The organism is Streptomyces sp. NPDC008238, from assembly GCF_042956445.1.
Classification (GTDB): Bacteria; Actinomycetota; Actinomycetes; order Streptomycetales; family Streptomycetaceae; genus Actinacidiphila.
Window position 1 is genome coordinate 670987 of sequence record NZ_JBIBGK010000003.1, and the last position, 53575, is coordinate 724561.

Sequence of the window (53575 nt, forward strand, 5' to 3'; positions counted from 1 at the left end):
CGTGGCCTACCAGGGTGTCGTCTCCGACGACCCGGAGCTGACGCTGCCGCATCCTCGGGCGCACCAGCGGGCCTTCGTGCTGGCGCCGTGGCTCGACATCGACCCCGCGGCCGAGCTGCCGGGCCAGGGACCGGTGTCGGGTCTGCTGGCGGGCGTCGGCCGCGAGAGCGTGTGGGCCAGGGGCGACGTGGAACTCAGGCTGCCGGAGTAATCGTTACGATCCCGTCAGTACGTTCGTCGATGTGATGTGGGGAGCGAGCACTCGGTGAAGGCGCTGCGCATCAGGACCCTGGTCGGACTGTTCGTGGTCGCCGGAGTGCTCTCGTGGGCGGGCGCGAAGCTCTGGGACTCGCTCGGCACCCTGCCGGGCGTGCCCGTGGCCGCGCCGATCGTGCTGGCGCTGATCGCCGCCGTCCTGGCGGCGACGGCGCTGTCGCTGCGTTCCCGGCTGCGCGCGCAGCGCGAGCGGCGTCCGGGGGCCAAGGGCGTCGATCCGCTGCTCGCGGCCCGCGCGGTGGTCTTCGGCCAGGCCAGCGCCCTGGTCGCCGCCCTGGTCGCGGGGATGTACGGCGGCGTGTGCGTCTTCCTCGTCATGTACCAGCTGGACAACGACCCCCGCCGTGACCAGGCGATCTACGCGGGCGTCGCGGTGATCGCCGGCATCGCGGTCTGCGCCGCCGCGATCTTCCTGGAGCGCGTCTGCCGCCTCCCCGAGGACGAGGACGACAACCGCACCGGCGCGGTGGGGGGCCGCGCGTAGCGCGGGGGGCTGGGGCGCGGGGCGCCGGCCGTTACGCGGACCGCCACCCTCCCGTCCGCAGCCGGCGCTGTGCGCCCGAAGGGCGCGAGACGAACCCGCACCCACCCACCGGCCCCACCCACCGGCCCCACCGGCCGCCCCGCTGCGCGCAGGCTCAGTACCCCCGCCGGACGTTCTCGGCGGCGGCGTCGGCCTGGCGCCGGGAGCGGCGACGGCGCTCAGCGGCCAGTTCGGCGAGCGCGTCGTCGAGGGCGGCCAGCACGCGGGCCGCGGCGGGGTCGGTCACCTCGGGTGCCGCTTCGGCGGCCGGGCCTTCGCGCAGGCCGAGCGTCCTGGCGAGGGCGGCCAGCACGGGCTCGTCCGCCGCCAGGCGGTCCGCGGCGCGGCGCCGGGCGCGGGAGTCGGTGAGCACGGTCCGGGTGTCGCGGACCAGCCAGTTGCGGTGCCGTTCCCGTACGACCTCGCCCTCGGCCGCCAGGTCGGTCAGGTAGACGTCGGCGAGGCCGCGGCCCCTGCGCCACAGCCAGTCGCCGGGGGACTCGTACGGTGCCTCGCGCACCAGCGCGGCGGCGGCCCCGGCCAGCAGGGGGTCGCTGATCGCCGGCTCCGGGCCCGGCACCAGACGGTCACCGTCCAGCGCGACCGCCCGGGCGGCGAGCAGGTCGACGGCTTCGGCCGCGGCGAGCGCGAGCGAGAGGTCGCCCGGTTCCACGGCGTGTCCGGGGGCCCGTTCCAGGGCGGTGACGATCAGATCCCGCGGGGTGGTCATGGAACGCTCCGCATCACGAGGCATCGGCGTCCGGTTCCGCCCGGCGATTGTCACCCGCTCCGGCCGGGGCCGCCACCGGCTCCGCCTCCTCGCCGTCGCCGTCCTCGTTGACCGAACGGCGCAGCGCGGCGTGGAGCGTGGCGGGGGTCAGCACCCCGGCGAAGCGGTCGCCGTCCACAACGGCTATCCAGCCGGCGTCGTGCTGGAGCATCGTGCTGAACGCCCGCTTGAGGGGGGCGCCCACCGGGACCCAGGCCTCCAGGCGGCGCGTGTGGTCGGCCACGGTGCCCGAGGTGAGGGTGCCCGCGGCCACGTAGCCGCGCAGCCCGCCGTCGTCGTCGAGGACGACCGCGTAGGGGGCGCCCTGCTTCGCGAGGACGGCCGCGGCCTCCGCGGCCGGCGATCCGGCGCGCACGACGGGCGGGTGCTCCAGGTCCGTCGTCTCGATCGGCGTGACCGACAGCCGCTTCAGACCGCGGTCGGAGCCGACGAAGTCCGCGACGTACGGGGTGGCGGGGGAGCCGAGCACGGTCGCGGGGGTGTCGTACTGCTCGATCCGGCCGGGGCCGAAGACCGCCATGCGGTCGCCGAGCCGGACCGCCTCCTCGATGTCGTGTGTGACGAACAGCACGGTCTTGCGGACCTGTTCCTGCAGCCGCAGGAACTCCGACTGCAACCGCTCCCGTACCACCGGGTCGACGGCGCCGAAGGGCTCGTCCATCAGCAGCAGCGGCGGGTCGGCCGCCAGCGCCCGGGCCACGCCGACCCGCTGCCGCTGGCCGCCGGAGAGCTGCTCGGGGTAGCGGGCGCCGTGCACGGACGGGTCCAGGCCGACCAGTTCCAGCAGTTCGGCGGCGCGGGCCCGGCGCTTGGCGCGCGTCCAGCCGAGCAGGTGCGGAACGGTCTCGGTGTTCTCCAGCACGGTCTTGTGGGGGAACAGGCCGACGTTCTGGATGACGTAGCCGATGCGGCGGCGCAGCCGTACCGGGTCGGTGCGCGCGATGTCCTCGCCGTCCAGCAGGATGCGGCCGGCGGTGGGCTCGATGAGCCGGTTGACCATCTTCATCGTGGTGGTCTTGCCGCAGCCGGACGGCCCGACGAGGGTCACGAGTTCGCCCTCGCGCACGTCGAAGGACAGGTCGTCGACGGCGGTGGTGCCGTCGGGGTAGCGCTTGGTGACGTTCTCGAAGCGGATCATCGGGACCTCTCGTCGGCGCTCGGCGGTGCGGCTCACCCCCCAGCTTGGTACACGCTCGGCGATGGTTGTGAAGGGGGTGTTGCGAGGATGTGGCGGGACACCGGGAATGTCCGGGGTCGGGTTTACGCTCACCTGCATGATCTGAACCGGGCGGGGGAGGTGGCATCGCATGGCCGGACAGGACTGTCTCGCGGCGAACGACTGGATATGCGGCGAGTTCGTACGCACGCGCAGCCAGGAGTTGCTGGACGCGGGGGTGGAACATCTGTGGATCACCGCGGTGTCGGTGGCCGCCGGTGTGCTGCTCGCGCTGCCGCTGGCTCTGCTCGCCCGGCGCTGGCGAGCGGCCGCGGCGCCGGTGCTGGGGGTGACGACGGTGCTCTACACGATCCCGTCGCTGGCCCTCTTCTCGCTGCTGGTGCCGGTGTTCGGGATCTCCGCGTCGGTGGTCGTCACCGGCCTGACCCTGTACTCGCTCACCATCCTCGTCAGGAACTTCCTGGCCGGTCTGGACGCCGTGCCCGAGGACGCGCGGGAGGCCGCGCGCGGCATGGGCTACGGACCGATACGCCTGCTGTGGGGGGTCGAGCTGCCGCTGGCGCTGCCCGCGGTGATGGCGGGTGTGAGGATCGCCACGGTCGCCACGGTCTCCCTGACCACGGTCGGCTCGATCATCGGCTACGGCGGTCTCGGCAATCTCATCAAGGACGGCATGAAGACCTACTTCAAGGCGGAGGTGCTCACCGCGTCCGTGATCTGCGTGGTGTTCGCCCTCGTCGCCGATCTGCTGCTGCTCGGGGTGCAGCGGCTGCTCACGCCGTGGTCCAGGGCAGCGAAGGCGGCCGGCTGATGGGGACGATCCCCGGCGCGTGGGACTGGCTGACCACGGGCGCCAACTGGACCGGCACCGACGGGGTGCTGCAGCGGCTCGGCGAGCACCTGGTGCTGACCTCGGTGTCCCTGGCCATCGCCTGCCTCGTGGCCCTGCCGGTCGCGGTCCTCCTCGGCCACCTCGGCAAGGGCGGCGCGCTCGCCGTGAACCTCTCGAACGTCGGGCGGGCTGTGCCCACCTTCGCCATCCTCGTGCTGCTCGTCGTCGCGACGAACTCGGCGCGCTACTGGCCCACCATCATCGCGCTGGTGCTGTTCGCCGTCCCGCCGCTCCTCACCAACACCTACGTCGGCATGCGCCAGGTCGACCGGGACGCGGTGGAGGCCGCCCGCGGCATGGGGATGAGCGGCGGCCAGCTGCTGGCCCGGGTGGAGCTTCCGCTCGCGGCGCCCTTCGTCATGAGCGGGGTGCGCTCGGCCGCCGTCCAGGTCGTCGCCACCGCCACGCTCGCCGCGATGCCCGGCGAGGGCGGCCTCGGCCGCATCATCACCGCGGGCTTCGCCCAGTACGACACCCCGAAGGTCGTCGCGGGCGCGGTACTCGTGGCCGCGTTCGCCCTTCTCGTGGAGGGAGTCTTCCTGTTGCTGCAACGCCTGGTGTCCCCCGCACGGAAGTCCCGACCCGCCCGAAGACCTGCCCGTCCCACCCATCAGATGGAGTTCACATGAGCAAGGCCCTGCGCACCGCCACCGCCCTGGCCGCCGTGGCGGTCCTCTCCGCGGGCCTGGCGGCCTGCGGCGGCGACAGTCTGGAGAAGAGCGGGGGAGGGGGAAGCTCACAGGCCGGCGGCGGCAAGGGCTCCCTGACCGTCGGCTCCGCCGGGTTCACCGAGAGCACGGTCCTCGCGCAGCTGTACGCGCAGTTGCTGAACGACGCCGGCTACAAGACCACGATCAAGACCGTGGACAACCGCGAGCTGTACGAACCGGCCCTGGAGAAGGGGCAGATCGACGTCGTCCCCGAGTACGCGGCCACCCTCGCGGAGTTCCTCAACGCGAAGGTGAACGGCAAGGACGCCCCGCCCGTCGCCTCCTCCGACGTCGACGCCACCGTCACGGCGCTCACCGAACTCGCCGGCCCGCTCGGGCTGAAGGTGCTGCCGGCCGGGGAGGCCGTCGACCAGAACGCATTCGCGGTCACCACGGAATTCGCGGAGAAGAACGACCTCAAGACCCTTTCCGACCTCGGCAAGTCGAAGATCAAGGTCAAGCTCGCCGCGGGCGAGGAATGCTCGATCCGCCCCTTCTGCTCGCCCGGCCTGAAGAAGATCTACGGCATAGACGTCACGTCGGTGGACGCCAAGGGCGTCGGCACCGTCCAGTCCAAGCAGGCCGTCAAGGACGGCATCGACCAGCTGGTGCTCACCACGACCACGGACGCCACGCTGGACCAGTTCGGCCTGGTGCTGCTGGAGGACGACAAGGGCCTGCAGAACGCCGACAACCTGCTGCCCGTCGTCAACGCGAAGGAGGCCGGCGGGGCGGACGTCGCCGCCGCCCTCGACAAGCTCACCCAGGTGCTGACCACGGCCGACCTCGCCGGGCTGAACAAGCAGGTGGACTCGGAGCGCAAGAAGCCCGAGGACGTCGCCGCGGATTACCTGAAGTCGAAGGGTCTGCTGAAGGGCTGAGGCCCGGTGGACAAGATCGAATAAATGGTGGCGGGAGGGCGTTCGCGTGACGTTTCGCATACGCGTGGGCGCCCTCCGTATCCGTCGTTGTGTGTTCGGTGAGAAATCGGATGCCGCGGCCCCACACGACCCACGGGCACGCTAAGTTCCCTACCATGCCCCGTGGACGACACCGCCATTCACAGCCGCTGCACCGGCTGCTCCCGCCCGTGACGGTCGCCGGCTCCGCCGCGGCCCTCGCCGTCGGCGCACTGGTGATCGGTGATCCGGTGCTGCTCCGTGTGTTCGTCGTCGCGGCGGCCGGTGTCGCCGGTGGCGGTGCCTTCCTGCTGCGCAGCTGGGACCGTGCCGCGGGCAAGCAGGTCGCCGACCTCAAGACCGCGCGGGTGCGCGACGAATGGCGGGCCGACGAGCGGATCGCGGAGCTCGAGGTGGACCTCGAGGACTCCCGCGAGCTGCGCGGCAAGCTGGAGAACAAGCTGCGCGCCAAGCGCGCCGAACTGGCCCGGCTCCGTACGGAGCACGCGGACCTGCTGCGCCGCTACGCCACCGCCGAGTCCGAGCGGGCCCGTGCGCTGGAGGACGGCCGCGTCGCGAAGAAGGCGGTCTCCGCCCTCCCGGTGCCCTACACGGCGCCGGTCACCCCGGCCGCGTACCTGCGGGCGTCCGCCGCCCTGCGGGACCTGTCGCGCAACGGGGCCCGCCAGCAGGCCGCGCTCACCGTCGAGGAGGCCCGCCGCCGCGACCTCGCCGACACCGACGAGCCGCAGGGCAGGCACGCCCTGGACCCGGCCGAGCGCGACCGCCCGGCGGACCCCACCACCGGCGGCAGCGGGAGCACCCCGGCGCTGCCGGTGCGCCAGCCCAAGCTCGTCCCGGCGGTCGCCGCGGCCGTGCTGCCGTACGCCAAGCCCAACCGCCAGGCCAGCCGCGCCCAGGGCGGCTTCGACTTCTTCGGCACGAAGAACGAGAAGGCCCGCCCCCAGGAGCTGGAGGCGGACGGCGCCGCGGGGCCCGCGGAGGCGGACCTCGCCGACGTCGTCGGGGACGAGGCCGTGGCCGACCAGGCCGAGGTCATCGACCTGACCGCGCACGACGAGACCGAGCAGCTCGACCTGAGCGAGCTGCGCGCCCGCTCCTCCTGACGCCCGCCGGGGGCGGGCCGCCCGCGGGCGGCCCGCCCGTCACTTGTCGATGTCGCCGACGACGAAGAACATCGAGCCCAGGATCGCCACCATGTCGGCGACCAGCGTGCCCGGCAGCAGCACGGCCAGCGCCTGGACGTTGTTGTACGACGCCGAGCGCAGCTTCAGCCGGTACGGCGTCTTCTCGCCCTTGGACACCAGGTAGTAGCCGTTGAGCCCGAGCGGGTTCTCGGTCCAGGCGTACGTGTGGCCCTCGGGGGCCTTGAGCACCTTCGGCAGCCGCTGGTTGATGGGGCCGGGGGGCAGCTCGGCCAGCCGGTCCAGGCACGCGTCGGCGAGGTCGAGGGCGTTGTGGGTCTGCTCCAGCAGCACCTCGAAGCGGGCCAGGCAGTCGCCCGCGGTGCGGGTGGGGACCTTCAGGGTGTCCCGCAGCTCCCCGTAGGCCAGGTAGGGCTCGTCGCGGCGCAGGTCGAAGTCGACGCCCGAGGCGCGGGCGATCGGCCCGCTCACCCCGTAGGCGTGCACGTTCCCGGCGGAGAGGACGCCGACGCCGCGGGTGCGGCCGCGGAAGATCTCGTTGCCGAGGACGAGGTCGTCGAAGGTCCCCATGCGTGAGCGCACGGCGGCGACGGCGGCGCGGACCCGGCCGTGCCAGCCGTTGGGGAGGTCCTCCTTGAGGCCGCCGACGCGGTTGAACATGTAGTGCATGCGGCCGCCGGAGACCTCCTCCATGACCGCCTGCAGGTCCTCGCGCTCGCGGAACGCGTGGAAGATCGGGGTGATCCCGCCCAGTTCGAGGGGGTAGGAGCCGAGGAACATCAGGTGGTTGAGCACCCGGTTGAGCTCGGCGAGCAGCGTGCGGGTCCACACCGCGCGCTCGGGGACCTCCATGCCGAGCATGCGCTCCACGGCGAGCACGACACCGAGTTCGTTGGAGAAGGCGGAGAGCCAGTCGTGCCGGTTGGCCAGCATGATGATCTGGCGGTAGTCCCGGGCCTCGAAGAGCTTCTCGGCACCGCGGTGCATGTACCCGATGATCGGCTCGGCGGCGCCGATCCGCTCGCCGTCCAGGTTCAGCCGCAGCCGCAGCACACCGTGCGTCGAGGGGTGCTGCGGGCCGATGTTCAGCACCATGTCGGTGCCCTCGGCCGCGCCGCCGATGCCGATCGTGGTCTCCGTCATGGCCCCAGTTTCCCATCCCTTTACGTGTCGGGGGGCGTGCCCCCCGGGGCTCGTCCGGCGGCCGGTACGGGCTGTTCCAGCCAGAGGAAGCCGCCGAGCCCGGACGGGTCGGTGAGTTCGGCGCCCTGGCCCGCGCGGGCCAGGGCGCGTACGTAGCCGGCGGGGTCGGAGGAGGCGAGCGACAGGGGCGGGCGGGCCCCGGTGACCCCCAGGGCGCCCAGGGCCTCCCGTTGGGTGCGCAGGACCGCCCCGGGGCCCGCGCAGGCGTCCAGCGCCACGTGTGCCGTGATGTCGCAGGAGCCGTCGGGCACCGGCGGCGACACCTCGCGGCCGGCCCGGAACGCGGTCAGCGTCCCGTACGGCGGGCGGGCCCCGGCCACGTGCCCGTAGTCGACGGCGACGGCGAGTCCGGCCTCCAGGGAGGCCACGGCGGCGGCCCAGGCGGATTCCCGCCCGCGGCCGATCTCCGCCCGGGTCCCCGGCTCCGCGCCCTCGACGGGCCACCAGCGACGCAGCCAGGCGGCGTCCTCCCCGTCCACCGGGTCGCCGAGGCGTTCGGCGCCGTCGAGGGAGCGGACGAGGACGCGGCGGGGCACCCCGTCCGCGTCGGTCTCCACGACGTCGACCGGCACGTTGTCCAGCCATTCGTTGGCGAAGAGCAGGCCCCGCAGGCCCCGCGGCAGCGCGTCGGACCAGGTCACCCGGGCGTCCAGGCCGTCCGGCCGCGGGGCCTTCTCCACCGCGCACGGCCGCAGGCGGTCGCGCAACGTGGCGGGAACCACATCGAGCACCCCCGTGAGCAGTTCCCCGGCTCCCGCGCCGACGTCCACCAGGGCCAGTTCGCCGGGGTGCCCGAGGTCCGCGTCGACGCGTTCCAGGAGGCGGGCGACGGCCCCCGCGAACAGCGGTGAGGCATGGACCGACGTGCGGAAATGGGCGGCCGGGCGTTCCCGCCGGAAGAACCCTCCGGGGCCGTACAGGGCCCGCTCCGTGGCCTCGCGCCACCCCGTCCACGCGGCTGTGCTGTCGATCACGCCCCTACCGTATGCGCAGGACCCGGGGCTTCGGACGGTTGAGCGGACCGTCACCGGTTCCAGGTAGGGTGCCGTGGTCAGAGGTGTGTCCGTCCATGACGGCCGCGGATGAATCGATCATGAACATTCGCCATCGCCCAGGGCGCACGCCTTTTGCCGGATGCCCCGGTACTGATAGGTGCTGTGCAAGCGACAGGCAGTGGAAGGTGAAGAGCGATGACGGCCGGCAACAACGGTGCCCCCGAGCCCGGGAGTGACGACCCCTTCGCGTACCTGTACCGCCAGGACGGCGAGGAGCCGGGTCAGGCGCCTGCTGCCCAGCCCGGCGTGCCCCGCACCTCGTACAACCAGGTGCAGCGGGTCGGTGAGCGGCGCCCGCAGCAGCCGCAGCAGCAACAGCAGCAGCCCGGGTACGGCTACCCGCAGCAGCAGCCAGGGTACGGTCAGCAGCCGCCGGCCTACGGTCAGCAGCAGCCCCAGCACGCCCAGGCGACGCAGGCGTTCCCCCAGGGCCCGGGCGGTCCGGGAGGCCCGGCGGGCCCGGCGGGCGGCGGCAGCCGCCGCGCGGCGGCCCCGCGTTCCGGCGGCCCCGACAACAAGGGCCTGCTGATCGGCGCCGTCGCCGTGGTGGCGGCCGTCGCGATCGGCATCGGCGTCGCCATGGCGGGCGGCGACGACGACAACCCGCAGGCGGGCAGCACCCCGACCCCGACGGCGAGCAGCGACGGCGGCAAGGGCGACAGCTCCGGCGAGCCCTCGGCCTCCGCGAGCACCACCGATCCGGGCGTCGTCGACGCGGCCTCGCTCGCCATGGCGGGCGGCGCCCGCGTCGGTTCCCAGTACAAGGGCACCAAGGCGGCGGGCGGCAAGTACGTCGAGAACATGAGCGCGGTGGGCGCGTCGGTGACCTGGACCGTCGACGTGCCGAAGGACGGCTCGTACGACTTCTGGATCCGCTACGGCAACGCGGAGAAGGACTCGGCCAGCGCCACGATCGTGGTCAACGGGGCGCCCCAGAGCTACAAGCCGGACCTCAAGAACTTCGGCAAGGAGGGCGACTGGAACCACTGGTACCGCTCCTACGCCACCCTCGACCTGAAGCAGGGGAGCAACACGCTCGCCCTGACCTGCGGTCAGGGCGACGCCTGCCACTTCAACCTCGACCAGCTGGCTCTCATGGACAAGGACCAGAAGCCCGCGGGCTGGTGAGGCTGATCCCGCCGCGGCCCGCCCCGGGTGGGCGGGCTACGGCCGTGGGTCGCCCTCCCGGATCACGTTGACCCGCTCCAGCAGGTCCTCGTACACCCCGCGGTCGAACTCGCCCGCGACCGGTGCCGCCACGGTGGCCGCCGAGAGGGCGACGGCGCGCGCGAGGCGCCGCGGCCAGTCGAGGCCCTCGACGATCCCGGACAGCAGCGCGGCGACGGCGGAGTCGCCGGCGCCCGCGGGGTTGCCGGGGACGGGGGCCGGGGGACGGGCGGTCCACACGGTGGCGTCCTCGGCGAGGGCGAGCATCCCGTCGGGGCCGAGCGAGGCCGCGACGGCCCGGGCGCCGCGCCGGCGGGCGTCGCGGGCGGCCCGCATGGGCTCCGTCGCGCCGGTGAGCCCGGCCAGTTCGGTGGCGTTGGGCTTGACGAGGTCGGGCCGTGCGGCCAGTCCGCGCCGCAGGGGCTCGCCGCTGGTGTCCAGGAGGACCGGGACGCCCACGGCGCGCGCGTCCCGTACGAGGTCGGCGTAGCAGCCGACGGGCAGCCCCGGCGGCAGGCTGCCGCACAGCGCCACGGCGCGCGTCGTGCCGCCCTCCAGGAACTTGCGGTACGTGCCGAGGAAGGCCGACCACTCCTCCGAAGTGATCGTCGGCCCGGGCTCGTTGAACATCGTGGTGTCGCCGCCCGACTCGTCCACGACGCCCACCGTCCGCCGGGTGCTCCCGGAGGTGGGCACGAGGGCGTCGGTGACGCCGTCGGTCCCCGACAGCCAGTCGCGCAGCCGGTCCCCGGAAGCGCCGCCCGCGAAGCCGGTCGCGACGGCCTCGTGGCCGAGCGCGGCGAGGACGCGGGCGACGTTCAGCCCCTTGCCGCCGGGACGTTCCGCGGCCTCCGACACCCGGTGGGTGGTGTGCGGCCGCAGCCGGGGGACGCGGTAGGTCACGTCGATGGCGGCGTTCAGCGTGACGGTGACGATCACCGCATGATCCCTTCGAACAGCGTGTGCGATGGGAAGGGATCATGCCAAAGGAACGCCCGGAGGCACAGACCCCGCCGCCCGGGGTCCGCTCAGGGCTCGACGACCCAGCTGCCCTTGCGCATCACGCCGACCAGGTCGAACGACGCGTCCAGGACCACCAGATCGGCGTCCTTGCCCGGTTCCAGCGAACCGATCCGGTCGTACGCGCCCAGCAGCCGCGCCGGGTTGGCGCTCAGCGCGCGCACCGCGTCGCCCACGGGCAGCCCGTCCACGGTCACCGCCCGCTTGAACGCCGTGTCCAGGGTGAGCGTGGACCCCGCGATGGAGCCGCCCTCCACGAGCCGGGCGACACCGTCGACGACGTCGACCTCCATCGGGCCCAGCAGGTAGCGGCCGTCGCCGAAGCCCGCCGCGTCCATGGCGTCGGTGATGAAGGCGACCCGGTCGGCGCCGGCGCTGCGGAACGCCATCTCCAGGACGGCCGGGTGGAGGTGGACGCCGTCGTTGATGAGCTCGACGGTGACCCGCTCGTCCTCCAGCAGCGCGGCGATCGGGCCGGGTTCGCGGTGCAGCAGCGAGGGCATGGCGTTGAACAGGTGCGTCGCCACGGTGGCGCCGGCCTCGACGGCCTGCAGGGTCGCCTCGTACGCGGCGTCGGTGTGGCCGACGGCGGCGATGACGCCGTGGTCCGCCAGCATCCGCACCGAGTCGAGCCCGCCGGGCAGTTCGGGGGCGAGGGTGACCATGCGCGCGGTGCCCCGGGCGGCGTCGAGCAGCTTGCGGACGTCCGAGGGGTGCGGGTCGCGCAGCAGCGACGGTTTGTGCGCGCCGCGCCGGTGCGGGGAGATGAACGGCCCCTCGAAGTGGATGCCGGCCAGGTCGCCCTGCTCGACGAGTTCGGACAGCAGCGCCGCCTGCCGGGACAGGTCGTCCAGGTCCCCGGTCACCGTCGAGGCGAGCAGGGTCGTGGTGCCGTGCCGCCGGTGGGTCCCGATCCCGGTGAGGACGGCCTCGGCGTCGCCGGAGGAGAAGGACGCGCCGCCGCCGCCGTGCACGTGGATGTCGACGAAGCCGGGGACGACCCAGTGCCCCGTCAGGTCGCGGGTGGACGCCTGGAGCGGGTCGTTCGCGACGATCGAGCGGCCCTCGACGGTCACCCGGCCGTCCTCGACCACGCCGTCCGGCAGCACCACACGGGCACCGGTCAGCACGCTAGTTGCCGCAGTCAAGCGGTCACCTCCACGGAGAGAAGATCCCAGGCGAGCAGCCCTGCGCCCAGGCATCCGGCGGTGTCCCCGAGGGCCGCCGGCACGATGAGGGGGAGTTGCTGGAAGGTCAGCCGCCGCTCGACGGCGGCCCGCAGCGGTGCGAAGAGGGTCTCGCCGGCCTCGGCGAGCCCGCCGCCCACGATCAGCGTGCCCGGGGTCAGCAGGGTGATCCCGGTGACCAGGCCGTCGGCGAGGGCGGCGACGACCTCGCCCCACACGGCCGCGGCACGGGGGTCGCCCGCCTCGACGGCGGCGGCGCAGCCGGCGGCACCGGCGTCCGGGCCACCGCCCGCGGCCTCCCAGGCGCGGGCCACGGCGGCGGCGGAGGCCGCGGTCTCCAGGCAGCCCCGCTGGCCGCAGCCGCAGACCGGGCCGCCGGGGCGGACGACGACGTGTCCGAGCTCGGTGGCCTCGACCCGGCCCTCGATGCCGATGGCTCCGGCGATGCCGGTGCCGAGCGCCACGAACAGGAAGCGTTCGGCGCCCCGCCCCGCGCCCAGCCGGCCCTCCGCGAGGCCGCCGGCGCGCACGTCGTGGCCGAGGGCGACGGGGGTGCCGTCGAGGCGGCGGGTGAGCAGGTCGCGCAGGGGTGCGTCGCGCCAGCCGAGGTTCGCGGAGTACACCGCGACACCGGCCCGCTCGTCGACCAGTCCGGGCACGGCGACCCCGGCCGCGGCGGCGGGTTCGCCGTAGGCGCTCTCGCCGTGGGCCCGGAGGTCGGCGGCGAAGTCGAGCACGGTCTCGACCACGGCGTCCGGGCCGCGCTCCCGGCCGGTCGGGCGGCGTGCCTCGTGCAGCAGCGTGCCGTCCGTCGCGACCAGCGCGGCCTTCATGCCGGTGCCGCCCACATCGAGGGCGATGACGTGTCTCACGGGGGACAGTGTCGCGCGGTAACCCATAAAAGGTCTAGTCCACTCGTCGAAAGAGATCGCCTACGGCGTACGGGGCGAGTGGTGTAGACCTCACGGGGGCGCAGTGTGACCGGGGCGTCACGCGGCGGGCGCGGATATGGTTGTCGGATGGAACGGGACGAGACCGGGGCGGACGCCTCCACGGACGCTTCCACGGACGCTTCCGGGGACGCATCCGTGGACGCCCCCGAGGACGCCTCCGAGGACGGGCTGACGGAACAGGACCGCGCCGTCCTCGACATCGCCCGCCGCGCCTGGGCCGGTCCCGGCGCGAAGGAACGGGCCGTCCGCGAGCGCCTCGGCATCTCCCCCACGCGCTACTACCAGCTGCTCAACGCCCTCCTCGACGACCCCCGCGCCCTCGCGCACGACCCCGTCACGGTCAACCGCCTCCGCCGTACGCGCGACACCCACCGCACCACCCGCTGACGCCACGCGGCGTGGGCGGGGTGCGGGGCTGGTTGTTCGGCTGTCGCGGGGGGGGGGGGGGGGGGGGGGGGCGGGGGGGGCGGCCCCCCCCCCCCCCCCCCCCCCCCCCCCCCCCCCCGCCACAGCCCGACCACCCACCTCACGCGGCCCCCGGGAACACCGCCGGAGGCGGGATGCTCCCGTACGCCGGGCATACCCCCCGCGGGGGTCGGTATGGTCGGGGGCATGAGCCGCAGCCGCAGGGACGAACTGCCGGTACCCACGACGCCCGAGGGCAAGGACGGCCTGGCCGCACTGCTCGCGGAGCCCCGCAGGGCCGTGCTGGCACTGGACTTCGACGGGACACTGGCACCGATCGTGCCGGATCCGGACGCCGCGCGGGCCCACCCCCGTGCCGCCGCCGCGCTGGCCCGGCTGGCCCCGCGGATCGGTTCCGTGGTGGTCGTGACGGGCCGCCCCGCGGGCGTGGCCGTACGGTACGGGGGCTTCGCCGGCGTACCCGCGCTGGAGCACATGGTCGTGCTGGGCCACTACGGTGCCGAGCGCTGGGACGCCCGGTCCGGCGAGGTCAAGGCGCCCGGCTCGCACCCCGGGGTCAACGCCGTACGCGCCGAACTGCCGGGCGTGCTGGACGCGATCGGGGCGTGGCGGGGTACGTGGGTGGAGGACAAGGGCCGCGCGGTGGCCGTCCACACGCGCCGCACGGAGGATCCGCAGGCCGCGTTCGAGGCGCTGAACGGGCCGCTGCGCGAACTGGCGGACCGCCACGGGCTGATCGTGGAGCCGGGCCGGATGGTGCTGGAACTGCGGCCGCCCGGGATGGACAAGGGCGTGGCGCTCAACGACTACCTGCGCGAGGTCGGCGCAGGCCCCGTGCTGTACGCCGGTGACGACCTGGGCGACCTGGCCGCCTTCGGGGCCGTGGAAAAGCGGCGTGCCGACGGCTTCCCCGGTGTGCTGGTGTGCAGCGGCAGCGCGGAGGTGGCCGAACTGGCCGCCCGGGCCGACCTCGTCGTGGACGGCCCGGAGGGCGTCGTCGCGCTGGTCGACGCCCTCGCGGACGCCCTGGAGGAGCGGGACGCTCAGGACGCCGCCGAGACCCACCCGCCGGTCAGTGACTGAACCGCGGACCCGTCGAGGTCCGCGAGCTTCACCCCGGTGAACTCGCGGGCCCGAGGCGAGGTCTGGACGCGGAAGGGCGGCCGCTCGGCGGTGAGGACCTCGACGATGGGCGCCGCGGCCTCGTCGACGGTCTGGGCGGCGCTGAACGACTGCGTGGTGCGGTCGAGGTAGTGGGTGAGCGCGGGCGTGTACGGTCCCGCGGCCGCCGCGTACGCGGGGATGTCGATGCCGAGGTTCGCGACGAACTCGCTGCCGACCGCGCCCGGTTCGACGACGCTCACGGTGACGCCGACCGAGGCCGCCACGGGTGCGAGCGACTCCATGTAGCCCTCGACGGCGAACTTCGCGGCGCAGTAGGCCTCGTTGAAGGGCTGCCCGACGACGCCGCCGACACTGGTGACGGTGACCAGCCGCCCGCCCGAGGCGCGCAGGTGGGGCATCGCGGCCTTGGTGACCTCGACGACGCCGAAGAAGTTGACCTCCATCGTGGCGCGGACGTCCGCGACCGTCTCCAGTTCGATGGTGCCGACGTGTCCGGCACCGGCGTTGTTGACCACCGCGTCCAGGCCGCCGAACTCCACGACGACGTCCTCCACGACCGCGGCGACGAGCCGGGCGTCGGTCACGTCGAGCCGCCTGACGTGGACGTGCTCGGCGACCCCCGCCGCGGTCGCCGTCTCGCGGAGGCGGTCCGCCTTCCCGGGGTCGCGCATGGTCGCGACGACGTCCCAGCCGGCGCGGGCGGCGGCGACGGCGGTGGCCAGGCCGATGCCGGAGGAGGTGCCGGTGACGAGGACGGTCCTGCGGTTGCCGGTGGTCATGCGGTGGTTCTCACTCTCTGCGGGTGCTGGTGACAGCAGCCTAGGCAGCCGTTCCGTCCCGGCGGCACGGCAGGCCGGAGCGGCCCCGGATCGGTGGTGCGGGCCGGTCTCCGCCGAGCCTCCTGCCGCGATGGCATCGCGGCCGCCGACGCCCGTCGGCAGCTGTGCCTGCTCGAACTGAGGGGGGCGAAATGGCTCAGGGCACGGGCGAGTTGGGTGCAGGGCCGGCGTTTCTCATCGGGTTCTGCCTCGGCGCCGTCGCTTTGCTCATCGGTGTCACCCTCGTGTTCGACCTCAAGATCACGAGGTCGTTCATGCACCCGGGGCTCACGCGGCGCGAGTACTTCCGGGCGAACCCGTCGCAGAGGGTGGTGATGCTCGTCGTCGGGTCGATCTTCCTGTTCGGTGGTTCTGTCTTCCTGCTCGCCATGCTGACCGTCGCCATGCAGTCGCTCACCGACTGAACGGGTCGCCCGGGGGCACCACGGCCCGTGACCGCGTCAGCCGCGGCCCGGGGAGCCCGCGTCGTGGACGAGGAGGGCGATCTGGACCCGGTTGTTCAGGCCGAGCTTGCCGAGGATCCGGGAGACGTGGGTCTTGACCGTCGGCACGCTCATGTGGAGCCCGGCCGCGATCTGCGCGTTGGACCGGCCCTCCCCGATGGCGAGGGCGACCTCGTGCTCCCGCTCGCCCAGCGAGGCGAGCCTGCGCCGGGCGGTGGCCCGCGCGCCGCGTCCTTCGGCGGCGCCGGCCTCGGAGCCGGCGACCTGGGCGATCAACTGCCGTGTCACCGCGGGGGACAGCACCGGCTCGCCGGCCGCCACCTTCCGTACCGCTTCGACGATCTCGCGCGGCGCGGTGTCCTTCAGGACGAACCCGGCGGCGCCGGCGCGCAGCGCCCGCAGCACGTGCTCGTCGGTGTTGAAGGTGGTGAGCACGATCACCTCCGGGGCGCCCGGCAGCGCCCGCAGGGCCTCGGTGGCCGCGAGACCGTCGACGGTGGGCATGCGGATGTCCATGAGCACGACGTCGGGGGAGTGCTCCCGGACCAGCGCCGCGACCTCGCCCCCGTCGGCGGCCTCGGCGACGACCTCGACGTCCGGTGCCCCGCCGAGCATCATCCGCAGCCCGGCCCGCACCAGCGGGTCGTCGTCCACCAGCAGCAGCCGCACCATGCTCACGCCGCCCACGGTAGCCAGGCGCGCACCCGGAAGTCCCCGCCGGACCGGCCGTGCTCCAGGTCGCCCCCGGCGAGCGCGGCCCGCTCGGTCAGCCCGATCAGCCCCTGTCCGGCGCCGGGGATGGCGGGCACCACGGCCGCCGCGGCCGGCACCGGGTTGCTGACCTCGACCGTCAGGCCCCGCGCGGGACCGCCGGCGAGCCGCACGGTCACCTCCGTGCCGGGGGCGTGCTTGCGGGCGTTGGTCAGTCCTTCCTGCACGATCCGGTAGGCGGTGCGCCCCGAGGCGGTGGGCGCCGCGGACACGGCGTCGTCGTCCGCCTCCAGCACGATGCGCATCCCGGCCTCCCGGGACTCCTCCACCAGGCGCGGCACGTCCGCCAGCGTGGGTTGCGGCCGTCCGCCCGCGCCGTCCGCCGTGCCGGACCCGGCCGGCTCGCGCAGCACGCCGATGATGCCGCGTAGGTCGTCCAGCGCCTGATGGGCGCTCACCCGGATCACCCCGGCGGCCCGCTCGATCTCCGCGGGGGACGCTCCCGGGTGGAACTCCAGCGCTCCCGCGTGGACGCTCAGCAGCGACAGCCGGTGCGCCAGCACGTCGTGCATCTCCCGTGCGATCTCCTCGCGCGCCTGCCGCCGCCCCCGCTCGGCGTACGAGGCCAGCAGTTGGCGCCGGGAGCGTACGTAGAGCCCCCAGCCGATCGAGCCCGCCATGATCACGAAGAAGGTCATCGCCGAGCCGGTCTCGGGCAGGTCCGGGTCGGGGCCGCGGGCCACGAACACCGGCAGCGGCGCGAACGCCAGGGCCGCCACCCAGGCCGTGCCACGCAGTGGCCGGTACGCGGCCACGGTGAAGACCGCCACCGCGGTCGGGCCGCCCACCAGGTGCGCGAACCAGCCCGTCACCAGCAGCACCACCGCCAGCTGCACCGGCCACCGGCGCCGCAGGAACAGGGCCGCGCACGCGGCCGCGGCGACCGCCTGCTCGACGGGCCCGACGGGGGCGCCCACCCCGTCCGCGGACAGCACGGAGAAGGCCGCCGCACCGAGGAAGACCGCGATGTCGGCGACGATGCCCTTCCGTACGCGTCGCATTCCACCGAATGTACGGTCCCGGGGCGCCGGCACCACCCCCGCGCCCGAAGTCGAGACCTAAGGACGACAGACCGCGCGCGATCGGCGACTTTCGCCGACAGCCGGGGCGGTCGGCCGCTCCCTAGCCTCGTGGCATGAAGGGATTCCTCGGCTTCCTCGGCTTCGTACTGCTCTCCCAGGGCATCGGCGGCATCGTCTACCAGCTCACCGACGGCTGGTTCCGCGTGTGGGCGCTGACGCACCGGATCGGCTTCCTGGACGGCTACGAGATCTACGTGTGCGTCCTCCTGGTCGTGCTGGGCGTCGCCGTCCTCTTCGCGTCGGACTCGGCGGGCAAGCGCTCCTGACGCCCGGTCGCGCACGGCCCGCCCCGGTCCCCCGTTCCTGTGTGACGGGGGACCGGGGCGCCGGCGGGTGGTAGGGGAGGGGTCACCAGTTGTTGTTGTCCCGGACGATCGCCGCGCACTCCACGACGGCGCGGGCGGTGGGGACGGGGGTGGTCATGCCGTTCCTGTTCCGGACGGTGACCGTCCACCCGTTGCCGGACCGCTGGCTCGTCAGCACGCTCAGGTCGCTGTTGCTGAGGACGAAGCCACCGCCGGTGACCTCGGTGCGCGAGGGGCAGCGCGCCGAGACGGTCTGCGTGGCGCCCGAGGGAACGGTGACGGAGACACCCAGGAACTCGGCGGTCCTCAGCCGCCCGAAGTTGTCACGGTTGTTGCCGTTGCCCGCGAGGGGGCTTCCGGCGGCGTCGTCGGCGACCGCGGCGGGGCGCGCGGTGGCGGAGGCGTTCAGGGGGGCAACGAATGCGCTGGTCGTGACGACCGCGGCGGCGACCGTCATGGTTCCGGCGACACCCCAAAGCACCTTACGACGGGGTCGACCGGACATGGTCTTCTTCGCTCGTATGTTCATCTCTCTGCCTTCGAAGATGACGGAAGGAGCTCGCTCCGGGTCGAAGCGATTGCGCTCATCGTCACCCTGTGCGAGGTGTTCCGCACTTTGGGTGACCAAAGAGGATGAACGGTGCGCGGGCCGCGATCTGACGGAGCGGCGGCAGGTCGCTCAGTCGGCCGTCCCCGGCGGGACCACCCAGCGCACGGGCTGGCCGGTGACACCGGCGATCATGTCGAAGTCGCCGTCGTAGTGCAGGACGGTCGCGCCGTGCCGCTCCGCGGTCGCCGCGATGATCAGGTCCGCGACGGAGAGGGCCTTCCAGTTGCCTGCGGCGATGAGGCCCGTCTGTACGTCCAGCGCACGGTCCCAGGCCTCGTCCGGTGTGGGCAGCCGGTCGAATCCCCGCATCCCGTCGCGGATGCGGTCCGCGTCCGCCGTGGACCGTGCGCTGTGCAGCACTTCCAGCTCGACGGCGCCGCAGACGGCGAGCAGCCCCGCGTTGTGGAGAGGCTCGATCACGGCCCTCACCGGAGGTTTCGGGAAGCGCGCGAGGGCGGACTTGTCGATGAGGAAGCGGTCCCTCATGGGGCTCGGTTCGGATCGTCCGCTGCCGTGGTCTCGCCGGTGAGGCCCGGAAGACCGCCTTCCGCCAGCCAGTTGAGGAACGAGGCGCGCTTGCGGCGCTTGATCACGTCCTCCAGGGCGGCGTTCACCGTGGCGACCTTGGTCGTGGTGCCGAAGATCTCGGCCGCCTCCGCCAGCATCTGGTCGTCGACGTCTATGACGGTGCGGGTCATTCGAGCCTCCTCGGGCATGGGTACCTGACTCAGCGATATCAAAATGAGCCACAGATGATATCGGCGGCCGGCGACGGCTCCATACGGGGCCGCTGTCGGGCGATGCCCGCGCGGGCCAGGGCGGCGCCGCGCGGGCCGCCTGACGGAGCGACGGGAGCGGCCCCGGCGCAGGGCGGGCAGGGGCCGGTGCGGCCGGGGGGCAGCGGGTCGCCGCAGGCGGGGCATTCGGGGAGCGGGGCCGCCGGGGCGGCGGGGTCGCGGGTGGGCCGGGGCGCCGGGAGCTTGTCGCGCAGGCGCCGTGCGATGAAACCGGCGGGGGAGTGGACGGCGCGCGGCAGCCCGGCGGACAGGGCGGTGCCCAGTTCCAGCTCGCTCGCGCCGTGGGCCAGCCAGCGCGCGGCGAGCGGCGCCAGCCGGGCGGCCTCGGCGACGCCGAGGGCGAGCCGGGCCTCCCGCCGCCCGAGGCGCTGCAGCGCTGCCGCCGCGCGGGCGACCAGCGACGCGTCGGCGGGCGGCTCGGGGTGGGAGGTGTTCTCCTCCTCCCTCTTCTCCCCCTTGGGGGATGCGCCGACGGCCCGTACGGACGGCGCACCGGCGGTCAGGATGCTGCCGCCCGGTGCCGCGAAGGCGGCATCGATCTCGGCGGGGTCGCGCAGCGGCACGTTGGAGGCGAGCACCTGGGTCGTCCAGTGGCCGGTCTCGGGGCTCTGGGTGCGGCGGGTGTGCACATAGCCCTCCGCCTCCAGCTGCTGCCGGGCCCGGCGCAGGGCGATGCGCCCCTCGGGCATCTTCTCGCCGATGGACTGCAGGGTCTCCCGGGACCCCTCCGGCAGGGAGAGCGCCCACTGCAACAGCCGTACGGCGGTGCCGTTCAGGCGCGGATGGCGGATGAGGTCGTTCGGCGTCTGGGAGAAGAAACGGGTCGGCGGGATAGCATGTCGAATCATTTGCGGGGCTCCTTGTAAGCCTCGTACGTGTAGGCCCCCGGCCGGTGTTGGCGCACCACTGGGGGCCGCTTCATGCGCTGGGCACGAAGGGTGATCGGCCGATTACTCTACCGGTGTCACGGTGTTGTCCGCGACGAAGGCGACGAACGCCGTCCACGCCTCGCCGGTGAAGGCCAGCGCGGGCCCGGCGGGGTCCTTGGAGTCCCGCACGTGCACGACGCCGGGGGCCTGGGCGACCTCGACGCAGTCGCCGCCCTCGCTGCCGCTGTAACTGCTCGTGTACCAGGCGAGTCGGGTCGTCATAGCTCCCCCGCAATCTGCTCGATCACTCTGGCGGAGTCCCCCACGCTGAGGGCCTGTGAGCGGATCATCGCATAGCGCTGGTGGAGCTTGCTGACCTCGTCCCGGCCGTCCACCAGCACGCTGCGGCCCTGGACTTCGAGATACGCGAGCAGCCGCAGGTCCGGGGTCTCCAGCAGGCTCATGGGGCCGTCGAAGCCCGCGTGCGCCTCGTGGGAGAGCGGCATCACCTGGACCGTGACGTGCCGCAGCGCCCCGGCCTCCAGCAGCCGCTCCAACTGGCGCCGGTGGACGGCGGTTCCGCCGACGGGGCGGCGCAGCACCCACTCCTCGATGACGAAGGCGAGCTGCGGCGCCGGGGCGCGGGTCAGCAGCGACTGCCGGGCCAGCCGGGCGCGTACGCGGCGCTCGACCTCCTCCGTCTCCAGCGTCGGGCAGTAGGCGCCGAGCACCACGCGGGCGTAGTCCTCGGTCTGCAGCAGGCCGTTGATGACGTGCGTGTCGTATTTGTAGAGACACGCCGCCACCCGCTCCAGCTCCGCGTACTCCTCGAACCAGGAGGGGAACTCCGCCCGTTCCAGATGGCACGCCGCGGACCGCAGCACCCCGCCGCCGTCGTCCAGCAGGGTCCCCGCCCTCTCCACGAACAAGGGCGGCGGCATCCGCTCACCGCGTTCGATCTTGACCACCAGCGACTTCGAGTAGCCGACATGCGCGGCCAGTTCCTCGGTCGACACCCCGCGGGCCTCCCGCAGGGACCGCGCAACCGAACCGAACATCCGCATGCTGGCCGAGCCCTCGCCCTTCGCGGACACGGCACCACCTCCCGGTACACACGCCGTACACAGCGGCGGACCGGTCCCGACACAACTGACCCGGGGTCAGGTCCGCCCTGGTCAGGCTAGCCACGGCCCGGAACCGTTGGACCCATGACGCAGGAATCACCACCCGTGGCGGCGATGCGCGTCGTCGCCGAGCCCGCCCGCATCGCGGAGGTCCGCAGGGCCGTACGCGAACAGCTCCGCGCCTGGGGCCGTGAGGACCTGGCGCCCGCCGCCGCGCTGTGCGTCACGGAGATACTCGCCAACGTGCACCGGCACGCGGGCTCCCCGGAGTGCGAACTGACCCTGGACGACCTGGCCGCCGAGGGGGTGCGGGCCGCGGTCAGCGACCGTTCCCCCGTCCTGCCGGTCCCGTCCCCCGGGCCGCCGGACTGGGCGGCCGAACGCGGCCGCGGCCTGCACCTGATCGCGGCCGCGGCCCACCGCTGGGGCGTGCTGCCGACCCCGGACGGCAAGCAGGTGTGGGTGGTGCTGCGGTGAGGCCCGCCTCGTGGACCTGGCTGGACGACACGGCGTACGGGCCGGTGGCGTTCCTGCTGCTGGCCCATCCGCACGGGCGGGGGACGGCGGAACTCGCCGCGCTCCTCGGGCTCGCCGAACCCGGGCGGCGGCTGCCGGAGCTCGGGGCCCGCGTCACCGTCGGCGGCTGCGGGCGGGCCACGGTGCGCGGCGCGGACGGCGGGGCCCTGCTGGAGGTCGCGGCCGGGGAGCGGTGGTCCGCCTTCGTCGCGGGCGGCGGACCGGTCGCGCTCGTCGTGGGGCTCGACCCGCTCGCCCGCGGCGCGCCGCTGCCGGCGGTGGAGGCCTACCTGGCCCTGGGGACGACCTGCGGGCGCATCCGGCTGGGGATCAGCCGGCGGGCGCCCTCACCTCCCCGCTGACCGCGGTGCGCGGGACTGCGCCGGGCCGGGGCATGAGCAGCCGCGTCGGCGCGAGCCGGCGACGCCGGTCCGGCGGTACCGCACCGACGACCGGAGTGGACGTCGCGGAGAAGGCCAGGCCCAATCCGGTGCCCGCCCCTCCGCCACCGGGCCCGGTTTCAGCCCAGTGCCCGCAACTGGTCCAGGAACCACTGCTGCGGGGGGAGCGCCGTCGAGGCCGCCACCAGCCGCTTGGTGGCCTCGGCCCGCTCGCCGTGCGACACGGACAGCGCCTGGTGGAGCGCGTTGGCGGTGGCCCGGATGTCGTACGGGTTGACCACGAACGCGTCGTCCGCCAGCTCCTCGTAGGCCCCCGCCTCGCGGGAGAGCACCAGCGCCACGCCGTCGTCCGAGACGACCGGGATCTCCTTGGCCACCAGGTTCATGCCGTCGCGGATCGGGTTGACCAGCGCGACGTCCGCCAGGCGGTAGGCGGCCAGGGAGCGCGCGAAGTCGTCCTTGACGTGCAGGACCACCGGCTGCCAGCCCGGCGTGGCGAACTCCTCGTTGATCTCCTCGGCCAGGTCGGAGACCTCGTCGGTGTACTCCCGGTAGACGGCCAGGTCGTGACGGGAGGGGTAGGCGAAGGCGATGTGCACCACGCGCCCGTGCCACTCGGGACGGTCGCGCAGCAGCTGCGCGTACGCGAGCAGGCCGCGCACGATGTTCTTCGACAGCTCGGTGCGGTCCACGCGCACGACGACCTTGCGGTCCGGGCCGCCCACCGTCTCCCGCAGCGCCGCCAGGCGCTCGTCCACGTCCGGCCGGTGCGCCCGCTCCCGCAGGAAGTCGGCGTCCGCGCCGAGGCCGTGCACCCCGATGCGGGTCGTGCGGCCCCGGTGGGTGATCGTCAGGCTGCCCGCGTCGCGGATGACGGAGGCGCCCAGCACGTCGGCGCAGCACGCGGCGAAGGCGTCCGCCCAGCGGCGGGTCAGAAAGGCGGCCCGGTCGGCGCCGAGGATGCCGCTGAGCACCTCCGCGGCGACGTCGTCGGGCAGCAGGCGGAAGTAGTCCGGCGGGGCCCACGGGGTGTGCGAGAAGTGGCCGATCCGCAGGTCGGGGCGGCGCGAGCGGAGCAGCTGCGGCACCAGCACCAGGTGGTAGTCCTGCACCAGCACGGCCGCGCCCTGGCCCGCCTCCTCGGCGAGCGCGTCGGCGAAGGCGGAGTTGTACGCCACGTACGCCGCCCACTGCTCGCGGAAGTCCTCGTCGAAGACGGGCTCCAGCGGGGTCTGGAACAGCATGTGGTGGACGAACCACAGGACCGAGTTGGCGATGCCGTTGTACGCCGAGGCGAAAGTGTCCGCCGGGATGTCCAGCATCCGTACGTGCTGGCCGCCGGTGTCGGTGGTGGGCAGCCGGCCCGTGCCCCCGGAGCTGCGCAGCACGGCGGCCCGGTCCCCTTCGCCCAGGGCCGCGCAGACCCAGACGGCGTCCGCGTCCGGCCCGATCGCGCTCAGGCCCGAGACGAGTCCGCCGCCGCCGCGGCGGGGGTCGAGCGTGCCGTCCTCGCGGAGGCTGTACGACACGGGGCCGCGGTTGGACGCGACCAGAACGCGCGCGGCATGCGAAGCGACCATGCGGCCAGCCTAGCCACGCATCCCCGACCGCAAACGTACGAGCTAGCCCAGCCGGGGGTTTCCGGCCTCCCCCGGCCTCCGGCCGGGGCGCGCGGGCCGGGGGCCTACGCCACGGCGCGGCGGTGGGCGTACTCGGGGACCGAGCGCATCGGGGGGCGTTCCTCCGTCGCGACCTCGTGGACGTGCGGCTCGAAACCGCCGCCCGGCGCCCGGTCGAACTGGGTGAGGACGGGCCGCACGAGATGGCCGCGCGCCAGCCGGATCTGCGCGGTCCGGTAGATCGCCGCCGCCATGCGGCCCAGCGCCTGGCCGTCCTGGTGGCGGTGGTGCCGGACGCCCACGTCGACCTGGGCGAGCGCGTCGAGCCCGACCGTGTTGAGCGCGTCCACCAGCAGCCCCAGCTCCACCCCGTACCCCACGGGGAACGGCAGCCGCTCCAGCAGCGAGCGCCGCGCCGCGTACTCGCCGCCGAGGGGCTGGACGAACCCCGCCAGCTGCGGCCAGTGCAGGTTGAGCAGCGGCCGCGCGACCAGCTCCGTCACCCGGCCCCCGCCGGCCGGCAGGACCGTGCCCCCGGTCTCCAGCGGCCGGTCGTACATCGCCTTGACCAGCTGCAGGTCCGGGTCCGTGAGCAGCGGCCCGACGATCCCCGACACGAACCGTGCGTCGAACTCCCGCAGGTCGGAGTCGACGAAGCAGACGATCTCCCCGCGCGTCACGAGCAGCGAGCGCCACAGCACCTCGCCCTTGCCGGGCAGTGCGGGCAGCCGGGGGAGCACCTCGTCCCGGTGGACGACGACCGCGCCCGCGGCGGCCGCGACCTCGGCCGTGCGGTCGGTGGAACCGGAGTCCAGCACGACGAGTTCGTCGACCAGCGGGACCGCCTCGCTCATCAGCTCGCGGCGGATCGTCCCGACGATCGCCCCGACCGTGGCCTCCTCGTCGAGGGCGGGCAGCACCACGCTGACCGTGCCGCGCGCACCGGCCGCGCGCTTGGCGGCGAGCAGTTGCGGCAGTGGCCTGTGGTCCGCCGTCCAGGACCGCCGCCGCAGCCAGCGGGCCACCTCGTCGAGCACTGGATCGCTCCGTTTCTGCCCGTCTCGAAGGACGGACGGCCTATGACCAGGTTCGAGGTCGTCGGTTACAGTCTTGAACACGAGGCATGACCATCGTATGTCCACGGTGATCGCGCCCCGTCTTACAAATGCCCGGGCCCTGCGCCCGGCGCCATACCGCTCATCCAGAGGGGCAGAGGGAACGGCCCGTTGAAGCCCCGGCAACCCTCCCGCCGACCGCGAGGTCCAGGTGGGGAAGGTGCCAATTCCGTCTCGCGGCGAAATGCGCCGCGAGGAAGATGAGGAGAAAGGGCCTCGCCTGACATGGCTGCGCAGACTGCTGTCACCGACGTCGCGTCCACGGATTCCCCCTTCGGCCCCGCGTCCGCGCTCTCCTGCCGCGAGTGCGGCGAGCGCTTCCCGCTGGCCCCCCTCTTCGCCTGCGAGGTCTGTTTCGGGCCGCTCGAAGTGGCGTACGACCTCCCGAGCGGCGACCCCGAGACCCTCCGCAAGCGGATCGAGTCCGGGCCGAACAACATCTGGCGCTACGCGCCGCTGCTGCCCGTCCCCGCGGACGTGGCCGCCAAGCCCAACCTCAACCCGGGCTTCACCAAGCTGGTCAAGGCCGACAACCTCGCCCGCGAACTGGGCGTCACCGGCGGCCTGTACGTCAAGGACGACTCCGGCAACCCGACGCACTCCTTCAAGGACCGGGTCGTCGCCATCGCCCTGGAGGCCGCCCGCACCTTCGGCCTCACCACGCTGTCCTGCTCCTCCACCGGCAACCTGGCCGGCGCCGTGGGCGCCGCGGCCGCCCGGGCCGGCTTCCGCTCCTGCGTGTTCATCCCGCACGACCTGGAGGAGGGCAAGGTCGTCATGGCCGCGGTCTACGGCGGCGAGCTGGTCGGCATCGAGGGCACGTACGACGACGTCAACCGCTTCTGCAGCGAGCTGATCGGCGACCCGATCGGCGAGGGCTGGGGCTTCGTCAACGTCAACCTGCGCCCCTACTACGGCGAGGGCTCCAAGACGCTCGCGTACGAGATCTGCGAGCAGCTGGGCTGGCGCCTGCCGGACAACATCGTCATCCCGATCGCCTCGGGCTCCCAGCTGACGAAGATCGACAAGGGGCTCCAGGAGCTGATCAGGCTCGGCCTGGTCGAGGACAAGCCGTACCGCATCTACGGCGCCCAGGCGGAGGGGTGCTCCCCGGTGTCCACCGCCTACAAGGCCGGGCAGGACGTCGTGCGCCCGCAGAAGCCGAACACCATCGCCAAGTCGCTCGCCATCGGCAACCCGGCGGACGGCCCCTACGTGCTGGACATCGCCCGGCGCACCGGCGGCGCGGTGGAGGACGTCACCGACGAGCAGATCGTGGACGCCATCAAGCTGCTCGCCCGGACCGAGGGCATCTTCGCCGAGACGGCCGGCGGCGTGACCGTCGGCGTGCTGCGCAAGCTCATCGAGACCGGGCAGCTCGACCCGGCCGGGGAGACCGTCGTCCTCAACACCGGCGACGGCCTCAAGACGCTGGACGCCGTCGCCCCGACCTCCCGCCCCACGGCCACCATCCGCCCGAGCCTCGACGCGTTCCGCGCCGCCGGCCTGGCCGGCTGACCCCACCGCACCGGCTGACCCAGACTGAAGGTGAACCCCGCATCATGAGCGCTACCGTCCGCATCCCCACCATCCTCCGCACCTACACCGGCGGCCTGGCCGAGGTCCCGGCCGAGGGCGGCACCCTGGCCCAGGTCATCGACTCCCTGGAGCGGAACCACCCCGGCATCTCCGCGCGGGTCCTGGACGACACGGGCAAGCTGCGCCGTTTCGTGAACGTCTACGTGAACGACGACGACGTCCGTTTCTCCGAGGGGCTGCAGACCTCGGTGGGCGAGGGCGCGTCCGTCTCGATCATCCCGGCGGTGGCCGGAGGCTGCTGAGCCGCACGGCCCGCGGGCGACAGGGGTGCCGGGTACCTCCCGGCACCCCTGTGTGCGTGAGGGGTAGTTGAAGGCCTGTACAGTTGCCCTGAGCAGGTCGCAACTCCCTGCAACGCTCTGCGCAACCCCCCTTCCCAGGGCGGTCTTGTCGACGATTTATCGCCAAATTCACGTGGCGTTTGTCGTGTTGGCCCCCTATGTCCGGTCCGAGTTGCCCCGGATTGTTCGCCGAACAGGCTCTTCTTCCGATTCCGTGTGCCCGGAATTCTCGTCCGATTGACCTGTTGCAGACAGCGTCCGGGCAGATACATTCAGCCGCGGTCGACGCGTTCCGGCGCACGCCCCCTTGGCTGTAGGGGGTGAGGTCTGACCCGGGTCCGCGAGGTGCGGGTCTGCGAAGGGCCAGCAATAGGGGAGTTAGGAATGGCTCAGGGCACCGTCAAGTGGTTCAACGCGGAGAAGGGCTACGGCTTCATCGCGGTCGACGGTGGTGCGGACGTCTTCGTGCACTACAGCGCGATCCAGATGGACGGCTACCGCACCCTCGAGGAAGGTCAGCGGGTCGAGTTCGAGATCTCGCAGGGCCAGAAGGGGCCGCAGGCGGACATGGTCCGTCTCGCAGCCGGCTGACGCGCCGCGCATCGGCCACGGAGCACTTTCGCGTACGGCCGCTCAAACGTACGCGTCGAGGCCCGCCCCGCACAGGGGCGGGCCTTCGTGCTGTCCGGGGGCCCGCGGACCGGGACCTGCGGGTTGTCCACGGCACCGGCCAAGCGGCTTGCACTCTCCTAGGGCGAGTGCTAATCATTGGCGTTAGCACTCTGACGTTGAGAGTGACAAAGGACCGAGTGGGTGAGGCCCGCTCGAACGCCGGAAAGGAACCGGCGGGAGGGCAGGCCGTCCGTCGCGGGCGCCGGCGCGGTCCTGGAGTAATCCTTCCCCGCAGCCGTGCGCCGCGGGGGGACCCCAAGTCCGGGAGGACCACTTCACATGGCCAAGATCATCGCGTTCGACGAGGAGGCACGGCGCGGTCTCGAGCGCGGGATGAACCAGCTCGCCGACGCCGTCAAGGTCACCCTCGGCCCCAAGGGCCGCAACGTCGTCCTCGAGAAGAAGTGGGGCGCCCCCACGATCACCAACGATGGTGTGTCCATCGCCAAGGAGATCGAGCTCGAGGACCCGTACGAGAAGATCGGCGCGGAGCTGGTCAAGGAGGTCGCGAAGAAGACGGACGACGTCGCCGGTGACGGCACGACGACCGCGACCGTCCTCGCCCAGGCGCTGGTCCGCGAGGGCCTGCGCAACGTCGCCGCCGGCGCCAACCCGATGGCGCTGAAGCGTGGCATCGAGAAGGCCGTCGAGGCCGTCTCCGCCGCCCTGCTCGAGCAGGCGAAGGACGTGGAGACCAAGGAGCAGATCGCCTCCACCGCCTCCATCTCCGCCGCCGACCCGCAGATCGGCGAGCTCATCGCCGAGGCGATGGACAAGGTCGGCAAGGAAGGCGTCATCACCGTCGAGGAGTCCCAGACCTTCGGTCTGGAGCTGGAACTCACCGAGGGCATGCGCTTCGACAAGGGCTACATCTCGGCGTACTTCGCCACCGACCTGGAGCGTATGGAGACGTCCTTCGACGACCCGTACATCCTGATCGTCAACTCCAAGATCTCCGCGGTCAAGGACCTGCTCCCGCTGCTGGAGAAGGTCATGCAGTCCGGCAAGCCGCTGCTGATCATCGCCGAGGACGTCGACGGCGAGGCGCTGTCGACCCTGGTCGTCAACAAGATCCGCGGCACCTTCAAGTCGGTCGCGGTCAAGGCCCCGGGCTTCGGCGACCGCCGCAAGGCCATGCTCGGTGACATCGCCATCCTCACCGGTGGCACCGTCATCTCCGAGGAGGTCGGCCTCAAGCTGGAGAACGCCGGCGTGGACCTGCTCGGCCACGCCCGCAAGGTCGTCGTCACCAAGGACGAGACCACGATCGTGGACGGCGCCGGCGACCAGGACCAGATCCAGGGCCGCGTCAACCAGATCCGTGCCGAGATCGAGAACAGCGACTCGGACTACGACCGCGAGAAGCTCCAGGAGCGTCTGGCGAAGCTGGCCGGCGGCGTGGCCGTCATCAAGGCCGGTGCCGCCACCGAGGTCGAGCTCAAGGAGCGCAAGCACCGCATCGAGGACGCGGTGCGCAACGCCAAGGCCGCCGTCGAGGAGGGCATCGTCGCCGGTGGTGGCGTGGCCCTGCTCCAGGCGTCCAACGTCTTCGAGAAGCTCGAGCTCGACGGCGACGAGGCCACCGGTGCGTCGATCGTGAAGCTGGCCCTCGAGGCCCCGCTGAAGCAGATCGCCGTCAACGCCGGCCTCGAGGGCGGTGTCGTCGTGGAGAAGGTGCGCAACCTGACCCCCGGCCACGGCCTCAACGCCGCCACGGGCGAGTACGTCGACCTGATCGGTGAGGGCATCATCGACCCGGCCAAGGTCACGCGCTCCGCGCTGCAGAACGCGGCCTCCATCGCCGCGCTCTTCCTCACTACCGAGGCCGTCATCGCCGACAAGCCGGAGAAGGCCGCCGCGCCGGCCGGCGGCGGCATGCCCGGCGGTGACATGGACTTCTGATCCTCCGGGACCAGGACTCCGCACCACGGCAGAAGACCGAGGGCGGTACCCCACACGGGGTACCGCCCTCGGGCGTTTCCGGGTGCCGCCCCGTCAGGCAAGGTCAGGTCGGGTCAGGGGACGGCGACCGGTGCGTCCAGCAGGTCGCGCCAGGCCCGCACCGCCTCCGCGTCGACCGGTCCGGTCCAGCCGCCGGGGCGGACCGCGCCCCCGACGTGGAAGGCGTCGATGCCGGCCGCGAGCAGCCGCGGCAGGTGCTCGGCCCGCAGCCCGCCGCCCACCATCAGCTGCGGCTCGCCGGGACGTCCCGCCTCCGCCAGCAGATGGCCGAGCCCGTCGTCGACACCACGCGCGGAGCCCGCGGTGAGGAAGGTGTCCAGTCCGGGCAGCCCGTGCACCGCCGAGCGCACGGCCTCCCGGTCGGCGGAGTGGTCGATGGCGCGGTGGAACGTCCAGCGGGCACCGGAGCCGATCGCGTCGACCAGCAGGCGCACGGCGGCCATGTCCGGCGCGCCCGAGCCGTCGAGGAAACCGAGCACGAACTCGTCGGCGCCCTCGCCGCGCAGCGCCGCCGCGGCCACGCAGAGCGCGTCCGCCTCGCGGGTGCCGCCCACGCCGAAGTCCGCGCGGGCCCGCAGCATCACCCGGACCGGGATGTCCACCGCGGCCCGGACGGCGGCGAAGGTCTTCCGGGAGGGCGTCAGGCCGTCCGCCGCCATGTCGGTGACCAGTTCGAGGCGGTCCGCGCCGCCCGTGCGGGCCGCGAGGGCGTCGTCGGCGTCGAGCGCGATCACTTCGAAAATTGGTCTAGACATATCTCCAGGGTGTCACATGCCCCCGCGTGCCCGCGACCCCCGTACACCACAATGACCTCCATGGCTGACACCGCACCCGAAACCGGCTCCGCCCTCCTCGCCCGCTGGTGCGACCTGCTGCGCCGCTGCCAGACGGAGTCCGTCGACCCGGTGCCGTACGGCAAGGACCTGATCGCCCGCTGGGCCGAGCCGCACCGCCGCTACCACACCACCACCCACCTGACCGCCGTCCTCGACCACGTCGAGTCCCTGGCCGCGCACGCCGAGGACCCGGACGCCGTGCTGCTCGCCGCCTGGTTTCACGACGCCGTCTACCGGCCCGACCGCTCCGAGAACGAGGAGCGCAGCGCCCGGCTCGCCGAACGCGCGCTGCCCGAGGCCGGGGTTCCCGACACGATCACCTCCGAGGTCGCCCGCCTGGTCCGGCTCACCGTCACCCACCACCCCGCCGACGGCGACCGCGACGGCGAGGTCCTCTGCGACGCCGACCTGGCCGTCCTCGCCGGAGACCCCACCGGCTACGCCGAGTACGCGGCCGCCGTCCGCGAGGAGTACGGCTTCGTCCCCGACGACGCCTTCCGCGCCGGACGCGCCGATGTCCTGCGCCAACTCCTGCGGCTGCCCCGGCTGTACCGCACCCCGGAGGCGTACGGGCGCTGGGAGGCCACCGCCCGCCGCAACCTCACCACCGAGCTGGAACTGCTCGCCCCGGGCGACGCGGGCGACGCCCGGCCGTGACGCCGGCCGACGACTCCGGCGCCCACCGATGAGTCCGGCGTGCGCGGGCGGTCCTTGTCCGTGCGGGCGGCCGCCCGCGGCGCGCGACGAAGGGGTACGACAGCGATGACCGACGACACCGAGGTGCAGGCCGCCGTCGCGGCGGAGTTCACGGCCCTGGCCGACCTGCTCGACGGGGCCCCCGCGGCATGGTGGGACCACCCCTCACTGTGCGAGGGCTGGCGGGTGCGCGAGGTCGTGGCGCACATGACGATGGCCGCGCGGTACTCGCGGGAGGAGTTCATGGCACTCCTCGCCGAGCACGCCCACGACTTCACGCGGCTGTCCGACGCCGTCGCCGCACGGGACGGCGCCCTGCCCACCGGGGAACTCGTCGGGTCCCTGCGCTCCGAGGTGATGCGGCGGTGGCAGCCCCCGGGCGGCGGCGCCCACGGCGCGCTCAACCACGTGGTGATCCACGGGCTGGACATGACCGTGCCGCTGGGCGCGGAGCGCCGCGTCCCGGCGGAGACCCTCGGCATCCTCCTCCACGACCTCACCGCGGACGGCGGGCACGCGCACTTCGGTGTGGCCGTCGAGGGCCGCCGGCTGCGGGCCACCGACCTGGACTGGTCGTACGGTTCGGGCCCCGAACTGCGGGGCACCGGCGAGGACCTGGCCCTGGCGATGTGCGGGCGCCGGCTGCCCGCCGGGCGGCTGGAGGGCGCGTCGTTGTGACCGTCGCGGGGCCGGCGCCGGGGGGCTACTCGCCCTGCGGGCGGCCCTTGGGGCGGCGCAGGCCGGCCTCGGTGAGGTGGCGCAGCAGTTCCTTGCTGCCGACCTGGACGGCGCCCGCGGCGACCGCCGAGTCGTAGCGTTCGCTCGGCACGTCGTAGTGGTCGCCGTCGAAGGCGCGGCGGGGCGCGCCGATGGTGTCGGCGAAGGCGTGGAGTTCCTCGTACGAGCTGTCGCTCACCATGTGCGACCACATGCGGCCGTGGCCCGGCCAGCTCGGCGGGTCGATGTAGACGGTCACCTCAGCGCGGCCCGCCGAGCACGGCGGACAGACCGCCGAGGGGGGCGACGGCCTCGCCGAGCGATTCGCACACCCAGTGCGGGTCGGGGCCGAGTTCGGGCTCGACGTCGAGGGCGTGGGGATCCTCGCAGCGCGGGCAGAGCGGCCAGCGGCCCATCCGTTCCAGCAGCGCGTCCTTGACGTCCTGGGCCACCAGCCCCGGCACGAACGCGACGCCGTCGGGCCACTGCTCCACCCACCAGCGGCGCTGGGAGACGGCCTCCTCCACCAGCGAGACGACGTCCGCGTCGGCGACGCCGGTCGCGGTCAGGTCGGCGAGGACGAGCGCGCGGGCACCGTGCAGGGCCGCCTCCGGACCGGCGGCGGAGCCGGGTGCGTCAGGATCCATGGCGTCCATTGTGGACCAACCGGCGTGCGGGCGTCCTTGACGTCGTCCGGAGCTGAAAATAGCTTTCGTCCGTGGCCGAGAGGATGAAGGAAACCTTCAACGCCGGAGGGCTGGCCGCCAAGGTCAGGACCCTGGCACCGTCCATGACCCGGTCGATGCAGCGCGTCGCGGAGGCCGTGGCCGCCGACCCGGCGGGCAGTTCCCGGCTGACCGTGACCGCGCTCGCGGCCCGTACCGGGACGAGCGAGGCGACCGTGGTGCGCACCGCGCGGCTGCTGGGCTACCCCGGATACCGGGACCTGCGGCTCGCGCTGGCCGCGCTGGCCGCCCGCGAGGAGGCGGGGGCCCCGCCCGCCGTCACCCCCGACATCGCGGTGGACGACCCGCTGGCCGACGTGGTCGCCAAGCTCGCGCTGGACGAGCAGCGCTGCCTGGCCGACACCGCGGCCCAGCTGGACGTGGCCCAGCTGGAGGCCGCCGTGGGCGCGCTGGCCGCGGCCCGCCGCATCGACGTCTACGGGATAGGGGCGTCCAGCCTGGTCGCCCAGGACCTGGTGCAGAAACTGCTGCGGATCGGCCTGGTCGCGCACGCCCTGGGCGACCCGCACCTCACCCTCACCAACGCGGTCCAGCTGCGGCAGGGCGACGTCGCCGTGGCCATCACGCACTCCGGCCACACCCACGACGTGGTCGAACCGCTGCGCGCCGCCTTCGACCGGGGCGCCACCACGATCGCCGTGACCGGCCGGGCGGACGGCACCGTCACCCACTACGCCGACCACGTGCTGCTCACCTCCAGCGGCCGGGAGAGCGAACTGCGCCCCGCCGCGATGGCCAGCCGCACCAGTCAGCTGCTGGTGGTGGACTGCCTGTTCGTCGGGGTCGCCCAGCACACGTACGACACCGCGGCCCCCGCCCTGTCCGCCTCGTACGAGGCCCTCGCCCACCGCCACAGCCCGCGAAGGAACCATCAGCGATGACGCACACCGAGCTCCGACGCGAGCTGGACCACCTCACCACCGAGGCCTTCCGCGCCGAGCTCGCCGAGGTCGACCGGCTCCCGACGCTCGACATCGCCCGGCTGATGAACGCCGAGGACGCCACCGTGCCGGCCGCCGTCGCGGAGCAACTGCCCGCCATCGCCGCCGCCGTCGACGGCATCGCCGCGCGCATGGCCCGCGGCGGCCGCCTGGTCTACGCGGGCGCGGGCACCGCGGGACGGCTCGGCGTGCTCGACGCCAGCGAGTGCCCGCCGACGTTCAACACCGCGCCGGGCCGGGTCAGCGGGCTCATCGCGGGCGGCCCCGCGGCGATCGTGGACGCGGTCGAGGGCGCCGAGGACAGCGGGGAGCTGGCCGCCGCCGACCTCGACGCGCTCGGGGTCGGCCCGGACGACACCGTGGTCGGCGTCTCCGCCTCCGGCCGCACCCCGTACGCCGTCGGCGCCGTGGAGCACGCCCGCGCCCTGGGCGCCCTGACCGTCGGGCTGTCCTGCAACCCGGGCTCCCCGCTGGCCGCGGCGGCCGACCACGGCATCGAGGTCGTCACCGGCCCGGAGTTCCTGACCGGCTCCACCCGGCTCAAGGCCGGCACGGCCCAGAAGCTCGTCCTCAACATGCTGTCGACGATCACGATGATCAGGCTCGGCAAGACCTACGGGAACCTGATGGTCGACCTCCGCGCCTCCAACGACAAGCTGCGCGCGCGGTCCCGGCGGATCGTGGCCCTGGCCACCGGCGCCCCCGACGACGAGATCGAGGCCGCCCTCACCGCCACCGGCGGCGAGGTCAAGGACGCGGTCCTCGTCGTCCTCGGCGGCGTGGACGCCCCGACGGCCGCCCGCCTCCTGGCGGAGGCCGACGGCCACCTGCGTGCGGCGCTGCTGGTGGCGGTCGCCGACGCCCGCGGCTGAGCGGGCGCGGGCCGCGCCGGGCTGCCGCCCGGGCGCTCCGCGTGATCTCCCGCTCCGTCAGTCGGCCGAGCCGGGCGGTACGACCCGTCGGACCGCCTGGTTCGTCACGGCCGCGATGGTGTCGAAGTCCGCGTCGTAGTGCAGGACGGTGATCCGGTACCGCTCGGCGGTGGTGGCGATCAGCAGGTCTGCGATTGAAGCGGCGCGGTGTTGTCCCTTTCTCGGCGAGCAGCGTCCGGACCTCGATGGCGCGGGCGCGGTCTCGCCCAGAGCCGTTCTCACCACCGGTTGCTTCGCGCGCCCAGGCGCACTTGTCGACCGGATACCGGGTCACCGCCACGCGTCCGCCGCTACCTCGGCGTCCCTGACGTCGTCGAAGGCACCCTCGTCGAGCATTTCGATGAACCGCCGCCGTTGGGCGGTGGCCACGGATTCCGCCGGCGCTCCGTTGACCGTCGCCTGTTTCGGCGTGCTGCCCCGTGCGTCCGCCCCCGGAGGGGGCAGCGCGTCGTCCACGTCGGTCACCGTGCGCCAGGGGCCGACCGGAGCGCCTCCGGCAGGGGCGCCGCGTGGAGGACGGCGAGGCCCGAGACCGCCCGGGTGAGGGAGACGTACAGGCGGCGCAGGCCGGTGCGCTCGTCGGGCTCGCCGTCGACGACGGCGGCGGGCTCGTCCAGGACCACGTAGTCGTACTCCAGGCCCTTGGCCAGCGAGGCCGGGACCAGCGTGAGCCGGACCTCCGCGGTGGTCTCCTCGCCGGGGGAGAGGTACGGCAGCCCCGCCGCCGCGAGTGCCCCGGCCAGTTCGGGCAGGCGCGCGTCGGCGGCGATCAGGCCGATCGAGCCCTCGCGGTCCAGCGCCTGCCGGCAGGCGTCGAGCACGGCCGCGGTCAGCTCCGCCGCCGGGACCCCGGTCACCGAGAAGGCGCCCGGGTTCTCCCGGACGGAGGTCGCCTCCTTGAGCCCGGGGGCGATCTCCGGCAGCAGCCGGGACGCGTAGGCGATGACCTCCAGCGGGACGCGGAAGCCCTGGGTCAGCTCCTCGATCCGCGAACCGGGCTTGCCGAGGTGGGTGAGCGCCTCCTCCCACGTCCCGGTCGCCCACGGGGTGGTGCCCTGGGCGAGGTCGCCCAGCACCGTCGCGGAGCCGGTGGAGCAGCGGCGGCCCACCGCCCGGTACTGCATGGGGGAGAGGTCCTGGGCCTCGTCCAGCACGACGTGGCCGAGCGAGGCCGTGCGGTGCACCAGGTCGTTGGCCTCGTCGACCAGCACCGCGTCGGCGGCCGACCACTTCGCGGAGGCCACCGAGCGGGCGGGCTTCTCCCAGAGGATCTCCTTCTGCTCCTCCGCGGTCAGCAAGCCCTCCGCGCACGCGGCCAGGAACTCCGGGTCGGACAGCAGCCGCAGCACCGTCTTCGCCGGGTCCACCGGCGGCCACAGCTCCTTGACGGCCGCCTTGACGGCCGCGTTGCGCGCCACCGCGTCCTGCACCCGGTCGTCGGGGGCCTCGCCGGCCGCCTCCATCCGGACCAGCACGGCGTGCGCGATCCGCTGCGGCAGCGCCTCGCGGGCGGCGCCATAGCGGATGTCGCGCTCCTGCAGCTCGCGGACCAGCTCCTCCAGTTCGTGGGCCGGGATGCGCCAGCGGCGCGAGCCGCGCACCACGACCACCGGCTCGGTGGGCATCGTGATGCCGGAGCGGACCGCGCGCCGCAGCACCTCGGCCATGCGCGCGTCGCCCTTGACGCCGGCGGCGGCCGCCGAGTCGGTGCCCCTGACCGGGACGTGGGCGACCAGGTCGTCGACCGTGGCCTGCTTGACGCTCAGCTCGCCCAGGGCTGGCAGCACCTGCTCGATGTAGTGCAGGAAGGACGCGTTGGGGCCGATGACGAGGGTGCCCGCGCGGGCCAGCCGTTCGCGGTGCGCGTAGAGCAGGTACGCCACCCGGTGCAGGCCGACGGCGGTCTTCCCGGTGCCGGGCGCCCCCTGCACGCAGACCGTGCCGCCGACCCCGGCACGGACGATCTCGTCCTGCTCGGGCTGGATGGTGGCGACGATGTCCCGCATCGGGCCGACGCGCGGCCGCTCGATCTCCTGCTGGAGCAGCTTGCTGGAGGTCTGCGCCTCGGCCGGGTCGGTGAGGTGCTCGTCCTCGTACGCGGTCAGCTCCCCGCCGGTGTAGCCGAAGCGGCGGCGCAGCGCGACGTCCTGCGGGTCGGTGCGGGAGGCCCGGTAGAAGGGCTGGGAGACCGGCGCGCGCCAGTCGATGACCATGGGGTCGCCGTCCGCGTCGTGGACGTGGCGGCGGCCGATGTAGAAGCGGTGCCCGACCTCCTCCCCGCCGAAGGCCTCGCCCTCCTCGTAGTCGAGGCGGCCGAAGAAGAGCGGGGTGTGCGCGAGATCGGCGAGCGCCTTGATGCGGGCGTCGATCTCGGACTGCAGCACTTCCGCGTTCACCCAGTTGGCGGTCACGTCCCGGATGTCGAGGGCCTCGACGTCGGCGCGCATCGCGCGCAGGGCGGAACGGGACTCGGCGAGGTGGGAGCGTTCGCGGTCGAGCGGATTGTCGGCGGTGAGGGACTGTTCCCCTGGCACGGGTTGCCTCCGGCGGCACGTAGGGCATGGCTCAGCCGGCCCCTGACCGGCGCGCACGGGGGCGCGGGGCGGGGCGCTGTCCTGATACGGATCACGACTCGGGCCGACCGGTTTCCGTCCGGCCGGTGGCACCGTCCCCGTCGGGGGCGGGCGGCAAGACGCAGGATCTTACGCTTCGCCGACGGGCGGCGCTAACCGTTATTCCACCCGCCCGTGGCCCGGACCTCTGCCCAAAGCGTCACGGATGCGTACATTGGGGGCATGGCACGACCAGTGGTCTCCCGCGTCCGCGGCAGCACCGCCATCGCCGAGGACGGCGCGCACCGGCATCCGGTCCACCCCGTGGGGGACGCCCTGCGCGCCTTCCGGGTCTTCGTCGCCACGGCCTTCCGCGTGGTGGTGCTGGGCCAGGACGGCGCCGCCGCGCGCGACTGACGCGGCGGCCCCGCGGCCGCGGCCGCTACAGCAGCTCGTCCGCGTCGACGATGCGGTACGCGTACCCCTGCTCGGCCAGGAAGCGCTGCCGGTGCGCGGCGAAGTCCTGGTCGATGGTGTCGCGGGCGACCACGGAGTAGAAGCGGGCCTCGTGGCCGTCGGCTTTCGGCCGCAGCACCCGGCCGAGGCGCTGCGCCTCCTCCTGGCGGGAGCCGAAGGTGCCCGACACCTGGATGGCGACCGTCGCCTCCGGCAGGTCGATCGAGAAGTTGGCCACCTTCGAGACCACGAGCACCGAGATCTCGCCCCGCCGGAACGCGTCGAAGAGCTTCTCGCGCTGCGCGTTCGTCGTCTCGCCCTTGATCACCGGCGCGGCCAGGTGCTCGCCCAGCTCGTCGAGCTGGTCGATGTACTGGCCGATCACCAGGGTCTGCTGCCCGCGGTGCTTGGCCACCAGCGCCTCGGTGACCTTGCGCTTGGTCTCCGTCGTCGCGCAGTAGCGGTACTTCTCCTCCGGCTCGGCGGTCGCGTACGCCAGCCGCTCGGAGTCGCTCAGGTTGACCCGCACCTCCACGCAGTCGGCGGGCGCGATGTAGCCCTGCGCCTCGATCTCCTTCCACGGGGCGTCGAAGCGCTTGGGCCCGATCAGCGAGAAGACGTCCGACTCGCGGCCGTCCTCGCGCACCAGCGTCGCCGTCAGGCCGAGCCGGCGGCGGGCCTGCAGATCGGCGGTGAACTTGAAGACCGGCGCCGGCAGCAGGTGCACCTCGTCGTAGACGATCAAACCCCAGTCACGGGAGTCGAAGAGCTCCAGGTGCGGGTAGACGCCCTTCCGCTTGGTCGTCAGCACCTGGTAGGTGGCGATGGTGACCGGGCGGATCTCCTTGCGGGTGCCGCTGTACTCGCCGATCTCGTCCTCGGTCAGCGAGGTCCGCTTCACCAGCTCGTGCTTCCACTGCCGGGCCGAGACCGTGTTCGTCACGAGGATCAGCGTCGTCGCCTTCGCCTGTGCCATCGCGCCGGCGCCCACCAGCGTCTTGCCGGCGCCGCAGGGCAGCACGACCACGCCGGAGCCGCCGTGCCAGAAGCCGTCCACCGCCTGCTCCTGGTAGGGGCGCAGCTTCCAGCCGTCCTGGTCCAGCTCGATCGGGTGCGCCTCGCCGTCCACGTACCCGGCGAGGTCCTCGGCCGGCCAGCCCAGCTTCAGCAGCACCTGCTTGATCTGGCCGCGCTCGGAGGGGTGGACGACCACCGTGTCGGGGTCGAGCCGGGCGCCCACCAGCGGCGCGACCTTCTTCGAGCGGAGGATCTCCTCCAGCACCGGACGGTCCGTGGTGGTCAGCACCAGGCCGTGCGCCGGGTGCTTGCTCAGCGTCAGCCGGCCGTAGCGGGCCATCGTCTCGGCCACGTCCACCAGCAGCGCGTGCGGCACCGGGTAGCGGGAGTACTGCACGAGCGCGTCCACGACCTGCTCCGCGTCGTGCCCGGCGGCGCGGGCGTTCCACAGCCCCAGCGGCGTGATCCGGTAGGTGTGGATGTGCTCGGGCGCCCGCTCCAGTTCCGCGAAGGGGGCGATGGCACGACGGCACTCGTCGGCGAGCTCGTGGTCGACCTCCAGGAGCAGGGTCTTGTCGCTCTGGACGATCAGGCAGGACACGCAAACCTCCGCGAATGGGCGGGCCGGGACCGGGAGAGGGGCCGGGCTGAACTATCCATGGTCCCCCATCCCGCTGTGCAAACGCCCCGGTCCCCGCGATCGATACCGCGGGCCCGCCCGCCGGGCGCCCCGGTGGCCGGTCAGGCCAGGTCGTCGGCGAGCTCGGCGACACCCGTTATCCGGTGCAGCGCGAAGGTGCGGACCTCGTCCGCGGTGTGGTCGTAGGCGGTGACGAAGCCGCCCTCCACCCGCATCGGGCCGATCACGCGCTGGCTCGCCGCGCCCTCCGCGTTGACGTAGCCGATCCACACCGACTCGCCGGTCAGCACCGCGGCCTGCATCGTCGCCAGCGTCTCGGCCGCCGCCGTGCGCGGCAGCCGGCCGTCGGCGCCCGCGCCCGGGCGGTCCGCGGACTCCCGGCGCACCGCGGTCGAGGCGCGGTCACCCGCCCGGATCGCCTTCACGGCCGCCCCGAGCAGGGTCCCGTCCGGGGTCGGCGGACCGTCCACCACGGGCACCGGCGCGCTGCGCGGCGGCGTGCGCCGGGCGTCCGCGCGGGTGATCAGCACATCGCCCTCGGCGGACTCGGCGGCCGGTGCATGGCCCAGCGCGCGCAGCCGCTCCAGCAGCGTCGCCGGGTCGCTCTGCGCCGCCAGCACCGTCGGCGCCAGCCTGCGCAGCCCGAGGCCGGCCGCCCGGCGGTCGACCAGCAGCTCGCTCAGCAGGGCGTCGTCGTCGCAGCGCACGTACGCCGAGGCCGCGCCCACGCGCAGCCGGCCGTGCCGGCGGGCGACGTCGTCCACGAGGTAGCTCAGCGGCTGCGGCACGGGGGTGCGCGAGTGCGCGGCCAGGAAGGCGTGCAGGTCGGCGGCGGTGCGCCCGGCGTCCAGCGCCCGGCGTACCGACCCCTGGGTGAAGCGGAAGACCGTCGCGCCGCCCTTGGACTCCACGTCCGCCAGCACGTGCAGCGTCTCGGCCAGGTGCGGCTGCAGCGGGCCCGGCGCGACCGCGGTCAGATCCGCCTGGAGCAGCACATGGTCCAGCGGCTCCGGCAGCAGCGGCCCGAGCAGCGCCGCCGCGACGTCCCCGGAACGCCGGAGCAGCGCACGGCCGTGCGCCGACAGCGCGCCGCGGCCGGTGATCCCCAGCAGCTCCGCCTCCGACACCGTCCAGCGCACCAGGTCGGCGCGGAGCGGGTCCATCGCGGCACCGCCCCGCAGCGGGCGCTCCCAGCGCAGCCGGGCCAGCAGCGCGTCCTGGTCCGCGGAGGCGCCCTCGGGGAGCGCGGCCAGCAGCTCCAGCGTCCGCCGGCGCACCTCGGGGGCGAGCGAACGGTCCAGGTCGGGGCCGAGCGCGGCCAGCGCACGGCCCTTCGCGTCCCGCGTGCCGACGACACCGGGCACACGGGTGGCGGCCAGCCACGCCGTGACCAGGGCCGCCCACCGGTCCTCGGCGGGCATGGCCAGCCACACGTCGGCCGCGGGGGTCGGCGCGTATGCCTCGTCCACCTCCCCGTCCGAGGCGATCAGGCCCGCGGCGTAGGCCAGCTCCAGCCAGAACGCGGCCGGTGGCTCCGCCACGTCCAGCGCCGTGGCCACCCGCTTCAGGTCCCGCACGCTCAGCCCGCCGGCGCGCAGCATCGGCGGGCCGCCGGTCTCCCACTGCTTCAGCAGTTCCTCGACCGTGCGGACCGCCGTGAAGGCCTGGCCCGCGGCGGTGTTGTCCACAGCCTGTGGATCGTGTTCCTTCGGCGCCACGTCCGGTGCGACCGGCTCGGGAACCTGGTGCGCCCTGCCGTCGCGCAGGTGCAGGGCCACCTCGCGGGGGAGCACGACGTTGCGCGCCCCGGCCGGCAGCAGCAGCCCCCGCTCCAGCAGCCAGGCCACCGGGGGCGGCGGCACCGACACGTCGGCCACCTCCCCGTACGGCGGGCCCCACGTCAGCCGGCGCAGCACCGCCACGGCCTCGGGGGGCGCCCCGCCGAGCAGCGCCGCCATCCGCGAGTGGTCCGCGAAGAGCGCCGTCAGCGCCCCCACCGCGCTCACCGGGTCGTGCGTCGGCGGCAGCCCTGCCGTGGTGAGGACCTGCTGCAACCGCGTCGGCGACATGCCGGACGTCGCCTCCGCCACCGACGGCCCGAGACCGGTCGGCGACGGGCTCCCCGCGGCCGGGGCCAGGATGTCGCGCGCGGTGCGCACCAGGCGCAGCCGCTCGTCCCCGCCCCACAGCAGTGCCTGCGCCCGCAGCCTCTCCACGGCGCCGGGCAGCGCCTCCGCCGCCTCCGGGCCCATCAGCGCGGCGAGCGCGTCGTAGGGGGCGCCGTCCACCGCGACGGCCAGCGCCTCGGCGGTCTGCAGCGTGAACCGGTCCAGGCGTTCGAGGGCGCGGACGACGGAGGCACGCGTGCCGGCGCGGGTCGCCAGCTGCGAGAGGTCGTTCGGGACCGGGTTCAGCAGGTCCGGGCGCGCCCGGAGCAGTGCGGTCAACGCGTCGTCGCCGCGGGCGCGCAGGTCCTCCGCGAGCGTGCGCGGCGCCGCCGCAGGGCCGTCAGTGCTCATCTCCCCCACACTAGCCCTGCCCGCCCCCGAGCCACGTGGGCGTCGTCCCCGGTTTTCCCCAAGCCTCACCGGCTGCGCCGGGGCTTCCCGGTGCGCGGTCGGCACGCGACCGTGCCGGTGGGTGGGGGTGCGGGCTTGGGCGGTGAGCTGTCGCGGCGTACCTCCGTGCAACGGCGTCCGGGCCGGGGCGGGACGCAACCGTGCCCGGGGTCGGGCCGGGGGGCGGTAGCGTCGGGGCATGGGTGCGGAGGAGAGCGACCGGCTGGTTCTGGACTACCTCAGCAAGGTGGGGGACTTGGCGCAGACGGCCCTGCCGGCGGATCGCCGGCGGGACCTCGTGGCACAGCTGCGCAAGGACATAGACCGGGAGCGGCACGGCAGCGACAACCCCGCTGTGGTGCGGCGGATCCTGGGCCGCCTGGGCGCGCCCGACACCGTGGTGCAGGAGGCCGCCGCGGTGCCCGCGCCCCGCACCCCGCAGGAGCCCGCACCGGCGGAGCCGGAGTGGTGGCGGCTGCCCGAGCAGCGCACGCAGCCCAAGCGCTCCCCGTCGCGGAGGCCCGTGCCCGGGGACGAAGTGGACGGGCTGCCCGGCATGACCGGCGGCCTGATCATCCCCCTCGATCCCGAGGAGGAGGAACCGGAGGCCGTCCCGGCCGACGGGAAGGAGGAGCCGGGGTCCGCGCCGGAACCGGAGGCCGCAGTCCCGGTCCCGGCCGAGCGCCGCAGGCAGTGGCGGTGGCGGGCCGGGGTCCTGGAGACCGCTGCCGCGTTGCTGCTGCTCGCCGGGGCCGTCCTGGGCTCCTGGATCGCGCTCCTCGCCGGCTGGGCCGTGGCGTACGGCTCACGGCGCCTGTCGCGCCGCGCGTCCCGCTTCGCCGCGCTGGGCCTGCCCGGGCTGACGGCGGCGGCCGCGCTCACCTGGATATGGGGCCGCTTCGCCGGACGGTGGGGCGAGCCGATCCCCGAGGGGGGCCTGGACTCCGCGATCGCCGACGCGCTGCCCACGGTCGTGCGGATCGCGGCGGTCGCCTCCGCCGCCTTCCTGCTCTGGCGGGGGAGCAGGGCCCGCCGGCCGCCTCGTTAGAGTGGCTGCCATGCCCGCTTCCCTGCCGCCGTCCCCGATAACGGTCGGTTTCGACCTCGACATGACCCTATCGACTCACGGCCCGGCATCAGGGCCACGTACGAGCGCCTCACCGAGGAGACCGGCGTCCACATCGACGCCGCGCTCGCGGTCACCCGTCTCGGGCCGCCGCTCGACTGGGAGCTGGCGCACTGGTTCCCCGCGGCAGACATCCCCGCGGCCGCCGACCGCTACCGGGAGCTGTACCCCGAGTACGCCGTCGCCCCGACCCCGGCCATGCCCGGGGCGCGCGAGGCCGTCGCCGCCGTCCACGCCGCGGGCGGCCGGGCCGTCGTGGTCACGGCCAAGCACGAGCCCAACGCCAAGCTGCACCTCGCGCACCTGGGTATCGAGGTCGACGAGGTGCGCGGCTGGCTGTGGGCCGAGGCGAAGGCGGAGGCGCTGACCGAGTACGGGGCGGCGGTCTACGTCGGCGACCACGTGGGGGACGTCGTCGGGGCCCGTACGGCCGGCGCGCTGTCCGTGGCGGTGGCCACGGGTCCCGTCACCGCGGACGAACTGCGCGCCGCGGGCGCCGACGTGGTGCTCGCCGACCTGACGGAGTTCCCCGCCTGGTTCGCCTCCTATGCCCCGGATCCGGACGCCGTCGCCTGACGGCTCTGCGCCCGCGCGGAGCGCAGCAGCCCGGCCAGGGCCAGCCCGAAGCCGACGCCCATGAGCATCGACACCAGGTAGGCGGCGGTCGGCAGCGGGTCGGACCCGAGGAAGAGCGGGGCCACGGTGGCGAGAGTGCCGAGTGCGCCGACGACGAAGACGGCGGCGCCGGCGCGCACGAGGAGATCGCCCGGTTTCCGGGTTTCGTTGGTCACCGGACCAGGGTAGATCGCCCGGGGAAGTCGCAGCGCACCGGCCGGATGCGGGCCGGAGCCGTAGGACCACGAAGTCTTGTCACACGCCCCCGGGCCATTAGCCTTATGGGCAGCGGGTCTGCCAAGGACCCGCTGTCTTGCTATCCAAGAGCTTTTTTCTGTCTACAGCGAGGACGAGGTCGGACGTGCCTACCGGCAAGGTCAAGTGGTTCAACAGCGAGAAGGGCTTCGGCTTCCTCTCCCGCGACGACGGCGGCGACGTCTTCGTCCACTCCTCCGTCCTGCCGGACGGCGTGGCCACGCTGAAGCCGGGGCAGCGAGTCGAGTTCGGGGTGGTCGCCGGGCAACGCGGCGACCAGGCCCTCTCGGTGACCCTGCTGGATCCGGCGCCGTCCGTGGCGGCCGCGCAGCGGCGCAAGCCCGACGAACTGCTGCCCATCGTGCAGGACCTCACCACGCTGCTGGAGGACGTCGCCCGCTCGCTGCAGCGCGGCCGTTACCCGGACAAGGCCCACGGCCACAAGATCGCCTCCGTCCTGCGTGTCGTCGCCGACCAGCTGGACGTCTGACCCCGTCCGGGCCCGGGCTCACCACTCGAGCGCGTGCGGGCCGAGGGGCGGCACCAGCCCCTCGGCCGCGGCCCGGGTGAGCAGCCCGCGGACCGCCGCGTAGCCCTCCTCGCCCAGCGCCGACGTGAACTCGTTGACGTACAGCCCGATGTGCTGGTCCGCCACCTTCGGGTCCATCTCCTGCGCGTGCTCCATGACGTAGTCGCGCGAGGCCTCGGGCTCGTCCCAGGCCATGAGGACGGAGGTGCGGGCCGCGTCCGCCAGTTCCCGCAGCCGCTCCTCGCCCAGGGAACGCTTGGCGATGATCGCGCCGAGCGGGATGGGCAGGGTGGTCGTCCGCTCCCAGTGCTCGCCCATGTCCGCGAGCTTGTGCAGTCCGTAGTCCTGGTAGGTGAAGCGCGCCTCGTGGATCACGAGGCCGGCGTCGACCCGGCCGTCCCGCACCGCGGGCATGATCTCGTGGAACGGCAGGACGACGATCTCGCCGACGCCGCCCGGCACTTCGGCGGCCGCCCACAGCCGGAAGAGCAGGTACGCCGTCGAGCGCTCGCTCGGCACCGCCACCGTGCGCCCGCTCAGGTCGGCGCCCGTGCCCGTGCCCTCGTCCCTGGTCAGCACGAGCGGGCCGCAGCCACGGCCCAGCGCGCCGCCGCAGGGCAGCAGCGCGTACTCGTCGAGCACGTAGGGCAGCACCGCGTAGGAGACCTTCAGGACGTCGAACTCGCCGCGCTCGGCCATGCCGTTGGTGATGTCGATGTCCGCGAACGTCACGTCGATCGGCGGCGCGCCCGGGACCCGGCCGTGCGCCCAGGCGTGGAAGACGAAGGTGTCGTTGGGACACGGGGAGTAGGCGATCCGCAGCGCGCGCTCTTGGCTCATGTCCGATCTCCAACGTCGAGTACGGCCGGTTGCTTCCCGAGCAGGGCGAAGGCGTCGGCGAGCGCGTCGAGCGCCTCCCTGATCCGCCAGGCCGCGCGGTCGCGCGGGCCCACGGGATTGGACACCGTACGGAGTTCCAGGACGGGCAGCCCGTGCGCCGCGGCCGCCTCCGCGACGCCGAAGCCCTCCATGGCCTCGGCCAGGACACCCGGATGACGGCGCGTCAGCTCGGTGGCGCGGGCCGCCGTGCCCGTGACCGTCGACACCGTCAGGACCGGCCCGTACGCCGCGCCGAGCACCTCGGCGACCCGGCGTGACAGCGGCCCGGGCGGACGGTGCTCGGAGGTGCCGAAGCCCAGCTCGGCGACCGGGAGGAAGCCCTCCGGGCCCTCCGCGCCCAGGTCGGCGGCGACGACCGCGTCGGCGACGACCGCCGAGCCCACCGGTGCGCCGGGCTGGAAACCGCCGGCGATCCCGGCCGAGACGACCAGCGTGTACTCGGCCGCGGTCAGCGCCGCCGCCGTGCCGGCCCCGGCGGCCGCCGGCCCGACGCCCGCGGCCAGCACGTCCGCCAGCGCGGTGCGCAGCAGGAGGCGGCCACCCGGAACGGGCCGTTCGGCGGCCGCGCCGCCGAGACCGCGCACGACCGCGTCGCGCTCCGCCGGGACGGCGGTGACGACGAGCAGGCGGGGCGTCATGTCCTCGACCGGCGGACCCGGCTGGCGGTTCAGTCCGCCGTCTTCAGCTTGAACTGCCAGACGCCGAGGTAGTCCTGGGCGCTGCCGGTCTCGATGATGTTGAGGGTGACCTCGCTGGCCGAGGCACCTGACTGCGCGTCGGCGAGCAGCGTCTCGGCGTCGAAGGAGCGGTAGGTGGTGTCCTTCAGCAGTCCCGACTTGCCGGAGGTGCCGGCGGCCACGACCCAGCCCTTCTCGGCGATCGCGGGGTCGACGCCGATGCGCACCTTGTCACCGGGCCGGACCGTGATGGTCTTCTCGGGCTTGCCCTGCAGGCAGGCCAGGAAGGCCTGCTCCGTCAGCTTCTTCCCGTCGAGGTAGCACTTGCTGGTGGCCTCGGTGGTCACGGTCCTGTCGCCGACGGTGACGGTCGCCAGGGGGGTCGGCTTCTCGCAGGCGGAGAGGGCGATCAGCCCGAGGGACACGGCACCGAGGGCGGCGGCACGGCGGCGATTGCTCATGAAGGTGAGGCTACCGGGCGGTCGCGCTCCCGCTACGCGGGGGGCCCGCTCGTGTCCCCTGCCTCCCGTGGGCCTCCGTGCTCACACCGTGCGCGGACGCGTCGCCCTTCCCCGGGCGCCGGTGGCCAGACCGCGGACCGAGAACACGACGCCGAGCGCCACCAGAGTCGCCCCCACCGCCATCCCGAGCGTGCCGTGGAGGGGCAGCACGATGCCGATGGCGCCGCCGATGACCCAGGCCAGCTGGAGTGCGGTCTCCGAGCGGGCGAACGCCGAGGTGCGCACCTCCTCCGGCACGTCACGCTGGATCAGGGCGTCCAGCGAGAGCTTGCCCAGCGCCTGTGCGATGCCCGCCGCGGCCGCGACGACGGCGATGGTCAGCACCCCGTACCAGGCCGCCGCCAGGCACGTCGCCGCCAGGGCGGCGGCCAGCGCGCTGATGATGATCCGCTCCGGTCCGCGGGCGCGCAGCCAGGAGCCGAGCGCGGTGCCGAAGGCGTTGCCGGAGCCCGCCGCCACCGCGACCAGGCCCAGCGACACGGGCCCCGACAGGCCGCCCAGCGGATGCTCACGCAGCAGGAACGCGAGGAAGAGCGTCAGGAACCCCGACAGCGCCCGCAGCGCGGCGTTGGCCTGCAGGGCGTGCAGCACCGGGCCGCCGACGCTCCGCAGCCCCGGCCGCTTCTCCCGCCACTGCCGGCCCAGGCGGTGCGGCTCGACGTCCTCGCCCGCGCTCAGCTCGGCGCGCGCCTCGCCCTTGGCGGAGTCCACCTTGTGCGGGAGGGAGAAGGACAGCAGCGTCCCGCAGACGAACACGACGAACGCCCCGTACAGCGGCACGCCCGGCCCGATCAGATGCAGCAGCCCGCCGATCGGCGCCGCCAGCGCCGTGGCCAGCAGGCCGGTCAGACTCACCCGGGAGTTCGCCTTCACCAGCGTCGTGCGCACCGGCAGCAGCCGCGGCACCACCGCGCTGCGCACCACCCCGTACGCCTTCGACGCCACGAGCACGCCCAAGGCGGCCGGATACAGCTCCAGTCCGGCGGTCGCCACCACCCCGGCCATCGTCCAGGCCAGGATCGCCCGGGCCAGCATCGACATCGCCATCGCGGCGCGCCGCCCGTGCGGGATCCGGTCCAGCAGCGGACCGACCACCGGGGCCAGGAGCGCGAACGGGGCCATCGTGACCAGCAGGTAGAGCGCCACCCGGCCGCGCGCCTCGCCGGTCGGCACGGAGAAGAAGATCGTGCTGGCGAGCGCCACGGTGATCAGCATGTCGCCGGCCGAGTTCACGGCGTGCAGCTCGATCAGCTTCGCCAGGCCCGACTCGCCCGCCCCGCCCGAATGCGTGTGCCGCCTGAAGCGGCGCACCACGGCGGACGACGTACGCTGCGTGGCGCGCGCGACGGCGTTCCCCGCCCTGCGAACCCGTCCGGGGCCGGACGTCACTGTGCGTGCCACGCTCGCCAGTCTGCCCTACCGGGCGGCTTTCCGAACGGGGCGCGCACCGATAGCGTGCGATCGCGCAGAATGGAGTCATCAGGTGCGCCCGTGGACGTACGGGCAGGCAGCGTTTGAAGCGGTCCTCCGGTCCGCTCCGCCACCGCCCCGCCCGACCCTCGGCGGCGCACGCGTAAGACGGCGTAGGAGAGAATCGATTCTTGTGAGTGCTGCGATGCGAAGCCGTACCCCAGACCGCCTGTGCGTCGAGGCGGTCGACCTCGCCCTCGAAGCCGCCGTCGAGGCCTTCGGCGAGAAAGCGGTGGGCGAGCACCTCGGCGCGGTCGCCGAGGGCGACCGTGTCGTGACGCACCTGTTCGACTGCCGCGAGGCCGCCTACCGCGGCTGGCGGTGGGCGGTCACGCTCACCCGGGCCTCCCGCGCCAAGTCGATCACCCTGGACGAGACGGTGCTCGTGCCCGGGCCCGAGGCCGTCCTCGCGCCCGAATGGGTGCCGTGGAGCGAGCGCCTGCGCCCCGGCGACCTCGGCCCCGGCGACCTGCTGCCCACCGAGGCGGAGGACCTGCGCCTGGAGGCCGGCTTCTCCGGGGAGGACGTGCCGCCGCCGAACTCGCCGGTCTCCGAAGAGATGGCCGAACTCGTCGAGGCCGAGGACGCCGACGTCTCCGGCGGACCGCCCGCGGCCCTGCCGCTGGCGCCCACGGTCGGCACGATCGGCGCCGTCGCGGAGGAGATCGGCATGGCCCGGCCGCGCGTGCTGTCCCGCTACGGGCTGCACGTCGCCGCGGACCGCTGGGAGGACGAGTACGGCCCCAAGGCCCCCATGGCCCAGGCCGCGCCCGCCCAGTGCGTCTCCTGCGGCTTCCTAGTCCCCATCGCGGGCTCCCTGCGGCAGGCCTTCGGCGTCTGCGCCAACGAGTTCTCCCCGGCCGACGGGCGCGTCGTCTCCCTCGCCTACGGGTGCGGGGCGCACTCCGAGGCCGCGGTCATGCCGAAGACCCCGCGCCCGGCCCCGCCCGTCCTCGACGAGACCGCGGTCGAGCCGCTCCCCCTCCACCCGGACCGCCACGGCTCCGTCGAGGACACCACCCCGGCCGAGGAACTCGGCCACAGCTGACGGCTCCGCCGGTCCCCCGGGGCACCTCGCGGGGTGCCCCGGCCGTTGCCTGGTGGCGTGCCGGTTCGCGCGTCGGGTGCGGGTGCGGGTGCGGGTGCGGGTGCGGCTGCGGCGGTCGGCGGGCTCCGGCTCGCGGGCGGTGGTCGGGGCGTGCGCTGGTGGCGAGCGGCGCCGGGGGTGTGCGCCTCGCTGTTGGGTGCGGGCTGTCGCCCCGGGTCCCGGTGGTGGGCGCGGTGTGCGTGCCCGTGGTGAGCGGTGCGCTGGCGCCGGCGCGACGACGCCCACCACGCAGGTACGTCCCGGCACAGGCCATGGCTGCCTGGGCGGCACCAGGAACGACGGCAAGGCCCCACCGCGCTCACGCACGAGTGCACGCGGGCGCGCACGCGCCGGGAACCGGCGGCCCGACGACGTATCCGGCGTACACCCGCCACCCGCACACACCACGGGTCCCGGCACGATGCCGTCGTCGGGCGAGGTGAGCTGTGCGTACGCCAGTTGTGGGACGAGGTGGCGCAGCAGGTTGATGCGGTTCGTGCCGCGTGCGGGGCGCGCCGGCAGGGCGAGGAGCCGGGTGGCGGCCAGCACGGCCGCCCGGGGTGGCCGACGTCCCGTACGAACCGGATGACCGGCCCCGCCCGGGGTCCCGGCGGGGCCCGGGGCCGGGGTGTGCGGGACGACCGGGTGCGGGCGCACGCGGTAGCGTCACCCGCACAGGGCATGCGAGAGCGCTTGAGGGAGAAGACGACGTGAGCGGGACCGCGATGGACCGGGGCGCAGATCCGTTCGGGACCGGTCGGCTGCGGCGGGCCGTGCTGGACGCGTGGGCCGCGTCGCCCGCCCGGTTCCGGGAGGACGCCAACGCCGAGGAGGACCTCGCGCTCGGCGGCTACCGCGACCGCCTCGTCGTCGAACTGGCCCAGAACGCCGCCGACGCGGCGACGCGTGCGGGGGTGACCGGCCGGCTGCGGCTGACCCTGCGCGAGGGGGTGCTCGCGGCCGCGAACACCGGCGCCCACCTGGACGCCGTGGGCGTGGAGTCCCTGTCGACGCTGCGTGCCAGCGCCAAGCGCGAGGCGGGCGACCTGGCCGTCGGCCGCTTCGGCGTCGGCTTCTCCGCCGTGCTGTCCGTCAGCGACGAGCCCGCGATCCTCAGCCGCAGCGGCGGCGTCCGCTGGTCACTGGCCGAGGCCCGGGACCTGGCGCGGGAGACCGGTGGACGTTCCCCGGGGCTCACCGACGAACTGCGCCGCCGGGACGGCCACGTACCGCTGCTGCGGCTGCCGCTGCCCGCGGAGGGCACCGCCCCGGACGGCTACGACACCTGCGTCGTGCTGCCGCTGCGCGACGGGGCCGCCGCGGACCTCGCGGCGCACCTGCTCGCGGGGATCGACGACGCGCTGCTGCTGTCCCTGCCCGGCCTGGCCGAGGTGGTCGTCGAGACGCCGGAGGGCGTACGGACGCTGACCCGGCGCCAGGAGGACGGGCTGACCGTCGTCGTGGACAGCGTCAACGGCACCACCCGCTGGCGCACCGCGAGCGAGGCCGGCGCGCTGGAGGCGGCGCTGCTGGCCGACCGCCCGGTGGAGGAGCGGCTGCGGCCGGTGTGGTCGGTGACCTGGGCCGTCCCGGTGGGCGGGGACGGCGCGCCCGAGCGGCCGCGGACGGCGCCCTTCGTGCACGCCCCGACCCCGACGGACGAGCCGCTGGGACTGCCCGCGCTGCTCATCGCCTCGCTGCCGCTGGACCCGAGCCGGCGCCACGCCGCGCCCGGCGCCCTCACCGACTTCCTGGTCGCGCGGGCGGCGGAGCTGTACGTACGGCTGCTGGCGGACTGGCGGCCGGTCACCGCGGGCATCGTGGACCTGGTGCCCGGCCCGCTCGGCAAGGGCGAGCTGGACGCGGAACTGCGCCGCCACGTGCTGGAGCGGCTGCCGCGCACCGCCTTCCTGCCGCGCGCCGCCGACGTCACCGGCGGCGACGACGAGGACGAACTCCCGCCCGCGCTGCGCCCCGTGGAGGCAGAGGTCGTCGAGGGCACCGGCGCGGAGACGGTCGGTGTGCTCGCGGAGGTCTTCCCGACGCTGCTGCCCGCCGGCCTGGAACGCCGCCCCGAACTGCGCGTCCTCGGGGTGGCCCGGCTGCCGCTGGGCGACGCGATCGACCGGCTCGCCGGGGTGGAGCGGCCCGCGGCCTGGTGGCACCGCCTGTACGACTCCCTGGCCGGCACCGACCCCGACCGGCTGAGCGGGCTGCCCGTACCGCTGGCCGACCGCCGCACGGTCATCGGACCGCGCCAGGTGCTGCTGCCGCTGCCCGAGATGGACAGCGTCTACGCCGAAGGGGCCGCCCCGGTCAGCACCGGGCTGCCGGCCGCCTCGGAACTGGCCCGGCTGGGCCTGAAGGTGGCCGACCCGCAGGCCGCGCACCCGCTGCTGGAGAAGCTCGGCGCCACCCCGGCGACCCCGCGCGCCGTCCTCACCACCCCGCAGGTGCGCGCGGCGGTGGCCGCGTCCCTGGACGCCGACGACGCCTGGGACGAGGACGCGCCCGCGCTGGACGCGGAGGAACTGGCCGAGGTCGTCCTCGGCCTGGTCCGCGCCGCGAACCTCGCCCCCGGCGACGAGCCCTGGCTGGCCGCGCTGGCCCTCACCGACGACGAGGGCGAGCTCGCGCCGGCCGGTGAACTGGTGCTGCCGGGCAGCGCCTTCGAACAGGTCATCCGGGAGGGCGAACTCGGCTCCGTCGACGCCGACCTGGCCGCCCGCTGGGGCGAGCAGCCGCTGACCGCGGTCGGCGTCCTCGCCACCTTCGCGCTGGTCAGGGCCACCGACGTGGTGCTCGACCCGGACGAGCTGGAGCCCCGCGAGAGCGACTGGGCCGAGCCGGACGACGCGGGGCTGCTCGACGCGGTCGACGTCTGGTGCGAGGACGTCCTCGACCGGCTGCCGGACACCGACGTGCCGCCGGTCGCCACCGAGATCGTCGCCGTGCGCGACCTCGACCTCGTCGACGACGACGCCTGGCCGCAGGCGCTGGCCATGCTCTCCGTGCCGCCGCTGCGCGACGCGGTCACCCAGCCGGTGCGGGTCCTGCTGCCGGACGGCACCACGGAGTCCGTGCGGCCCTACACCGCCTGGTGGCTGCGCGACCACCCGGTCCTCGACGGCCGCCGCCCGGTGGGCCTGCGCGCCGCCGCCGGCGACCCGCTGCTCGCCGGGCTGTACGAGGACGCCGAGGCCGGGGCCGTGGACGACCAGGTGCTGCGCGCCCTGGGCGTGCGCACGTCCGTCGCGGCGCTGCTGGACGAGCCCGGCGGCGGCGCGGAGCTGCTCGCCCGGCTCGCCGACCCGGACTCCGCCGTCACCCCGGCCCAACTGCATCGGCTCCACTCCGAGCTGGCCACCCTCGACCCCGATCAGGTCACCCTCCCCGACGAGCTGCGGGCCGTCGTCGACGGCCGCGAGACACGGGTGGTCGAGGCCGGCGAGGCGTTCGTCGCGGACGCGCCCGACCTGATCCCGCTCACCGTAGGTCTGCCCCTGCTCCCGGTGCCGCCGGTCCGTGCCGCCGCGCTGGCCGAGCTGTTCCAGGTGCGCCGGCTCAGCGAGGCCTTCGAGGCCCCGGTCGTCTCGGAGGGGGAGCCGCACGACGTCGCGGACGCGGTGCGGGAACTGCTGCCGGGCGCCCCGCTGTGGTACGTCGAGCACGAGGAACTGCTGGTCCGGGTTCCTGACGGCGGCACCGCCGAACTCGACTGGCGGTGGACCGGGGGCACCCTGCACGCCGCCACGCTGGAGGGCGTCGCCGCCGGCCTGTCGTGGGCGGCCGGGGCGTGGCAGCGCCGCTTCGAGGTGGCCGCGCTGCTGGAGGACCTCACCCGCGCGGAGGAGCTGGCCCGGGACCGCTGGTTCGACTGAGCCGGCCGCGGCCCGGCGTGTCGGTGATCACACCGGATCATGTGTCGAAAAGGTGTCCACGAGGTGAGTGTTCGCACATAACCTCCCTCTCACCACTCGAGACGCCACGTCGGGGGGCGGGCGTCGCTTCTTCTGGGGGATCTTCACGCATGCGTATGCGCACCACTGTGGCCGCGGTCTCCGGCGCCCTGGCCCTCGCCTCGCTGGCCGTCCCGGCCGCGCAGGCCGCCGACGGGCCGGGCAGCACCACCTCCCTCCGGACCTTCGCCGCCAAGGCGGCGGCGGACGAGGTCGTGGGTGACACCAGGATCACCAAGGTCGTCGTCAACGGCGGCAAGGACATCGTCCTCGGGACGAGCGCCAAGAAGACGGTCTCCGTCGCAGTGACCGCCACCGACCCGTCGGGCATCGACGGCGCGGTGGTCTTCCTCTGGCACGGTTCGGCCCTCACCGGCACCGGCACCGACGGCGCCCTCTTCCCGGCCTCGGAGGACGCCGCCTGCACCGCGGTCAACGCCACCACGTCCACCTGCAAGGTCAGCATCACCATCGACCCCAAGGCGGACCTCTACAAGAACGCCCTCGCCGGCACCTGGAAGGTGTACGCCGTGGTCGGGGGCAAGGACGGCGACGTCGTCGAGAAGGAGGCCGCCGGCACCGCGAAGATCAAGCGCAACGCCGTGCTGACGGTCAACGCCGCTCCGGAGCCGGTGAAGAAGGGCAGGACCATCACCGTCACCGGCAAGCTCACCCGGGCCAACTGGGAGACCCACAAGTACGCCGGTTACACGGGCCAGTCCGTGCAGCTGCAGTTCCGCAAGAAGGGCACCAGCACCTACAAGACGGTCA

The 53575-nt window shown here is 74.1% G+C and carries 58 protein-coding genes, 1 pseudogene and 1 riboswitch (2 of these 60 running past the window's edge); of the genes and pseudogenes, 28 read left to right on the forward strand and 31 right to left on the reverse strand.

Going from position 1 to position 53575, the window contains the following annotated elements:
* Together folK and ACFZAU_RS11930 are read left to right on the forward strand one after the other, a co-directional pair.
* Positions 1–211, forward strand: the end of a protein-coding gene (folK, locus tag ACFZAU_RS11925; RefSeq protein WP_500552021.1) for a 2-amino-4-hydroxy-6-hydroxymethyldihydropteridine diphosphokinase. Its footprint begins 380 nt before the window's first position; 211 of the gene's 591 nt are visible here — the last part of the coding sequence; its start codon lies beyond the left edge, outside the window; it ends in the stop codon at positions 209–211.
* A 54-nt stretch (positions 212–265) separates the two neighbouring features.
* On the forward strand, positions 266–760 hold the full coding sequence (locus ACFZAU_RS11930) for a DUF3180 domain-containing protein (RefSeq protein ID WP_499600271.1): 495 nt from the start codon (positions 266–268) through the stop codon (positions 758–760).
* 154 nt (positions 761–914) lie between these two features.
* Here ACFZAU_RS11930 and ACFZAU_RS11935 read toward each other — a convergent pair whose 3' ends face one another.
* Both ACFZAU_RS11935 and ACFZAU_RS11940 read right to left on the reverse strand, forming a co-directional pair.
* Positions 915–1529: a GPP34 family phosphoprotein gene (locus tag ACFZAU_RS11935; RefSeq protein WP_500552022.1), complete on the reverse strand. Its 615-nt coding sequence runs from the start codon at positions 1527–1529 to the stop codon at positions 915–917.
* A gap of 13 nt (positions 1530–1542) precedes the next feature.
* Complete coding sequence (locus ACFZAU_RS11940) at positions 1543–2727, reverse strand: ABC transporter ATP-binding protein (protein WP_500552087.1); 1185 nt, start codon at positions 2725–2727, stop codon at positions 1543–1545.
* A gap of 169 nt (positions 2728–2896) precedes the next feature.
* Here ACFZAU_RS11940 and ACFZAU_RS11945 point away from each other — a divergent pair, with 169 nt between their 5' ends.
* From ACFZAU_RS11945 to ACFZAU_RS11960, 4 genes are all read left to right on the forward strand, one after another.
* On the forward strand, positions 2897–3577 hold the full coding sequence (locus ACFZAU_RS11945; RefSeq protein ID WP_500552023.1) for an ABC transporter permease: 681 nt from the start codon (positions 2897–2899) through the stop codon (positions 3575–3577).
* Positions 3577–4287 (forward strand): ABC transporter permease, encoded by a 711-nt coding sequence (locus ACFZAU_RS11950; protein ID WP_500552024.1) that lies wholly within the window; start codon positions 3577–3579, stop codon positions 4285–4287. The genes ACFZAU_RS11945 and ACFZAU_RS11950 overlap by 1 nt, the downstream gene beginning before the upstream one ends.
* Complete coding sequence (locus ACFZAU_RS11955; RefSeq protein ID WP_499599792.1) at positions 4284–5249, forward strand: ABC transporter substrate-binding protein; 966 nt, start codon at positions 4284–4286, stop codon at positions 5247–5249. The genes ACFZAU_RS11950 and ACFZAU_RS11955 overlap by 4 nt, the downstream gene beginning before the upstream one ends.
* Positions 5250–5404: 155 nt before the next feature.
* On the forward strand, positions 5405–6394 hold the full coding sequence (locus tag ACFZAU_RS11960) for a hypothetical protein (RefSeq protein ID WP_500552025.1): 990 nt from the start codon (positions 5405–5407) through the stop codon (positions 6392–6394).
* Between the two features lie 39 nt (positions 6395–6433).
* On the opposite strand, the gene ACFZAU_RS11965 is transcribed toward ACFZAU_RS11960, so the two are convergent.
* Both ACFZAU_RS11965 and ACFZAU_RS11970 read right to left on the reverse strand, forming a co-directional pair.
* On the reverse strand, positions 6434–7576 hold the full coding sequence (locus ACFZAU_RS11965) for an NADH-quinone oxidoreductase subunit D (RefSeq protein ID WP_499599796.1): 1143 nt from the start codon (positions 7574–7576) through the stop codon (positions 6434–6436).
* Between the two features lie 20 nt (positions 7577–7596).
* The gene (locus tag ACFZAU_RS11970) at positions 7597–8610 is read right to left on the reverse strand and encodes an SAM-dependent methyltransferase (protein WP_500552026.1); all 1014 of its coding nucleotides are present in this window, start codon (positions 8608–8610) and stop codon (positions 7597–7599) included.
* Positions 8611–8826: 216 nt separating this feature from the next.
* Here ACFZAU_RS11970 and ACFZAU_RS11975 point away from each other — a divergent pair, with 216 nt between their 5' ends.
* Entirely contained in the window at positions 8827–9819 is a 993-nt protein-coding gene (locus ACFZAU_RS11975) for a carbohydrate-binding protein (RefSeq protein ID WP_500552027.1), read from the forward strand.
* A gap of 36 nt (positions 9820–9855) precedes the next feature.
* Here the strand turns inward: ACFZAU_RS11975 and ACFZAU_RS11980 are convergent, their stop codons facing one another.
* The 3 genes from ACFZAU_RS11980 to ACFZAU_RS11990 form a co-directional block, all read right to left on the reverse strand.
* On the reverse strand, positions 9856–10797 hold the full coding sequence (locus tag ACFZAU_RS11980) for a 1-phosphofructokinase family hexose kinase (RefSeq protein WP_500552028.1): 942 nt from the start codon (positions 10795–10797) through the stop codon (positions 9856–9858).
* 89 nt (positions 10798–10886) lie between these two features.
* Positions 10887–12080, reverse strand: a complete 1194-nt coding sequence (gene nagA / locus ACFZAU_RS11985; protein WP_500552029.1) for an N-acetylglucosamine-6-phosphate deacetylase — start codon at positions 12078–12080, stop codon at positions 10887–10889.
* The gene (locus tag ACFZAU_RS11990; RefSeq protein WP_500552030.1) at positions 12023–12937 is read right to left on the reverse strand and encodes an ROK family protein; all 915 of its coding nucleotides are present in this window, start codon (positions 12935–12937) and stop codon (positions 12023–12025) included. The genes nagA and ACFZAU_RS11990 overlap by 58 nt, the downstream gene beginning before the upstream one ends.
* 147 nt (positions 12938–13084) lie before the next feature.
* Between ACFZAU_RS11990 and ACFZAU_RS11995 the strand changes: the two genes are divergently transcribed.
* Both ACFZAU_RS11995 and otsB read left to right on the forward strand, forming a co-directional pair.
* Entirely contained in the window at positions 13085–13405 is a 321-nt protein-coding gene (locus ACFZAU_RS11995) for a DUF3263 domain-containing protein (RefSeq protein WP_500552031.1), read from the forward strand.
* Between the two features lie 225 nt (positions 13406–13630).
* Positions 13631–14527: a trehalose-phosphatase gene (gene otsB / locus ACFZAU_RS12000; RefSeq protein ID WP_500461147.1), complete on the forward strand. Its 897-nt coding sequence runs from the start codon at positions 13631–13633 to the stop codon at positions 14525–14527.
* Here the strand turns inward: otsB and ACFZAU_RS12005 are convergent.
* Complete coding sequence (locus ACFZAU_RS12005) at positions 14488–15348, reverse strand: SDR family NAD(P)-dependent oxidoreductase (protein ID WP_500552032.1); 861 nt, start codon at positions 15346–15348, stop codon at positions 14488–14490. The two genes, otsB and ACFZAU_RS12005, sit on opposite strands and share 40 nt — an antisense overlap.
* Before the next feature lie 191 nt (positions 15349–15539).
* Here ACFZAU_RS12005 and ACFZAU_RS12010 point away from each other — a divergent pair, with 191 nt between their 5' ends.
* Complete coding sequence (locus ACFZAU_RS12010; RefSeq protein ID WP_500552033.1) at positions 15540–15812, forward strand: hypothetical protein; 273 nt, start codon at positions 15540–15542, stop codon at positions 15810–15812.
* 36 nt (positions 15813–15848) lie between these two features.
* On the opposite strand, the gene ACFZAU_RS12015 is transcribed toward ACFZAU_RS12010, so the two are convergent.
* Together ACFZAU_RS12015 and ACFZAU_RS12020 are read right to left on the reverse strand one after the other, a co-directional pair.
* Entirely contained in the window at positions 15849–16523 is a 675-nt protein-coding gene (locus tag ACFZAU_RS12015; RefSeq protein ID WP_500552088.1) for a response regulator, read from the reverse strand.
* A 2-nt stretch (positions 16524–16525) separates the two neighbouring features.
* A complete protein-coding gene (locus tag ACFZAU_RS12020) occupies positions 16526–17623 on the reverse strand; it encodes a sensor histidine kinase (RefSeq protein ID WP_500552034.1) in 1098 nt (365 codons plus the stop codon).
* Positions 17624–17757: 134 nt separating this feature from the next.
* On the opposite strand from ACFZAU_RS12020, the gene ACFZAU_RS12025 reads away from it, so the two are divergent.
* Positions 17758–17970, forward strand: a complete 213-nt coding sequence (locus ACFZAU_RS12025; protein WP_500461144.1) for a hypothetical protein — start codon at positions 17758–17760, stop codon at positions 17968–17970.
* Positions 17971–18052: 82 nt separating this feature from the next.
* Here ACFZAU_RS12025 and ACFZAU_RS12030 read toward each other — a convergent pair whose 3' ends face one another.
* From ACFZAU_RS12030 to ACFZAU_RS12055, 6 genes are all read right to left on the reverse strand, one after another.
* Positions 18053–18466, reverse strand: a complete 414-nt coding sequence (locus ACFZAU_RS12030; protein WP_500552035.1) for a hypothetical protein — start codon at positions 18464–18466, stop codon at positions 18053–18055.
* Between the two features lie 222 nt (positions 18467–18688).
* Positions 18689–19105: a PIN domain nuclease gene (locus tag ACFZAU_RS12035; protein ID WP_500552036.1), complete on the reverse strand. Its 417-nt coding sequence runs from the start codon at positions 19103–19105 to the stop codon at positions 18689–18691.
* Positions 19102–19317, reverse strand: a complete 216-nt coding sequence (locus tag ACFZAU_RS12040; RefSeq protein WP_500552037.1) for a type II toxin-antitoxin system VapB family antitoxin — start codon at positions 19315–19317, stop codon at positions 19102–19104. Before ACFZAU_RS12040 ends, ACFZAU_RS12035 begins: the two co-directional genes overlap by 4 nt.
* A gap of 38 nt (positions 19318–19355) precedes the next feature.
* Positions 19356–20264, reverse strand: coding sequence for a hypothetical protein (locus ACFZAU_RS12045; RefSeq protein WP_500552038.1), 909 nt, complete (start codon positions 20262–20264; stop codon positions 19356–19358).
* 102 nt (positions 20265–20366) lie between these two features.
* Complete coding sequence (locus ACFZAU_RS12050; protein ID WP_500552039.1) at positions 20367–20567, reverse strand: DUF397 domain-containing protein; 201 nt, start codon at positions 20565–20567, stop codon at positions 20367–20369.
* Positions 20564–21379 (reverse strand): helix-turn-helix domain-containing protein, encoded by an 816-nt coding sequence (locus tag ACFZAU_RS12055; RefSeq protein WP_500552040.1) that lies wholly within the window; start codon positions 21377–21379, stop codon positions 20564–20566. Before ACFZAU_RS12055 ends, ACFZAU_RS12050 begins: the two co-directional genes overlap by 4 nt.
* Positions 21380–21493: 114 nt before the next feature.
* On the opposite strand from ACFZAU_RS12055, the gene ACFZAU_RS12060 reads away from it, so the two are divergent.
* Together ACFZAU_RS12060 and ACFZAU_RS12065 are read left to right on the forward strand one after the other, a co-directional pair.
* Positions 21494–21886: an ATP-binding protein gene (locus ACFZAU_RS12060; protein ID WP_499599818.1), complete on the forward strand. Its 393-nt coding sequence runs from the start codon at positions 21494–21496 to the stop codon at positions 21884–21886.
* Positions 21883–22287 carry a hypothetical protein gene (locus ACFZAU_RS12065; protein ID WP_500552041.1) on the forward strand — a complete coding sequence of 135 codons (405 nt, stop codon included), beginning with the start codon at positions 21883–21885 and terminating at the stop codon, positions 22285–22287. Before ACFZAU_RS12060 ends, ACFZAU_RS12065 begins: the two co-directional genes overlap by 4 nt.
* A 158-nt stretch (positions 22288–22445) precedes the next feature.
* Here the strand turns inward: ACFZAU_RS12065 and ACFZAU_RS12070 are convergent, their stop codons facing one another.
* Together ACFZAU_RS12070 and ACFZAU_RS12075 are read right to left on the reverse strand one after the other, a co-directional pair.
* Positions 22446–23906 (reverse strand): alpha,alpha-trehalose-phosphate synthase (UDP-forming), encoded by a 1461-nt coding sequence (locus tag ACFZAU_RS12070; protein ID WP_499599829.1) that lies wholly within the window; start codon positions 23904–23906, stop codon positions 22446–22448.
* A gap of 104 nt (positions 23907–24010) precedes the next feature.
* A complete protein-coding gene (locus ACFZAU_RS12075; protein WP_500552042.1) occupies positions 24011–24982 on the reverse strand; it encodes a glucosyl-3-phosphoglycerate synthase in 972 nt (323 codons plus the stop codon).
* 157 nt (positions 24983–25139) lie between these two features.
* Positions 25140–25267, forward strand: a riboswitch (SAM riboswitch).
* 18 nt (positions 25268–25285) lie between these two features.
* Here ACFZAU_RS12075 and thrC point away from each other — a divergent pair.
* From thrC to groL, 4 genes are all read left to right on the forward strand, one after another.
* Positions 25286–26578, forward strand: a complete 1293-nt coding sequence (gene thrC, locus ACFZAU_RS12080) for a threonine synthase (RefSeq protein ID WP_500552043.1) — start codon at positions 25286–25288, stop codon at positions 26576–26578.
* Between the two features lie 44 nt (positions 26579–26622).
* Entirely contained in the window at positions 26623–26901 is a 279-nt protein-coding gene (locus ACFZAU_RS12085; protein ID WP_499599834.1) for a MoaD/ThiS family protein, read from the forward strand.
* A gap of 423 nt (positions 26902–27324) precedes the next feature.
* Positions 27325–27531 carry a cold-shock protein gene (locus ACFZAU_RS12090; protein WP_005486335.1) on the forward strand — a complete coding sequence of 69 codons (207 nt, stop codon included), beginning with the start codon at positions 27325–27327 and terminating at the stop codon, positions 27529–27531.
* Positions 27532–27891: 360 nt separating this feature from the next.
* Positions 27892–29514: a chaperonin GroEL gene (groL, locus tag ACFZAU_RS12095; RefSeq protein ID WP_089222503.1), complete on the forward strand. Its 1623-nt coding sequence runs from the start codon at positions 27892–27894 to the stop codon at positions 29512–29514.
* A 113-nt stretch (positions 29515–29627) separates the two neighbouring features.
* Here groL and ACFZAU_RS12100 read toward each other — a convergent pair whose 3' ends face one another.
* Entirely contained in the window at positions 29628–30329 is a 702-nt protein-coding gene (locus ACFZAU_RS12100; RefSeq protein ID WP_500552044.1) for a copper homeostasis protein CutC, read from the reverse strand.
* Positions 30330–30380: 51 nt separating this feature from the next.
* On the opposite strand from ACFZAU_RS12100, the gene ACFZAU_RS12105 reads away from it, so the two are divergent.
* The gene (locus ACFZAU_RS12105) at positions 30381–31067 is read left to right on the forward strand and encodes an HD domain-containing protein (protein WP_500552045.1); all 687 of its coding nucleotides are present in this window, start codon (positions 30381–30383) and stop codon (positions 31065–31067) included.
* Between the two features lie 105 nt (positions 31068–31172).
* On the forward strand, positions 31173–31784 hold the full coding sequence (locus ACFZAU_RS12110; protein ID WP_500552046.1) for a maleylpyruvate isomerase family mycothiol-dependent enzyme: 612 nt from the start codon (positions 31173–31175) through the stop codon (positions 31782–31784).
* 25 nt (positions 31785–31809) lie between these two features.
* Here the strand turns inward: ACFZAU_RS12110 and ACFZAU_RS12115 are convergent, their stop codons facing one another.
* On the reverse strand, positions 31810–32082 hold the full coding sequence (locus ACFZAU_RS12115; protein WP_499599841.1) for a DUF4031 domain-containing protein: 273 nt from the start codon (positions 32080–32082) through the stop codon (positions 31810–31812).
* A 1-nt stretch (position 32083) separates the two neighbouring features.
* Positions 32084–32470 carry a DUF8819 family protein gene (locus tag ACFZAU_RS12120; protein WP_500552047.1) on the reverse strand — a complete coding sequence of 129 codons (387 nt, stop codon included), beginning with the start codon at positions 32468–32470 and terminating at the stop codon, positions 32084–32086.
* 83 nt (positions 32471–32553) lie between these two features.
* Between ACFZAU_RS12120 and ACFZAU_RS12125 the strand changes: the two genes are divergently transcribed.
* Positions 32554–33450 (forward strand): MurR/RpiR family transcriptional regulator, encoded by an 897-nt coding sequence (locus ACFZAU_RS12125; protein WP_499600273.1) that lies wholly within the window; start codon positions 32554–32556, stop codon positions 33448–33450.
* Entirely contained in the window at positions 33447–34382 is a 936-nt protein-coding gene (murQ, locus tag ACFZAU_RS12130; protein ID WP_500552048.1) for an N-acetylmuramic acid 6-phosphate etherase, read from the forward strand. The genes ACFZAU_RS12125 and murQ overlap by 4 nt, the downstream gene beginning before the upstream one ends.
* 57 nt (positions 34383–34439) lie before the next feature.
* Here murQ and ACFZAU_RS12135 read toward each other — a convergent pair whose 3' ends face one another.
* The 3 genes from ACFZAU_RS12135 to ACFZAU_RS12145 are packed head-to-tail and all read right to left on the reverse strand — an operon-like array spanning position 34440 to position 36976.
* Positions 34440–34664: a PIN domain-containing protein gene (locus ACFZAU_RS12135; RefSeq protein ID WP_500552049.1), complete on the reverse strand. Its 225-nt coding sequence runs from the start codon at positions 34662–34664 to the stop codon at positions 34440–34442.
* Between the two features lie 48 nt (positions 34665–34712).
* The gene (locus ACFZAU_RS12140) at positions 34713–34898 is read right to left on the reverse strand and encodes a type II toxin-antitoxin system VapB family antitoxin (RefSeq protein WP_500552050.1); all 186 of its coding nucleotides are present in this window, start codon (positions 34896–34898) and stop codon (positions 34713–34715) included.
* Positions 34899–34903: 5 nt separating this feature from the next.
* Complete coding sequence (locus ACFZAU_RS12145) at positions 34904–36976, reverse strand: HelD family protein (RefSeq protein WP_500552051.1); 2073 nt, start codon at positions 36974–36976, stop codon at positions 34904–34906.
* Positions 36977–37237: 261 nt separating this feature from the next.
* Here ACFZAU_RS12145 and ACFZAU_RS12150 point away from each other — a divergent pair, with 261 nt between their 5' ends.
* Positions 37238–37411, forward strand: coding sequence for a hypothetical protein (locus ACFZAU_RS12150; RefSeq protein WP_499599849.1), 174 nt, complete (start codon positions 37238–37240; stop codon positions 37409–37411).
* Positions 37412–37436: 25 nt separating this feature from the next.
* Here the strand turns inward: ACFZAU_RS12150 and ACFZAU_RS12155 are convergent, their stop codons facing one another.
* Positions 37437–39068, reverse strand: a complete 1632-nt coding sequence (locus ACFZAU_RS12155) for a DNA repair helicase XPB (protein ID WP_499599851.1) — start codon at positions 39066–39068, stop codon at positions 37437–37439.
* A gap of 140 nt (positions 39069–39208) precedes the next feature.
* Positions 39209–41626, reverse strand: coding sequence for a helicase-associated domain-containing protein (locus tag ACFZAU_RS12160; RefSeq protein ID WP_500552052.1), 2418 nt, complete (start codon positions 41624–41626; stop codon positions 39209–39211).
* 238 nt (positions 41627–41864) lie between these two features.
* Between ACFZAU_RS12160 and ACFZAU_RS12165 the strand changes: the two genes are divergently transcribed.
* Both ACFZAU_RS12165 and ACFZAU_RS12170 read left to right on the forward strand, forming a co-directional pair.
* Entirely contained in the window at positions 41865–42713 is an 849-nt protein-coding gene (locus ACFZAU_RS12165) for an HAAS signaling domain-containing protein (protein ID WP_500552053.1), read from the forward strand.
* Between the two features lie 10 nt (positions 42714–42723).
* Positions 42724–43367, forward strand: a pseudogene (locus tag ACFZAU_RS12170) (HAD family hydrolase).
* On the opposite strand, the gene ACFZAU_RS12175 reads toward ACFZAU_RS12170, so the two are convergent.
* On the reverse strand, positions 43337–43582 hold the full coding sequence (locus ACFZAU_RS12175; protein ID WP_499599859.1) for a hypothetical protein: 246 nt from the start codon (positions 43580–43582) through the stop codon (positions 43337–43339). The pseudogene ACFZAU_RS12170 and the gene ACFZAU_RS12175 overlap by 31 nt on opposite strands.
* A 185-nt stretch (positions 43583–43767) precedes the next feature.
* Here ACFZAU_RS12175 and ACFZAU_RS12180 point away from each other — a divergent pair, with 185 nt between their 5' ends.
* Entirely contained in the window at positions 43768–44151 is a 384-nt protein-coding gene (locus ACFZAU_RS12180; protein WP_018560023.1) for a cold-shock protein, read from the forward strand.
* A gap of 18 nt (positions 44152–44169) precedes the next feature.
* Here the strand turns inward: ACFZAU_RS12180 and ACFZAU_RS12185 are convergent, their stop codons facing one another.
* The 4 genes from ACFZAU_RS12185 to ACFZAU_RS12200 all read right to left on the reverse strand — a co-directional run bounded on the left by ACFZAU_RS12185 (position 44170) and on the right by ACFZAU_RS12200 (position 47689).
* Positions 44170–45030, reverse strand: coding sequence for a 1,4-dihydroxy-6-naphtoate synthase (locus tag ACFZAU_RS12185; RefSeq protein ID WP_500552054.1), 861 nt, complete (start codon positions 45028–45030; stop codon positions 44170–44172).
* Positions 45027–45728 (reverse strand): futalosine hydrolase, encoded by a 702-nt coding sequence (locus tag ACFZAU_RS12190; protein ID WP_500552055.1) that lies wholly within the window; start codon positions 45726–45728, stop codon positions 45027–45029. The genes ACFZAU_RS12185 and ACFZAU_RS12190 overlap by 4 nt, the downstream gene beginning before the upstream one ends.
* 29 nt (positions 45729–45757) lie before the next feature.
* The gene (locus tag ACFZAU_RS12195; RefSeq protein WP_500461116.1) at positions 45758–46228 is read right to left on the reverse strand and encodes a hypothetical protein; all 471 of its coding nucleotides are present in this window, start codon (positions 46226–46228) and stop codon (positions 45758–45760) included.
* An 81-nt stretch (positions 46229–46309) separates the two neighbouring features.
* Entirely contained in the window at positions 46310–47689 is a 1380-nt protein-coding gene (locus ACFZAU_RS12200) for an MFS transporter (RefSeq protein WP_500552056.1), read from the reverse strand.
* Positions 47690–47903: 214 nt separating this feature from the next.
* Between ACFZAU_RS12200 and ACFZAU_RS12205 the strand changes: the two genes are divergently transcribed.
* The 3 genes from ACFZAU_RS12205 to ACFZAU_RS12215 all read left to right on the forward strand — a co-directional run.
* Complete coding sequence (locus ACFZAU_RS12205; protein ID WP_500552057.1) at positions 47904–48806, forward strand: DUF3027 domain-containing protein; 903 nt, start codon at positions 47904–47906, stop codon at positions 48804–48806.
* A 764-nt stretch (positions 48807–49570) separates the two neighbouring features.
* Complete coding sequence (locus ACFZAU_RS12210; RefSeq protein ID WP_500552089.1) at positions 49571–52726, forward strand: sacsin N-terminal ATP-binding-like domain-containing protein; 3156 nt, start codon at positions 49571–49573, stop codon at positions 52724–52726.
* A 149-nt stretch (positions 52727–52875) separates the two neighbouring features.
* Positions 52876–53575, forward strand: the 5' portion of a protein-coding gene (locus ACFZAU_RS12215) for a DUF5707 domain-containing protein (protein ID WP_500552058.1). The gene runs 140 nt beyond the window's last position; 700 of the gene's 840 nt are visible here — the first part of the coding sequence; its start codon is at positions 52876–52878; its stop codon lies off the right edge, out of view.

Bases quoted from the DNA above. Each gene is read 5' to 3' on its own strand.
- ACFZAU_RS11935 (WP_500552022.1), bottom strand. From the start codon at position 1,529: ATGACCACCCCGCGGGATCTGATCGTCACCGCCCTGGAACGGGCCCCC.
- ACFZAU_RS11940 (WP_500552087.1), bottom strand. From the start codon at position 2,727: ATGATCCGCTTCGAGAACGTCACCAAGCGCTACCCCGACGGCACCACC.
- ACFZAU_RS11945 (WP_500552023.1), top strand. From the start codon at position 2,897: ATGGCCGGACAGGACTGTCTCGCGGCGAACGACTGGATATGCGGCGAG.
- ACFZAU_RS11950 (WP_500552024.1), top strand. From the start codon at position 3,577: ATGGGGACGATCCCCGGCGCGTGGGACTGGCTGACCACGGGCGCCAAC.
- ACFZAU_RS11955 (WP_499599792.1), top strand. From the start codon at position 4,284: ATGAGCAAGGCCCTGCGCACCGCCACCGCCCTGGCCGCCGTGGCGGTC.
- ACFZAU_RS11960 (WP_500552025.1), top strand. From the start codon at position 5,405: ATGCCCCGTGGACGACACCGCCATTCACAGCCGCTGCACCGGCTGCTC.
- ACFZAU_RS11965 (WP_499599796.1), bottom strand. From the start codon at position 7,576: ATGACGGAGACCACGATCGGCATCGGCGGCGCGGCCGAGGGCACCGAC.
- ACFZAU_RS11975 (WP_500552027.1), top strand. From the start codon at position 8,827: ATGACGGCCGGCAACAACGGTGCCCCCGAGCCCGGGAGTGACGACCCC.
- nagA (WP_500552029.1), bottom strand. From the start codon at position 12,080: ATGCCTGGGCGCAGGGCTGCTCGCCTGGGATCTTCTCTCCGTGGAGGT.
- ACFZAU_RS11995 (WP_500552031.1), top strand. From the start codon at position 13,085: ATGGAACGGGACGAGACCGGGGCGGACGCCTCCACGGACGCTTCCACG.
- otsB (WP_500461147.1), top strand. From the start codon at position 13,631: ATGAGCCGCAGCCGCAGGGACGAACTGCCGGTACCCACGACGCCCGAG.
- ACFZAU_RS12005 (WP_500552032.1), bottom strand. From the start codon at position 15,348: ATGACCACCGGCAACCGCAGGACCGTCCTCGTCACCGGCACCTCCTCC.
- ACFZAU_RS12010 (WP_500552033.1), top strand. From the start codon at position 15,540: ATGGCTCAGGGCACGGGCGAGTTGGGTGCAGGGCCGGCGTTTCTCATC.
- ACFZAU_RS12015 (WP_500552088.1), bottom strand. From the start codon at position 16,523: ATGGTGCGGCTGCTGCTGGTGGACGACGACCCGCTGGTGCGGGCCGGG.
- ACFZAU_RS12020 (WP_500552034.1), bottom strand. From the start codon at position 17,623: ATGCGACGCGTACGGAAGGGCATCGTCGCCGACATCGCGGTCTTCCTC.
- ACFZAU_RS12025 (WP_500461144.1), top strand. From the start codon at position 17,758: ATGAAGGGATTCCTCGGCTTCCTCGGCTTCGTACTGCTCTCCCAGGGC.
- ACFZAU_RS12030 (WP_500552035.1), bottom strand. From the start codon at position 18,466: ATGACGGTCGCCGCCGCGGTCGTCACGACCAGCGCATTCGTTGCCCCC.
- ACFZAU_RS12035 (WP_500552036.1), bottom strand. From the start codon at position 19,105: ATGAGGGACCGCTTCCTCATCGACAAGTCCGCCCTCGCGCGCTTCCCG.
- ACFZAU_RS12040 (WP_500552037.1), bottom strand. From the start codon at position 19,317: ATGACCCGCACCGTCATAGACGTCGACGACCAGATGCTGGCGGAGGCG.
- ACFZAU_RS12045 (WP_500552038.1), bottom strand. From the start codon at position 20,264: ATGATTCGACATGCTATCCCGCCGACCCGTTTCTTCTCCCAGACGCCG.
- ACFZAU_RS12050 (WP_500552039.1), bottom strand. From the start codon at position 20,567: ATGACGACCCGACTCGCCTGGTACACGAGCAGTTACAGCGGCAGCGAG.
- ACFZAU_RS12060 (WP_499599818.1), top strand. From the start codon at position 21,494: ATGACGCAGGAATCACCACCCGTGGCGGCGATGCGCGTCGTCGCCGAG.
- ACFZAU_RS12070 (WP_499599829.1), bottom strand. From the start codon at position 23,906: ATGGTCGCTTCGCATGCCGCGCGCGTTCTGGTCGCGTCCAACCGCGGC.
- thrC (WP_500552043.1), top strand. From the start codon at position 25,286: ATGGCTGCGCAGACTGCTGTCACCGACGTCGCGTCCACGGATTCCCCC.
- ACFZAU_RS12085 (WP_499599834.1), top strand. From the start codon at position 26,623: ATGAGCGCTACCGTCCGCATCCCCACCATCCTCCGCACCTACACCGGC.
- ACFZAU_RS12090 (WP_005486335.1), top strand. From the start codon at position 27,325: ATGGCTCAGGGCACCGTCAAGTGGTTCAACGCGGAGAAGGGCTACGGC.
- groL (WP_089222503.1), top strand. From the start codon at position 27,892: ATGGCCAAGATCATCGCGTTCGACGAGGAGGCACGGCGCGGTCTCGAG.
- ACFZAU_RS12100 (WP_500552044.1), bottom strand. From the start codon at position 30,329: ATGTCTAGACCAATTTTCGAAGTGATCGCGCTCGACGCCGACGACGCC.
- ACFZAU_RS12105 (WP_500552045.1), top strand. From the start codon at position 30,381: ATGACCTCCATGGCTGACACCGCACCCGAAACCGGCTCCGCCCTCCTC.
- ACFZAU_RS12110 (WP_500552046.1), top strand. From the start codon at position 31,173: ATGACCGACGACACCGAGGTGCAGGCCGCCGTCGCGGCGGAGTTCACG.
- ACFZAU_RS12120 (WP_500552047.1), bottom strand. From the start codon at position 32,470: ATGGATCCTGACGCACCCGGCTCCGCCGCCGGTCCGGAGGCGGCCCTG.
- ACFZAU_RS12125 (WP_499600273.1), top strand. From the start codon at position 32,554: ATGAAGGAAACCTTCAACGCCGGAGGGCTGGCCGCCAAGGTCAGGACC.
- murQ (WP_500552048.1), top strand. From the start codon at position 33,447: ATGACGCACACCGAGCTCCGACGCGAGCTGGACCACCTCACCACCGAG.
- ACFZAU_RS12150 (WP_499599849.1), top strand. From the start codon at position 37,238: ATGGCACGACCAGTGGTCTCCCGCGTCCGCGGCAGCACCGCCATCGCC.
- ACFZAU_RS12160 (WP_500552052.1), bottom strand. From the start codon at position 41,626: ATGAGCACTGACGGCCCTGCGGCGGCGCCGCGCACGCTCGCGGAGGAC.
- ACFZAU_RS12165 (WP_500552053.1), top strand. From the start codon at position 41,865: ATGGGTGCGGAGGAGAGCGACCGGCTGGTTCTGGACTACCTCAGCAAG.
- ACFZAU_RS12185 (WP_500552054.1), bottom strand. From the start codon at position 45,030: ATGAGCCAAGAGCGCGCGCTGCGGATCGCCTACTCCCCGTGTCCCAAC.
- ACFZAU_RS12190 (WP_500552055.1), bottom strand. From the start codon at position 45,728: ATGACGCCCCGCCTGCTCGTCGTCACCGCCGTCCCGGCGGAGCGCGAC.
- ACFZAU_RS12195 (WP_500461116.1), bottom strand. From the start codon at position 46,228: ATGAGCAATCGCCGCCGTGCCGCCGCCCTCGGTGCCGTGTCCCTCGGG.
- ACFZAU_RS12205 (WP_500552057.1), top strand. From the start codon at position 47,904: ATGCGAAGCCGTACCCCAGACCGCCTGTGCGTCGAGGCGGTCGACCTC.
- ACFZAU_RS12210 (WP_500552089.1), top strand. From the start codon at position 49,571: ATGGACCGGGGCGCAGATCCGTTCGGGACCGGTCGGCTGCGGCGGGCC.